Source organism: Kitasatospora sp. NPDC059673, from assembly GCF_042734215.1.
Lineage (GTDB): Bacteria > Actinomycetota > Actinomycetes > Streptomycetales > Streptomycetaceae > Kitasatospora.
Genome location: NZ_JBHWEN010000004.1, coordinates 53927 through 108805, shown reverse-complemented (window position 1 = coordinate 108805; position 54879 = coordinate 53927). Strand labels below are relative to the sequence as shown.

The 54879-nt window shown below is 71.0% G+C and carries 60 protein-coding genes (2 of these 60 only partly in view); 26 read left to right on the top strand and 34 right to left on the bottom strand.

Features of this window, described 5'->3' with window-relative positions; all coding sequences use genetic code 11:
- From ACFV18_RS06955 to ACFV18_RS06915, 9 genes are all read left to right on the top strand, one after another.
- A protein-coding gene (locus ACFV18_RS06955) for a hypothetical protein (protein ID WP_380480092.1) crosses the window boundary here: on the top strand, window positions 1-355 show its 3' end. It extends 977 nt beyond the left edge of the window; only the last 355 of its 1332 coding nucleotides appear in the window; the start codon falls outside the window, past its left edge; it ends in the stop codon at window positions 353-355.
- Window positions 356-555: 200 nt separating this feature from the next.
- A complete protein-coding gene (locus ACFV18_RS06950; protein ID WP_380480090.1) occupies window positions 556-1452 on the top strand; it encodes a hypothetical protein in 897 nt (298 codons plus the stop codon).
- A 34-nt stretch (window positions 1453-1486) separates the two neighbouring features.
- Window positions 1487-2359 carry a hypothetical protein gene (locus ACFV18_RS06945; RefSeq protein WP_380480088.1) on the top strand — a complete coding sequence of 291 codons (873 nt, stop codon included), beginning with the start codon at window positions 1487-1489 and terminating at the stop codon, window positions 2357-2359.
- Window positions 2356-3297, top strand: coding sequence for a hypothetical protein (locus tag ACFV18_RS06940; RefSeq protein WP_380480086.1), 942 nt, complete (start codon window positions 2356-2358; stop codon window positions 3295-3297). The genes ACFV18_RS06945 and ACFV18_RS06940 overlap by 4 nt, the downstream gene beginning before the upstream one ends.
- Window positions 3294-4280 (top strand): hypothetical protein, encoded by a 987-nt coding sequence (locus ACFV18_RS06935; RefSeq protein ID WP_380480085.1) that lies wholly within the window; start codon window positions 3294-3296, stop codon window positions 4278-4280. Before ACFV18_RS06940 ends, ACFV18_RS06935 begins: the two co-directional genes overlap by 4 nt.
- 161 nt (window positions 4281-4441) lie before the next feature.
- Window positions 4442-5455, top strand: a complete 1014-nt coding sequence (locus tag ACFV18_RS06930; protein ID WP_380480083.1) for an ABC transporter ATP-binding protein — start codon at window positions 4442-4444, stop codon at window positions 5453-5455.
- Complete coding sequence (locus tag ACFV18_RS06925; protein WP_380480081.1) at window positions 5452-6348, top strand: ABC transporter permease; 897 nt, start codon at window positions 5452-5454, stop codon at window positions 6346-6348. Before ACFV18_RS06930 ends, ACFV18_RS06925 begins: the two co-directional genes overlap by 4 nt.
- A gap of 9 nt (window positions 6349-6357) precedes the next feature.
- Window positions 6358-7299, top strand: a complete 942-nt coding sequence (locus ACFV18_RS06920) for an ABC transporter ATP-binding protein (protein ID WP_380480080.1) — start codon at window positions 6358-6360, stop codon at window positions 7297-7299.
- 10 nt (window positions 7300-7309) lie between these two features.
- Window positions 7310-8026, top strand: coding sequence for an ABC transporter permease (locus tag ACFV18_RS06915; protein WP_380480078.1), 717 nt, complete (start codon window positions 7310-7312; stop codon window positions 8024-8026).
- Window positions 8027-8141: 115 nt separating this feature from the next.
- Here the strand turns inward: ACFV18_RS06915 and ACFV18_RS06910 are convergent, their stop codons facing one another.
- Window positions 8142-9386 carry a CynX/NimT family MFS transporter gene (locus tag ACFV18_RS06910; RefSeq protein ID WP_380480076.1) on the bottom strand — a complete coding sequence of 415 codons (1245 nt, stop codon included), beginning with the start codon at window positions 9384-9386 and terminating at the stop codon, window positions 8142-8144.
- Between the two features lie 80 nt (window positions 9387-9466).
- On the bottom strand, window positions 9467-10186 hold the full coding sequence (locus tag ACFV18_RS06905; protein WP_380480074.1) for a FadR/GntR family transcriptional regulator: 720 nt from the start codon (window positions 10184-10186) through the stop codon (window positions 9467-9469).
- A gap of 329 nt (window positions 10187-10515) precedes the next feature.
- Here ACFV18_RS06905 and ACFV18_RS06900 point away from each other — a divergent pair, with 329 nt between their 5' ends.
- Window positions 10516-12348, top strand: a complete 1833-nt coding sequence (locus ACFV18_RS06900; protein WP_380480072.1) for an LCP family protein — start codon at window positions 10516-10518, stop codon at window positions 12346-12348.
- Between the two features lie 105 nt (window positions 12349-12453).
- On the opposite strand, the gene ACFV18_RS06895 is transcribed toward ACFV18_RS06900, so the two are convergent.
- The 9 genes from ACFV18_RS06895 to ACFV18_RS06855 all read right to left on the bottom strand — a co-directional run bounded on the left by ACFV18_RS06895 (window position 12454) and on the right by ACFV18_RS06855 (window position 23011).
- A complete protein-coding gene (locus tag ACFV18_RS06895; protein WP_380480070.1) occupies window positions 12454-13275 on the bottom strand; it encodes an HAD family hydrolase in 822 nt (273 codons plus the stop codon).
- Window positions 13276-13370: 95 nt separating this feature from the next.
- Window positions 13371-14648 (bottom strand): serine--tRNA ligase, encoded by a 1278-nt coding sequence (serS, locus tag ACFV18_RS06890; protein ID WP_380480068.1) that lies wholly within the window; start codon window positions 14646-14648, stop codon window positions 13371-13373.
- Window positions 14649-15323: 675 nt separating this feature from the next.
- Complete coding sequence (gene pheA / locus ACFV18_RS06885; RefSeq protein ID WP_380480066.1) at window positions 15324-16259, bottom strand: prephenate dehydratase; 936 nt, start codon at window positions 16257-16259, stop codon at window positions 15324-15326.
- 212 nt (window positions 16260-16471) lie between these two features.
- On the bottom strand, window positions 16472-17689 hold the full coding sequence (gene efeB, locus ACFV18_RS06880) for an iron uptake transporter deferrochelatase/peroxidase subunit (protein WP_380480064.1): 1218 nt from the start codon (window positions 17687-17689) through the stop codon (window positions 16472-16474).
- Window positions 17686-20040 (bottom strand): FixH family protein, encoded by a 2355-nt coding sequence (locus ACFV18_RS06875; RefSeq protein WP_380480062.1) that lies wholly within the window; start codon window positions 20038-20040, stop codon window positions 17686-17688. Before ACFV18_RS06875 ends, efeB begins: the two co-directional genes overlap by 4 nt.
- 22 nt (window positions 20041-20062) lie before the next feature.
- Window positions 20063-20548: a copper chaperone PCu(A)C gene (locus tag ACFV18_RS06870; RefSeq protein WP_380480060.1), complete on the bottom strand. Its 486-nt coding sequence runs from the start codon at window positions 20546-20548 to the stop codon at window positions 20063-20065.
- On the bottom strand, window positions 20545-21228 hold the full coding sequence (locus tag ACFV18_RS06865) for an SCO family protein (protein ID WP_380480058.1): 684 nt from the start codon (window positions 21226-21228) through the stop codon (window positions 20545-20547). The genes ACFV18_RS06870 and ACFV18_RS06865 overlap by 4 nt, the downstream gene beginning before the upstream one ends.
- A 96-nt stretch (window positions 21229-21324) precedes the next feature.
- Window positions 21325-22053 carry a YcnI family protein gene (locus tag ACFV18_RS06860; RefSeq protein ID WP_380480056.1) on the bottom strand — a complete coding sequence of 243 codons (729 nt, stop codon included), beginning with the start codon at window positions 22051-22053 and terminating at the stop codon, window positions 21325-21327.
- 133 nt (window positions 22054-22186) lie between these two features.
- Window positions 22187-23011 (bottom strand): hypothetical protein, encoded by an 825-nt coding sequence (locus tag ACFV18_RS06855; protein WP_380480054.1) that lies wholly within the window; start codon window positions 23009-23011, stop codon window positions 22187-22189.
- Between the two features lie 230 nt (window positions 23012-23241).
- On the opposite strand from ACFV18_RS06855, the gene ACFV18_RS06850 reads away from it, so the two are divergent.
- From ACFV18_RS06850 to ACFV18_RS06840, 3 genes are all read left to right on the top strand, one after another.
- Window positions 23242-23913, top strand: a complete 672-nt coding sequence (locus ACFV18_RS06850) for an ATP-binding protein (RefSeq protein WP_380480052.1) — start codon at window positions 23242-23244, stop codon at window positions 23911-23913.
- A 148-nt stretch (window positions 23914-24061) separates the two neighbouring features.
- A complete protein-coding gene (locus ACFV18_RS06845; RefSeq protein WP_380480398.1) occupies window positions 24062-24451 on the top strand; it encodes a YciI family protein in 390 nt (129 codons plus the stop codon).
- A gap of 49 nt (window positions 24452-24500) precedes the next feature.
- Window positions 24501-24734, top strand: a complete 234-nt coding sequence (locus tag ACFV18_RS06840) for a hypothetical protein (protein ID WP_380480051.1) — start codon at window positions 24501-24503, stop codon at window positions 24732-24734.
- Between the two features lie 62 nt (window positions 24735-24796).
- On the opposite strand, the gene ACFV18_RS06835 is transcribed toward ACFV18_RS06840, so the two are convergent.
- On the bottom strand, window positions 24797-25042 hold the full coding sequence (locus ACFV18_RS06835; protein ID WP_380480049.1) for a DUF5302 domain-containing protein: 246 nt from the start codon (window positions 25040-25042) through the stop codon (window positions 24797-24799).
- A gap of 87 nt (window positions 25043-25129) precedes the next feature.
- The gene (locus ACFV18_RS06830) at window positions 25130-25258 is read right to left on the bottom strand and encodes a hypothetical protein (protein ID WP_380480047.1); all 129 of its coding nucleotides are present in this window, start codon (window positions 25256-25258) and stop codon (window positions 25130-25132) included.
- Window positions 25259-25395: 137 nt separating this feature from the next.
- Between ACFV18_RS06830 and ACFV18_RS06825 the strand changes: the two genes are divergently transcribed.
- Window positions 25396-26217: an integrase gene (locus tag ACFV18_RS06825; protein WP_380480045.1), complete on the top strand. Its 822-nt coding sequence runs from the start codon at window positions 25396-25398 to the stop codon at window positions 26215-26217.
- A 19-nt stretch (window positions 26218-26236) separates the two neighbouring features.
- Here ACFV18_RS06825 and ACFV18_RS06820 read toward each other — a convergent pair whose 3' ends face one another.
- The gene (locus ACFV18_RS06820) at window positions 26237-26782 is read right to left on the bottom strand and encodes a 1,4-alpha-glucan branching protein (protein WP_380480043.1); all 546 of its coding nucleotides are present in this window, start codon (window positions 26780-26782) and stop codon (window positions 26237-26239) included.
- 238 nt (window positions 26783-27020) lie between these two features.
- Between ACFV18_RS06820 and ACFV18_RS06815 the strand changes: the two genes are divergently transcribed.
- Window positions 27021-27500: a ricin-type beta-trefoil lectin domain protein gene (locus ACFV18_RS06815; RefSeq protein WP_380480041.1), complete on the top strand. Its 480-nt coding sequence runs from the start codon at window positions 27021-27023 to the stop codon at window positions 27498-27500.
- A gap of 134 nt (window positions 27501-27634) precedes the next feature.
- Here ACFV18_RS06815 and ACFV18_RS06810 read toward each other — a convergent pair whose 3' ends face one another.
- The 4 genes from ACFV18_RS06810 to ACFV18_RS06795 form a co-directional block, all read right to left on the bottom strand.
- Window positions 27635-28468, bottom strand: a complete 834-nt coding sequence (locus ACFV18_RS06810) for a hypothetical protein (protein WP_380480039.1) — start codon at window positions 28466-28468, stop codon at window positions 27635-27637.
- 42 nt (window positions 28469-28510) lie between these two features.
- On the bottom strand, window positions 28511-29014 hold the full coding sequence (locus ACFV18_RS06805) for a SigE family RNA polymerase sigma factor (protein ID WP_380480037.1): 504 nt from the start codon (window positions 29012-29014) through the stop codon (window positions 28511-28513).
- A gap of 143 nt (window positions 29015-29157) precedes the next feature.
- Window positions 29158-30117 carry a pirin family protein gene (locus ACFV18_RS06800; RefSeq protein ID WP_380480035.1) on the bottom strand — a complete coding sequence of 320 codons (960 nt, stop codon included), beginning with the start codon at window positions 30115-30117 and terminating at the stop codon, window positions 29158-29160.
- Between the two features lie 124 nt (window positions 30118-30241).
- Window positions 30242-30730 (bottom strand): SseB family protein, encoded by a 489-nt coding sequence (locus ACFV18_RS06795; protein ID WP_043915454.1) that lies wholly within the window; start codon window positions 30728-30730, stop codon window positions 30242-30244.
- A gap of 211 nt (window positions 30731-30941) precedes the next feature.
- Here ACFV18_RS06795 and ACFV18_RS06790 point away from each other — a divergent pair, with 211 nt between their 5' ends.
- Complete coding sequence (locus ACFV18_RS06790) at window positions 30942-32771, top strand: acyl-CoA dehydrogenase (protein ID WP_380480033.1); 1830 nt, start codon at window positions 30942-30944, stop codon at window positions 32769-32771.
- A 214-nt stretch (window positions 32772-32985) separates the two neighbouring features.
- Window positions 32986-34287, top strand: coding sequence for a M18 family aminopeptidase (locus tag ACFV18_RS06785; protein WP_380480031.1), 1302 nt, complete (start codon window positions 32986-32988; stop codon window positions 34285-34287).
- Between the two features lie 55 nt (window positions 34288-34342).
- On the opposite strand, the gene ACFV18_RS06780 is transcribed toward ACFV18_RS06785, so the two are convergent.
- The 3 genes from ACFV18_RS06780 to ACFV18_RS06770 form a co-directional block, all read right to left on the bottom strand.
- On the bottom strand, window positions 34343-36163 hold the full coding sequence (locus tag ACFV18_RS06780) for an NHL domain-containing thioredoxin family protein (protein ID WP_380480029.1): 1821 nt from the start codon (window positions 36161-36163) through the stop codon (window positions 34343-34345).
- Between the two features lie 194 nt (window positions 36164-36357).
- On the bottom strand, window positions 36358-37545 hold the full coding sequence (locus ACFV18_RS06775; protein WP_380480027.1) for a methyltransferase domain-containing protein: 1188 nt from the start codon (window positions 37543-37545) through the stop codon (window positions 36358-36360).
- A gap of 540 nt (window positions 37546-38085) precedes the next feature.
- Window positions 38086-38340, bottom strand: coding sequence for a hypothetical protein (locus ACFV18_RS06770; protein WP_380480025.1), 255 nt, complete (start codon window positions 38338-38340; stop codon window positions 38086-38088).
- Window positions 38341-38486: 146 nt separating this feature from the next.
- Here ACFV18_RS06770 and ACFV18_RS06765 point away from each other — a divergent pair, with 146 nt between their 5' ends.
- The 4 genes from ACFV18_RS06765 (at window position 38487) to ACFV18_RS06750 (ending at window position 41971) form a co-directional block, all read left to right on the top strand.
- Window positions 38487-39230 (top strand): XRE family transcriptional regulator, encoded by a 744-nt coding sequence (locus tag ACFV18_RS06765; protein ID WP_380480023.1) that lies wholly within the window; start codon window positions 38487-38489, stop codon window positions 39228-39230.
- Window positions 39231-39234: 4 nt separating this feature from the next.
- Window positions 39235-39705 (top strand): NUDIX domain-containing protein, encoded by a 471-nt coding sequence (locus tag ACFV18_RS06760; RefSeq protein ID WP_380480021.1) that lies wholly within the window; start codon window positions 39235-39237, stop codon window positions 39703-39705.
- A 751-nt stretch (window positions 39706-40456) separates the two neighbouring features.
- Window positions 40457-40600 (top strand): hypothetical protein, encoded by a 144-nt coding sequence (locus tag ACFV18_RS06755; RefSeq protein WP_380480422.1) that lies wholly within the window; start codon window positions 40457-40459, stop codon window positions 40598-40600.
- Window positions 40601-41176: 576 nt separating this feature from the next.
- A complete protein-coding gene (locus tag ACFV18_RS06750; protein ID WP_380480019.1) occupies window positions 41177-41971 on the top strand; it encodes a hypothetical protein in 795 nt (264 codons plus the stop codon).
- 450 nt (window positions 41972-42421) lie between these two features.
- Here the strand turns inward: ACFV18_RS06750 and ACFV18_RS06745 are convergent, their stop codons facing one another.
- The 5 genes from ACFV18_RS06745 to ACFV18_RS06725 all read right to left on the bottom strand — a co-directional run bounded on the left by ACFV18_RS06745 (window position 42422) and on the right by ACFV18_RS06725 (window position 45743).
- Complete coding sequence (locus ACFV18_RS06745; protein WP_380480017.1) at window positions 42422-42919, bottom strand: hypothetical protein; 498 nt, start codon at window positions 42917-42919, stop codon at window positions 42422-42424.
- A 2-nt stretch (window positions 42920-42921) separates the two neighbouring features.
- Window positions 42922-43170 (bottom strand): hypothetical protein, encoded by a 249-nt coding sequence (locus tag ACFV18_RS06740; protein WP_380480015.1) that lies wholly within the window; start codon window positions 43168-43170, stop codon window positions 42922-42924.
- 85 nt (window positions 43171-43255) lie between these two features.
- Window positions 43256-43531 (bottom strand): hypothetical protein, encoded by a 276-nt coding sequence (locus ACFV18_RS06735; protein WP_380480013.1) that lies wholly within the window; start codon window positions 43529-43531, stop codon window positions 43256-43258.
- Between the two features lie 517 nt (window positions 43532-44048).
- Window positions 44049-45578, bottom strand: coding sequence for a recombinase family protein (locus ACFV18_RS06730; RefSeq protein ID WP_380480011.1), 1530 nt, complete (start codon window positions 45576-45578; stop codon window positions 44049-44051).
- Between the two features lie 33 nt (window positions 45579-45611).
- Window positions 45612-45743 (bottom strand): hypothetical protein, encoded by a 132-nt coding sequence (locus ACFV18_RS06725; protein ID WP_268762418.1) that lies wholly within the window; start codon window positions 45741-45743, stop codon window positions 45612-45614.
- 85 nt (window positions 45744-45828) lie between these two features.
- On the opposite strand from ACFV18_RS06725, the gene ACFV18_RS06720 reads away from it, so the two are divergent.
- Window positions 45829-46107: a hypothetical protein gene (locus ACFV18_RS06720; RefSeq protein WP_380480009.1), complete on the top strand. Its 279-nt coding sequence runs from the start codon at window positions 45829-45831 to the stop codon at window positions 46105-46107.
- Window positions 46104-46493 carry a PIN domain-containing protein gene (locus ACFV18_RS06715; protein WP_380480007.1) on the top strand — a complete coding sequence of 130 codons (390 nt, stop codon included), beginning with the start codon at window positions 46104-46106 and terminating at the stop codon, window positions 46491-46493. The genes ACFV18_RS06720 and ACFV18_RS06715 overlap by 4 nt, the downstream gene beginning before the upstream one ends.
- Before the next feature lie 67 nt (window positions 46494-46560).
- On the opposite strand, the gene ACFV18_RS06710 is transcribed toward ACFV18_RS06715, so the two are convergent.
- From ACFV18_RS06710 to ACFV18_RS06685, 6 genes are all read right to left on the bottom strand, one after another.
- Entirely contained in the window at window positions 46561-47400 is an 840-nt protein-coding gene (locus tag ACFV18_RS06710) for a hypothetical protein (RefSeq protein WP_380480005.1), read from the bottom strand.
- Window positions 47401-47493: 93 nt separating this feature from the next.
- A complete protein-coding gene (locus tag ACFV18_RS06705) occupies window positions 47494-48339 on the bottom strand; it encodes a hypothetical protein (RefSeq protein WP_380480003.1) in 846 nt (281 codons plus the stop codon).
- Between the two features lie 91 nt (window positions 48340-48430).
- Window positions 48431-49270: a hypothetical protein gene (locus tag ACFV18_RS06700; RefSeq protein ID WP_380480001.1), complete on the bottom strand. Its 840-nt coding sequence runs from the start codon at window positions 49268-49270 to the stop codon at window positions 48431-48433.
- Between the two features lie 85 nt (window positions 49271-49355).
- Complete coding sequence (locus ACFV18_RS06695; RefSeq protein WP_380479999.1) at window positions 49356-50201, bottom strand: hypothetical protein; 846 nt, start codon at window positions 50199-50201, stop codon at window positions 49356-49358.
- Window positions 50202-50302: 101 nt separating this feature from the next.
- Window positions 50303-51136, bottom strand: coding sequence for a hypothetical protein (locus ACFV18_RS06690; protein WP_380479997.1), 834 nt, complete (start codon window positions 51134-51136; stop codon window positions 50303-50305).
- 283 nt (window positions 51137-51419) lie between these two features.
- Window positions 51420-52076: a phosphotransferase gene (locus ACFV18_RS06685; protein ID WP_380479995.1), complete on the bottom strand. Its 657-nt coding sequence runs from the start codon at window positions 52074-52076 to the stop codon at window positions 51420-51422.
- Window positions 52077-52205: 129 nt separating this feature from the next.
- Between ACFV18_RS06685 and ACFV18_RS06680 the strand changes: the two genes are divergently transcribed.
- The 3 genes from ACFV18_RS06680 to ACFV18_RS06670 all read left to right on the top strand — a co-directional run bounded on the left by ACFV18_RS06680 (window position 52206) and on the right by ACFV18_RS06670 (window position 54056).
- Window positions 52206-52994: an aminoglycoside 3'-phosphotransferase gene (locus ACFV18_RS06680; RefSeq protein WP_380479993.1), complete on the top strand. Its 789-nt coding sequence runs from the start codon at window positions 52206-52208 to the stop codon at window positions 52992-52994.
- Between the two features lie 66 nt (window positions 52995-53060).
- A complete protein-coding gene (locus tag ACFV18_RS06675; RefSeq protein ID WP_380479991.1) occupies window positions 53061-53552 on the top strand; it encodes an LURP-one-related/scramblase family protein in 492 nt (163 codons plus the stop codon).
- Window positions 53553-53633: 81 nt separating this feature from the next.
- A complete protein-coding gene (locus ACFV18_RS06670) occupies window positions 53634-54056 on the top strand; it encodes a DUF350 domain-containing protein (protein ID WP_380479989.1) in 423 nt (140 codons plus the stop codon).
- A gap of 7 nt (window positions 54057-54063) precedes the next feature.
- Here ACFV18_RS06670 and ACFV18_RS06665 read toward each other — a convergent pair whose 3' ends face one another.
- A complete protein-coding gene (locus tag ACFV18_RS06665) occupies window positions 54064-54657 on the bottom strand; it encodes a GNAT family N-acetyltransferase (RefSeq protein ID WP_380479987.1) in 594 nt (197 codons plus the stop codon).
- Window positions 54658-54780: 123 nt separating this feature from the next.
- On the bottom strand, window positions 54781-54879 hold the final stretch of the coding sequence (locus ACFV18_RS06660; protein WP_380479985.1) for an adenylosuccinate synthase. It continues 1185 nt past the right edge of the window; only the last 99 of its 1284 coding nucleotides appear in the window; its start codon lies off the right edge, out of view — the gene reads right to left on this strand; it ends in the stop codon at window positions 54781-54783.

Below are 54879 nucleotides of genomic sequence, written 5' to 3'. Positions count from 1 at the left end.
CGCGCTGGTGGTGATCGGCGCGCTGGTCGTGCTGCTGTTCACCGCGATGACGGCGCCGCTCACGCCGCTCGCCAACGGCGTGATGTACATCGACCGCCGGATCCGCAAGGAGCGGCTCGACATCGCGCTGGCCGAGGCCGCCGGCATCCGACTGACCGACCCCGCCGCACCGCCCGCGCAGCCGGCCCAGCCCGCGCAGACGGCCGGCCAGCCGAGCCCGTCCGCTCCGGCGGCCCCGGCGGAGCCGCCCGCACCGCCCGCGCCGACCGCGCCGGAGGACCGGGCCGAACCGTCCGCCGATGCCCCGTCGGGACCCCCTGCTCCGTCCACGAAGGATGACTTGGGCGCGAGCTGATCCGGGCAGGGTTGCGTTTCGGTCACGGCCTGTCCGATTGGCTCGGGATTGCGCCAAATCGACCTCGCAACCGTGTTGTTGACGACTGCACAGGGCTCCCATAATTCGTGCACCGCATGGTGGCACCGGTGTTCGAGCCGGCCGGGGGGATGGCTCGTGGGTGCCGTGCGGTCGTCCATGCGCACTCTGGGGGGAGACCCTTGTCCGTTTCCGAACCGACCCCTGGTCAGGAGTCGGCCGCCGAGCCCGCCGACCGGCCGGCGGTCACCGAGCCCAACCCCGTCGCCCCGGCCCAGGCCCCGGCCGACCCCGAGCAGCCCGCCGAGCCCGCCGAGCCCACGGGGCCGCCCGCCGCAGGCCGCCGCGGCCTGCCCCGGGCGGCCGGCGTGGCGCTGGCCGTGGCGGGCCTGCTCGCGGTGACCGCGACCAGCGCGGCCGTCACCGTCGCGGTCGGCAAGCCCGACCCGGCGAAGCGGGTGGCCGCCGCCCCGGCCGCCACCGCCAGCGCCTCGGCCAGTGCGAGCGCCTCGCCCAGCCCCTCGCCCACCCCGAGCTCCACGCCGAGCGCCGCGCCGCGCCCGTCCAGCACGTTGCAGGGCAGCGTCTCCGGCGGAAAGCACAGTGGCGACCTGCGCTACTTTCTGCTGCCGGTGCCGGACAACGCCGACCCGTACGGTTCGCCGGACGGCGCGATGCTGAGCACGGACGACCTCCAGGCGCAGTACAAGGACAGCGTCGACATCAAGGAGGTGCTGGACTCCTGGGGCTTCAAGGACGCCGCCGGCCGCACCTACCGCCTCCGGGACGGCAAGACCGAGGTGCGCTCGGAACTCAAGCGCTTCGGCCGCGCCGACCGTGCGCAGGGCTTCGCCGACCACTCGGGCTACGGCGACAACTCCTTCGACATCGACGGGGTGTCCAACGCCAAGGGCTACATCTTCAAGCCCAAGGAGCAGGCGTACACCGGTGCGCTGATCGGTATCGGCGTGGTCGGCGACGTGGTCTACGAGATCACCGTCGAGGTGCAGGGCGACCCCGACAAGGCGCTGCTCTTCGACGCCATGAAGCGCGAGCGCGACCGCCTCACCAACGGCTGACGGCCGTCCCGAACTCTCTTTTCAGGAGTACCAGTTGAGCACCGAGTCCACGGGCGCCGCGGAGCCCGGGGCGGCCGCCGCCGTGCCGTCCGAACCCCCGACGGCCACCCCGCCCGCGCCCGGCGACGCACCCACCGGCACCCCGTCCGACGCACCGACCGCCGAGGGCTTCGAGCACGTCGAGGTGCTCGCGGAAGGTGAGGAACCCGCCCGCAAGAAGCGGAAGTTCGGCGTCGGCGCGATGTTCCTGACCGCCGTGGTGGCCGGGCCCGTGATCGGCGGGGTCATCGGCTACGGCATCCAGGCATCCCGCCCGGCGACGCCGCTGCCGGAGCTCGCCGCGGTGAAGCTCAGCTACCCGGCCGAGCGGATCGACGCCAAGGCGCTGGCCGCGGCCGGCCCGCAGCCGCTGAACATCGACGGCGACCTGCGCGACCTGCTGATCAAGCGTCCGGACGGCACCAAGGACGACGAACTGGGCGACGGCGACGGTTGGATGTCCGTCGCGGACGTGGCGGAGACCTACGGCAACAGCGCCTCCCAGTTCACCGACCTGCTGTCCGGTGGATTCCGTCGGCAGGCGAACGTCAGCTGGATCGCCGGCGACGTCAAGTACCGGGTGAACCTGCGGCAGTACCGGCCGGAGGACGTGGTCAAGGTGATGACCGCCCTGACCCCGCGCACTTCCGGCGTGGACCTGTCGCAGGTCCCGGGCAACGAGGACAGCCTGATCATGGTCTCCAAGACGCCCTCCAAGTACGCCCGCAGCAGCGAGGAGTACTACTGGGCCTCGGCCCTGGCCCGGAGGGGCACCGTGCTGATGAGCATCGACGTCTTCGCCAAGAACCCGGTGGACCGCAGCCAGCTGGAGGACATCGCCAAGCGACAGTGGGAGCGTCTCGCGTGACCGACATCGAATCCCCCGAGCCGGCCGCCGCCCCCGCGCAGCCGCCCACCGCCGTCCCGTCCACCGCCGTCCCGTCCACTGCCGTCCCGTCCACCGAGCCCGCAGTCGCCGAGACCACGGTCGCCGACTCCGCAGTCGCCGAGACCGCGGGCGCCGAACCGGCCGCTGCCGCAGGCGAGTTCGCCGATCCCGCGGCCGCCCCGGCCGCCAAGCCGCGACGTCTCGCGCTCAAGGCGGCCGCCGCGGTCGTCGCGGCGGCGCTGGTCGGCGTCGGCATCGGCGAGGCGATCATCAAGGTCCACTACAAGGACAGCCCGGCCCCTGCGGCGGCGGCTCCCGCTCCTTCGGAGAGCCAGACCCAGCCGTGGGGCGCGAAGTCCAACGGCAACCACTTCGGCAGCCTGCGCGACCTGCTGCTGCCGGTGCCGTCCAGCTACCGGCTGGGCCCGGACTACAAGTCGATCGGCAACGACAACGAGCTGCGCGACGCGGACCTGGACAAGGCCCTGAAGGAGACCCTCGCCGACGTTCCGGAGAAGTACCGCAAGGACGCCGAGAACGCGCTGTCCTCGCTGCACATCCAGGGCATCGGCGCGCGCAGCCTGGTCACCATGGACAACCGGACCTCGGTGATGCTGGTGCTGAGCCAGTTCAACCAGCAGGCGGTGGCCGCGGAGAACAACTCGTACGGCAAGTGGTACACCGACAACGAGCTGTACCGGCTGGGCCCGGGCGTCGCGGGCCACTCGGAGGCGCACTGTGCGCTGCCGACGCTGAAGGCCGGTGACCAGCTCGACTACCTGCAGTGCTACGCCGGCGTGGGCGACCTGCTGGTGCAGATGGACGTCACCGGGGTCGCGCCCCTCGACCAGAACAAGGTCGTCGACCTGTTCCGTCAGCAACTCGACCGACTGGCCATCCCGGGAGCCACCGCATGAGCACCGACATCACCCCGAACCCCGGCCCGGCCGAACCGTTCGAGCCGATCGTGCCGGTCGCCGAGGCCGCCGGCGAGGGGAACGACGCCGTGGCGCCCGGCCCCTTGGACGCCTTCGTCCCGGCCGGCCACGGCGAGTCTCCCGAGCCGCCGAAGCGCGACCGCAAGCGGCTCTGGCAGGTCGGCGGAGCGCTGCTGCTGACGGTGGTGACCGGGGCGGCCACCGCCGTCGCGGTGACCCTGCCGGAGCGCACCGACCTGCCGGGTCTGGCCACACCGAACGACGGCCGGTACGTGTTCCCGGAACTGACGATGCCTCCGCTTCCGGTGGGCGCCTCGGCCCCGTCCGACTACAAGATCAAGACGCATGCCGCGGACCTGCGGGCGCTGCTGCTGCCGCTGCCCAAGGGCGCCGTCGGCACCGGCCCGTCCGCCGCCCCGAGCGCCTCGGCCTCCCCGAGCGCGAGTGCGAGCGCAAGCGCGTCCGCGGGCGCCTCCGCCTCGGGCAGTGCCTCCGCGAGTGCGCCCGCGAGCCTGCCGCCGGTGGCGGGCCGCTGGATGCCGTGCGACCGGGACATGATGCTGGCCAAGGACGACCAGTACACGCACCTCCTGGTCAGCGACGCCTGCCGGGGCGCGGCCGCACAGGGCTGGACCACCAAGGACGGCACCCGCACCGAGCTGCGGCTGATCCGCTTTGGCTCGGCGGACGAGGCGGGCAACTTCTTCTCGTCCGTCAACCAGACGAACGCGACCACGGACATCAACTCCACGTCCCTGGACGTCACCGGGACCTACAAGGTGGCGCTCGGTCAGGTGAACGTCCGGCTCTCGGACGCGAAGGCCGGCAACGTGCCCACCGGCCGGCTCGGCTGGCTGCAGAACGGCGACGTGGTCACGCTGGTCCAGATGACCAATCCGAACGGCGTCCCGGACCAGGCATTCCGCCAGATCCTGCTGCTGCAGAGCAGCCTGCTGGTCTGAACAACCCCACAGCGCAGATGAGTTGACGCACAGTCAACGATGTATCGGCCCGCGGCCCGCCCCCGGAACCCCTAGGGGGCGGGCCCGCAGTGTCATCCCGTGGGCGGACGAAAGCTCAGCTTGTCAGCGCATTCCGCGCCGGGGTGACCGGCATTACGTTGATGACCGTGTCCACAGTCATCAAGACGGACGGCCTCACCAAGAGGTTCCCCCGGGTCACCGCACTCGACCGGCTCACCGTGGAGGTGCAGCCCGGCGTGGTCGGACTGGTCGGAGCGAACGGCGCGGGCAAGTCCACCCTCATCAAGATCCTGCTCGGGCTGTCCCCCGCCACCGAAGGCACCGGCCAGGTGCTCGGCCTGGACATCGCCACCCAGGGCGCGGAGATCCGCGAACGGGTCGGCTACATGCCCGAACACGACTGCCTGCCGCCGGACGTGTCCGCCACCGAGTTCGTCGTCCACATGGCCCGGATGTCCGGCCTGCCGGCCGCCGCCGCCCGCGAGCGCACCGCCGACACGCTGCGCCACGTCGGCCTGTACGAGGAGCGCTACCGCCCGATGGGCGGGTACTCGACCGGCATGAAGCAGCGCGTCAAACTCGCCCAAGCACTCGTCCACGACCCGCAGTTGGTGCTGCTGGACGAGCCCACCAACGGCCTCGACCCGGTCGGCCGGGACGAGATGCTCGGCCTGATCCGCCGCATCCACACCGACTTCGGCATCTCGGTGCTGGTCACCACGCACCTGCTGGGCGAGCTGGAACGCACCTGCGACCACCTGGTGGTGATCGACGGTGGCAAACTGCTGCGGTCCTCCTCCACCGCCTCGTTCACCGAGGCCACCCAGCTGCTCGCGGTCGAGGTCACCGACCACCCCACCGACCGCACCTTCGACGCCGAAGCGGTGCTGCGCGAGCGCCTGACCACCGCCGGACTGACGGTGCGCGCCGACAGCGGCCGCATCCTGCTGGTGGAACTCACCGGCGACGAGACCTACGACACCGTCCGCGACACCGTGGACGACCTCGGCCTCGGCCTGATCCGGCTGGAACAGCGCCGCCACCGGGTCGCCGAGATCTTCAGCACCCACTCCGACGGCGACGAGCAGCCCAGCCGGACCGAGACGCATGACGAGCAGGCCGCGGCCGTGCCGGCAGGAGGCGAGCAGGCATGACCACCCCCGTCAACACCCACAGCGGCGTCATCCACGACATCGGCTACCGCCCCTACACCGGACCCCGGTTGGGACGCGGCTACGCCACCCGCTCGCTGTACGTGCAGAGCCTGCGCGCCGCGTTCGGCCTCGGCCGCTCCGGCAAGTCCAAGGTGCTGCCGTTCCTGCTGCTCGGCGGCCTGGTCGCCCCGGCGCTCGCGATGCTCGCCATCGCCACCTTCGCCGGCCTGAAGCAGATGCCGATGGACTACGCCCCGTACCTCGCCAACTTCGGGGTGCTGACGCAGATCTTCCTCGCCGCGCAGGCACCCGTGCTGATGTCCCGCGACCTGCGCCACCACGTCGTGCCGCTGTACTTCTCCCGCCCGGCCAGCCGCGGCGACTACGTGGCCGCCAAGTTCGCCGCCATGTTCAGCGCCCTGCTGATCATCCTGACGCTGCCCCTGCTGGTGCTGTTCGTCGGTTCGATGCTCGCCAAGTTCCCGTTCGGCGACAACCTGGTCCACCTGCTGTACGGCCTGGTCGCCGCCGTCCTGTACGCGATGCTGTACGCCGCGCTCGGCCTGCTGATCGCCGCCCTCACCCCGCGCCGCGGCTTCGGCGTCGCCGCCATCATGGGCACCCTGATGATCACCGGCGCGATCTCGGCGATCATCCGCGGCCTGACCGGCGGCTACGACCCCGTCCCGAAGGAGTCCGCGTACTGGGCCGAACTGATCTCGCCCAGCGGCACCGTCCAGGGCCTGGTCAACAAGATCTTCGACCTCGGCGGCGACGGCCCCGACAAGCTGGTCGCCCCCGGCTCCCTCGGCGTGCTGGTGTTCACCGCGGTCATCGTCCTCCTCACGGCCGGCAGCTACGCGCTGACGCTGCGCCGCTACCGGAACGTCTGAGAGGCAGCCATGGCCGTCATCACCATCGACAAGGTCTCCCGCTGGTTCGGCAACGTGGTCGCCGTCAACGACGTCACCATGAACATCGGACCCGGCATCACCGGCCTCCTGGGCCCCAACGGCGCCGGAAAGTCCACCCTCATCCACATGATGAGCGGCTTCCTCGCCCCCTCCTCCGGCGCGGTCACCCTGGACGGCGCCCCGATCTGGCGCAACCAGCAGGTCTACCGGCAGATCGGCCTGGTCCCCGAAAAGGAGTCGATGTACGACTACCTGACGGGCTGGGAGTTCGTCCTCGCCAACGCCGAACTGCACGGCCTCGCCGACCCCGGCGCCGCCGCCAAGCGGGCCATCGCGCTGGTCGAGATGGAATACGCCCAGGACCGGCAGACCGGCACCTACTCCAAGGGCATGAAGCAGCGCGTCAAGATGGCCTCCGCCCTGGTCCACGACCCGGCGGTGCTGCTGCTCGACGAGCCCTTCAACGGCATGGACCCACGCCAGCGCCTCCAACTGATGGAATTGCTGCGCCGCTTTGGCGCCGACGGGCGCACCGTGCTGTTCTCCTCGCACATCCTCGAAGAGGTCGAGCAACTCGCCCGCCACATCGAGGTGGTGGTGGCCGGACGGCACGCCGCCTCCGGCGACTTCCACGAGATCCGCCGCCTGATGACCGACCGCCCGCACCGCTACCTGGTGCACTCCAGCGACGACCGCCGCCTGGCCGCCGCGCTGATCGCGGACGCCTCCACCGCCGGCATCGAACTCGACACCGCGGCCCTGCCCGACGGCGGCTCCGCCGCAGGGGCCCTGCGCATCCAGGCGATCGACTTCCAGCGCTTCACCACCCTGCTGCCCAAGGTCGCCCGCGAGGCCGGCATCCGGCTGTACACCGTCTCCCCGGCCGACGAGTCGCTGGAAAGCGTCTTCTCGTACCTGGTCTCGTCCTGAAGGGCCCCCGATGAACACCACCGTCGCCAGGCTCACCGCGCGCGGACTGTTCGGCCGCCGGCGCATCCTGATCCTGCTGGCCGTCCCGGTCCTGCTGCTGGTCATCGCGGTGATCGCCCGCAACAGCAACCTCGACAAGCTGGAACTCGCGCACAGCATCCTGGGCAACCTCGCCCTCGGCACCCTGGTCCCGATCACCGGACTGATCACCGGCACCGGCGTCATCGCCACCGAGATCGAGGACGGCTCGATCGTCTACCTGCTCGCCAAGCCGCTGCCGCGCTGGAAGATCGTCACCACCAAACTGGCCGTCGCGATCGGCAGCACCTGGCTGCTCGCCACCGTCCCGACCTACCTGGCCGGGCTGCTCCTCTACGGCGGCGCCGACAACGTCGCACTCGGCTACGCCGTCGGCACGCTGGTCTCCGGCACCGCCTACAGCGCGCTGTTCCTGCTGCTCGGTGTGGTCACCCGGCACGCCGTGATCGCCGGCCTCGCCTACGCGCTGATCTGGGAGAGCCTGATCGGCAACTACGTCGAGGGCGCCCGCACCCTGTCCGTCCAGCAGTGGGGCCTGTCGCTGACCAAGGCGATCGCCGCCGACGGCACCGTCACCGCCCCGGTCGCCCTGACCACCGCGGTGTGGCTGCTGATCATCGCCGCCGTCGGCGCCACCGCGCTGGCCTCGGTCAAGCTGGCCGGCCTCACCCTCAACGCCGAGGAGTAGGCCCCGAGGAACGCGAAACGGCGGGGACGGCACACAGCCGTCCCCGCCGTTTCGTTGTCCGATGCGCCGGGCGACCGGCGCCTGCCGCCCGCCGCCCGGCGCCCGACGTCGGCTGTCAGATCGTCCGGTCGCGGCCCGCGCCCCAGCCCGCCGCCGCCGCCACCGCGGCCAGCACCAGCATCACGATCAGCGTCGCGTCCCAGCCGCCGGTCAGCTGGTGCAGCGCGCCGCCGCCGACCGGGCCCGCCGCCGCCACCAGGTACCCCACCGCCTGGCTCATCCCGCCGAGCCGCGCCGCACCCAGCACGCTGTCGGTGCGCAGCACGATGAACGCCAGGCCCAGACCCAGCGAGCCGCCCTGCGCCAGACCCAGCACCGCCGCCGAGAACCAGGCCCCCGACACCGGCGCCAGCAGCAGCCAGGTGATGCCGGCCGCGTTCAGCCCGACCATCGCCAGCGCCAGCCCGCGCTGCCTGGTCATCCGGCCCGCCGCCAGCGGCACCAGGAACGCGCTGACCACCTGCACCAGGTTGCTGAACGCGAACACCAGACCGGCCTCGCCGCGCTCCATCCCGTGGTCGGCCAGGATCGTCGGCATCCACGCCACCAGGGTGTACACCAGCAGCGAGGAGATGCCCATGAACGCGCTGATCTGCCACGCCAGCGCGGACTTCCACGGGCTGACGGTGCTGCGCCGCGACGCCGCCGCCGGGGCCACCCGCAGCGGCACGGTGGGCTCCTGACGGGCCTTCAGCACCTGCGGCAGCCAGGCCACCCCGGCGACCAGCGCCAGCACCGACCAGGCGCCCAGCGAGGCCTGCCAGCCACCGCCGAGCGCGTGCTCCAGCGGCACCGACAGCGCGGCCGCCACGGTCGCGCCGACCAGCATGGTGGTCGAGTAGACGCCGGTCATCATGGCCGCCCGCTCCGGGAACTCCCGCTTCACCAGGCCCGGCATCGACACGTTCAGCACCGCGATCGCCACGCCGATCACCACGCAGCCCGCGTACAGCGTCCACACCGAGGGCAGCACCCGCAGCAGCACGCCCGCGCCCAGCGTCAGCACCGCGCCCAGCACCACCCGCTCGGCGCCGAACCGGCGGGTCAGCCGCGGCGTCAGCGGCGCGCCCACGCCCTGGAACAGCACCGGCACCGTGGTGATCAGGCCGCTCGCCGCCGCCGACAGACCGAAGGTGCGCTGGATCTCCGCCACCATCGGCGAGACCGCCGCCAGGCAGGCCCGCATGTTCAGGGCCACCAGCACGATCCCCGTCAACAGCAGGGCGGGATGCGCGAACCTGGAGGTTCGGGTACCGACCTTCGGATCGAGGACGGGCTGCACGGCACGGGTGACCGACATGGCAGGGCTGACTCTCTGTGCGGGTGGAAGAAAGAAGGAGAGCGGGGCGCCGGGTGCGCTCCCGGGCGGGCGGCGGGACGCTACTTGCGCGCGGCGATCTCGGCGAGCAGCTGCTCCACGGCCGCCGTCGGCTCCGCCAGCAGCGCCCGGCAGGCCGCCTCGGCCCGCTCCGGGTCACCGCTCTCGATCGCGTCGACCAGCGCCGCGTGGGTGGCGATCGCCACCTCCGGCATCTCGTGGTCGCCGAACGCCGTGCGCATCGACTCCCGCACCGAGGCCCCGAAGTACCGGTACACCTCGGTCAGCGCCGGATTGTGCGCCGCCTCCACCACCGCCGTGTGGAACTCCAGGTCGTGCTCGACGGTGGCCTCCCGGCCGGCCCGCTCCGGGTGCGCGGCCATCACTTCGGCCTCCCGGGCCAGCGCCGCCCGCATCCGGGCCAGGTCGTCCGGGGTGTGCCGCTCGGCGGCCAGCCGGGCCGCCTCGGTCTCCAGTGCGGCCCGCACCTCCAGCACGTCCCGCACCCCCGAGCGCTGCACTCCGCGCAGCACCGACGCCGGGTCGCTGGTCGAGCGGACGAACGTCCCCTCGCCCTGCCGGGAGACCAGCATCCCCGCGTGCACCAGCACCCGGATCGCCTCCCGCACGGTGTTGCGCCCCACCCGCAGCCGCTCGGCGAGCTCGTGCTCGGTCGGGATCCGCGACCCCACCGGCCACGCCCCGCCCGCCAGCTGCTCGCGCAGCTGCTCGATCGCCTCGTCCACCAGCGAACGCCGCCCGGCCGCCTGCAGTCCCTCCACGCGCCGGGCTCCTCTCTCGCTCACTGTTGGATGTCGGTCATCCTACAACTCTCCTTGCCCGGTCATCCTACAACTGCCCTGGCGTGCGGAAACGCTGCGTCTGCGAGCGCCCGCACGGGGGCTGTCGGGGTGCTGAAGTCACATGTCTCACACGGGAGAACGGGAACCCCTGGTGTGAACACGTCGTTCGAGAGCTCGGAGTGGAGACCCGGGCCGTGACTTTCGAAATGATCCCTTTATATGCTCCGCTCTCTAGCTTCATCCGTCAGCCCAGCGGACGGACTGGTTGCTGAGGCGCCCGACGGCCGCCTCCGGTGAAGGGTGTACGTATGGCAGGCCAGAGGGCGGGGGCGTCCGACGCGGACGCCGGCTGGTGGGAGAACGAGCCGCCGCAAGGTGGCACCTACCGGCAGGACGCGCCCCGTCGCGACGACGCACCGTCCCCCGGCGTCCCACGCCGTCGCGCGGCGAGCCACGACGACGCACCAGCTGCCGGCGGCCGCGCCGGAGCCCGCCGCGCCCAGGGCCGCGGCTCGGCAGCCCCCCCGCCGCGCTCCGGGCGCCGCGCCGCCCCCGCCGCCGAACCCGAGCCCGAGACCGAGTCGGCGGGCGGCTCCGGCGGTCGGGCCGGCTCCCGCCGGGCGGGCGCCCAGGGGCGCCGCAAGCCCCGCCGCGCCAAGCGGATCATCATCTGGTCGCTGGTCGGCACCAGCCTCGCCGTGGTCGGTACCGGCGGCTACTTCTACTGGCGCCTGAACGGCAACATCTCCGCCTTCGACGGCGAAGGCATCAGCAAGGACCGCCCCGCGGCCGCCGACGCCGACTCCGAGGGCCGCCGCCCGATGAACATCCTGCTGATCGGCTCCGACTCGCGCGACGGCGCCAACAAGGACCTCGGCGGCGGCCAGGACGGCGGCGCCCGCTCCGACACCACGATCCTGCTGCACGTCTACGCGGACCACAAGCACGCCGTCGGCGTCTCGATCCCCCGCGACGCCGCGGTCGACATCCCCAAGTGCCTGCTGCCGAACAAGAACTGGACCAAGCCGCAGACCAACGTCAGGTTCAACGGCGCCTTCTCGGTCGGCGGCACCGAGCAGGGCAACCCGGCCTGCACCCAGAACACCGTGGAGAAGCTCACCGACCTGCGCGTCGACCACACCATCGTGGTCAACTTCGAGGGCTTCGCCTCCATGACCAAGGCCGTCGGCGGCGTCGAGGTCTGCCTGCCCAACCCCATCCACGACTACGACCTCAACCCCAACCTGCCCAAGAAGGGCGGCAAGGAGATCTACCCCAAGGGCGTGCAGAAGGTCGAGGGCCAGGCCGCCCTCGACTACGTCCGACTGCGGCACGGCATAGGCGACGGCTCCGACGTCGGCCGGATGAAACGCCAGCAGGCCTTCCTGGCCTCGCTGATCAAGGCGGTCAAGACCAAGGGCATGAGCCCGACCAACATGCTGCCGCTGGCCGACGCCGCCACCAAGTCGCTCACCGTCGACCCCGACCTGGCCGGCGTCGACAAACTGCTCGACCTGGGGATGTCGCTCAAGGACATCGACCTGCACGACATCAAGTTCATCACCACCCCCTGGCACTACGAGAAGGAACGGATCGGCCTCAACCACCCCGAGGTCGACCAGCTGTGGGCGGCCCTCAAGGCCGACCGCACCCTCGACGGCCAGGACGCCGGCGCCGGCGGGGAGAGCCCCGCACCGAGCGAGTCGGCCGCCCCGTCCAGCAGCGCCCCGGCCGCCCCGCCGGCCAACGGTGCCGGCATCAAGGTCGCCGTCCTCAACGGCAGCGGCGCCGCCGGTCTCGGCAACAAGGCCGCGACCGCCCTGAAGGCCGCCAACTTCACCGTCACCAGCACCGGCAACGCCAGCAACCAGAACCACGCCACCACCGTGGTCCAGTACGGCAGCAGCAGCCAGAAGGCCAACGCACAGGCCGTCGCCTCGCTGTTCCCCGGCGCCACCGTCGAGGCCGGCTCCAGCGCCGGCATCTCGGTGATCCTCGGCAAGGACTACGCCGCGAGCGCCGGCGGCGGCGGAGGCGCCCAGGGCGGCAACAGCCCCGCCCCCGGACCGCTGCCGAGCAGCGTCACCAACGAGGCCCGCTCCGCGGACGACGACCCCTGCGCCAACGTCAGCTACGGCTGACCCGCCGCAAGGCCCTGCGGGCCCCCACAGGGCCCACAGGCCCCGCAGCGCACGAAAGCGCCACCGGCACCCGGCCGGTGGCGCTTTCGCCGTCTCTCGCGCCGACTACTGCCCGCCGAGGCCGAACACCCGCTCCAGCACCACGGCGACACCGTCCTCGTCGTTGGAGACCGTCACCTCGTCGGCCACCGCCCGCAACTGCTCGTGCGCGTTGCCCATCGCCACCCCGTACGCGGCCCACCGGAACATCGGTATGTCGTTGGGCATGTCGCCGAACGCGATGGTCTCGGCCGCGGTCACACCCAGCCGGCGCGCGGCCAGCGACAGACCCGTCGCCTTGGTCAGACCCAGCGGAAGCAGCTCGACGATGCCGTCCCCGGCCATCACCACACCGACCAGCTGACCGGCCACCGACCAAGCCGCCTCGGCGAGTTGATCATCCGTCAACTCGGGGTGCTGGATGTACAGCTTGCTCACCGGCGCGGCCAGCAGCTCCTCCGGCGCGACCTGCCGCACCGGCAGCCCGGTGGCGATCCGCAACCGGTAACCCGGCCCCGCCACCACCTCGCCGTCCAGCCCGTCCTGACTGGCGGCCACCGCCAGCGGACCCACCTCGGCCTCGATCTTGGCCAGCGCCAGCGCCGCCAGCTGCCGGTCCAGAGTGACCGAGGTGAGCAACTTGTGCGCCCCCGCGTCGTAGACCTGCGCGCCCTGCCCGCACACCGCTATCCCGGTGTAGCCGATCTCGTCCAGCACCGGCTTGGTCCAGCCCGCCGAGCGGCCCGTGACGACGATGTGCTGCGCCCCGAGCGCCGTGACGGCGCCCAGGGCATCGAGGGTACGGGCGGAGACGTTCTCGGCGCCGGTGAGCAGCGTCCCGTCCAGGTCGGTGGCGACCAGCCGGTAGGGCAGGGCGTCGGTGCTCATGCGCGAAGTGCTCCAGGTGCTCCGGGACGACGGGAGGTGACGGGAGGAACGGGCCGGGCCGGACGGGCCGGACGGGAACGTCGGGTGGGCGGCGGCTACTTGGCCGCAGGCTCCAGGACGGCCTTCCCGCCGAGGAACGGCCGCAGCGCCTCGGGCAGCACCACCGAGCCGTCGGCCTGCTGGTGGTTCTCCAGCAGCGCGACGATGACCCGGGGGACGGCCACCAGGGTGCCGTTGAGGGTGGCGAGCGGACGGACGCCGTCCTTGTCGCGCATCCGGATGGAGAGCCGGCGGGCCTGGTACTCGGTGGTGTTGGAGGTCGAGGTGACCTCGCGGTACTTGCCCTGGGTGGGGATCCACGCCTCGATGTCGAACTTGCGGGCGGCGGACGCGCCGAGGTCGCCGGAGGCGACGTCGATCACCCGGTAGGGCAGCTCCAGCGCGTTCAGGAAGTCCTTCTCCCACTGGAGCAGGCGGCGGTGCTCGGCCTCGGCGTCCTCGGGGGTGGTGAAGACGAACATCTCCACCTTCTCGAACTGGTGGACCCGGATGATGCCGCGGGTGTCCTTGCCGTAGGTGCCGGCCTCGCGGCGGAAGCAGGACGAGAAGCCGGCGTAGCGCAGCGGCAGCTTGTCGCCGTCCAGGATCTCGTCCATGTGGTAGGCGGCCAGCGGGACTTCACTGGTGCCGACCAGGTACCGGTCGTCGTCCTCGAGGTAGTAGACGTTCTCGGCGGCCTGGCCGAGGAAGCCGGTGCCGTCCATCGCGGCGGGGCGGACCAGCGCCGGGGTGATCATCGGGGTGAAGCCGGCCGCGGAGGCCTGCGCCATCGCCATGTTGACCAGGGCCAGTTCGAGCAGCGCGCCCGGACCGGTCAGGTAGTACGAGCGGGCACCGGCCACCTTCGCGCCGCGCTCGGTGTCGATCGCGCCGAGCAGCTGGCCGAGTTCGACGTGGTCGCGGGGCTCGAAGCCCTCGGCGGCGAAGTCGCGGGGAGTGCCGATCTCCTCCAGGGTGACGAAGTCCTCCTCGCCGCCGACCGGAGCGGCCGGGTCGATCAGGTTCGCCAGCGAGCGCTGCAGCCGTTCGGCCTCTTCCTTCGCCTCGCTCTGCGCGGCGTCGGCGGCCTTCACCTCGGCTGCCAGCTCCTTGGTGCGGGCCAGCAGGGCGGCCTTCTCCTCGCCCTTGGCGGCGGCGACCTGCTTGCCCAGCTGCTTCTGCTCGGCGCGCAGTTCGTCGAATCGGGTGCCGGCCGCGCGGCGGCGTTCGTCGGCGGAGAGCAGGGCGTCGACCAGGTCGACGTCCTCTCCGCGGGAGCGCTGCGAGGTACGTACGCGGTCCGGGTCGTCACGGAGCAGGCGAAGGTCGATCACGGATCAAGCCTACCGGTGGCCGGTGGTCCGGTTCCGGCCATCGTGAGGCTTGGGTGGGTATGTCGCGCTCTGTTCGGAAATCTGGCATCCTGTGCCCGGCCATCGGCGCAGAGGGGTGTGGGCGGGCACTCCGGGGCTGGGGATAACTCCCGCCGGCCTGTGGATAACCCCGGTGGACAACTCTTTCGAGGGTCGGTTATCCACAGGTGCGCGCCTGGGGCTGTGGACAGGGGAAAACCCATGGTCCGTAGGCTTCCGAACCGGCAATTCCAGGTTTCAAACCTCGATACGGCTTCCCGAGTGAGGGAATTCGCTCGCTCGCACAGGTGATTTGTCGGCGCAGGGGTGACTCTGGTCCGATTAGTCCTCCCTATGCCCCTAGCTGATGATCCGACCAGGCCTGAGGGTGTCTTTACCGGTTTGTCGACTCCGGCCCGCCCTGTGGATAACTTCCCGCACCTGGGGACAACCGTCCCCTGTGGATGCCGGCCACCGCCCTGTGGATGAACCACCCCGCCCCGGACCCCGCACCGAAGGCCCCCGGGGCGCCGCCGGTGAACACCGGTCGGCCGGGCAGGTGACGTTCGGGCGTGTCGAAAATGAACGGAACGGGGCCCGGCAAGGCCCCGCCCCGGCCGAAATCGCGTTCTTGCGGCGGACGGGGCGTTGTGGGCCTCAGAGTTCGCCGCGGCCGTCCAGGCAGCGCGACAGCCAGTCCGAGGCGTTCGCGAAATCCAGGTCCGAGGTGCCCTGCCGGAGCGGGAAAGCGGTGCCCCGGTCGGCCCGCGGGTACGAGCCGAGAAAACGCACCTGCGGGCACATCCGCTTCAGACCCATCAGCGCCTCGCTGACCCGCCGCTCGCTCAGGTGCCCCTCGCAGTCGATGAGGAAGCAGTAGTTGCCCATGCCCTCGCCGGTCGGCCGGGACTCGATCCGCATCAGGTTGATCCCGCGCACCGCGAACTCCTGCAGCAGCTCCAGCAGCGCACCCGGGTGGTCCTCCGGCAGCCACACCACCATCGAGGTCTTGTCCCAGCCGGTCGCCGAGGACACCCGCCCCGGCCGGCCCACCAGCACGAACCGGGTGGTCGGCGCCGCCGCGTCCTGGATCTCGTCCGACAGCACCTGCAGCCCGTACAGCTCCGCCGCGAACGCCCCCGCCACCGCCGCGTCGTACCGGCCGTCCTGGACCAGCCGGGCACCCTCGGCGTTGGACGCCGCCGACTCCCACTGCGCGTCCGGCAGGTTCGCCGCCAGCCAGTGCCGCACCTGCGGCTGCGCCACCGGGTGCCCGGTGACGGTCTTCACGTCGCCCAGCGCGATGCCCGGGCGGACCAGCAGCGCGAACGAGATCGGCAGCAGCACCTCGCGGTAGATCATCAGCGCGCTGCCGTTGATCAACTCGTCGCTGGTGGTGGTGACCGCGCCGTCCACCGAGTTCTCGATCGCCACCATCGCGCCCGCGGCCTCGCCCGCCCGCACCGCGTCCAGCGCCGCCGACACCGAGGCCACCGGCGTCAGCTCCCGCGTCCCCGACTCCGGCAGGGTGCGCAGCGCGGCCTCCGTGAAGGTGCCCGCGGGCCCGAGATAGGTGTAACGGGTCGCCGACATGACCGCCTCCGAACGAACAGCGTGACGCGAACTGCGTGATGCGAACGCGTGATGCGAACTGCGTGGGCCCCACAGGCCTCGGTCTGCCACCTTAGCCACTTCCGCGGCCCCGCCGTGCCGCCGTTCGACAGCCGGGCAGCGGGGTCGAACGGCCGTGCGGGCGGGCCGCCGTCCGGACGGCGAACAGCGGGGTCGAACGACCGTGCGCGAGGTCAGCCCTCCAGCAGCGGCTGCCCCACGTACCCGCCCTCCGGCGCGCCCGGCGGCACCGCGAACAGCGCGCCCGCCTCGTGCCGCAGGAACCGCGACAGCCCGTCGCCGCGCGCCAGCCGCTGCTGCACCGGGACGAAGCCGCGCGCCGGGTCGGCCTGGAACGCGGCGAACAGCAGGCCCGCGTCGGGCGAGCCGTCGGCCAGCAGGCCGTCGTGGAACGAGAACCCGCGGCGCAGCATCGCCGCCCCGCCGTTGGAGTCGGGCGCCGCCACCCGGACGTGCGCGTCCGGGGCGATCGCCAGGGTGCCGTCCGGGGCGGTCGCCGACAGGTCGACGGGGGTGCGTTCGCCGGCGTCCGGGCCGCCGGACAGCGGGGCGCCGTCGCTCTTGCGGCGGCCCACCAGGCGTTCCTGACGGTCCGTCGGCAGCGACTCCCAGTCGTCCAGCAGCATGCGGATCCGGCGCAGCACCGCGTAGCTGCCGCCGGACATCCAGTCGGGGCCGGTGGCGAACACCTTCGCGGCGAAGTCGGCGTCCGCCGGGCGCGGGTTGTTGGTGCCGTCGACCTGGCCCATCAGGTTGCGGCCGGTCATCGGGCGCGCGGTGGCACCGGGCGTGCGGCCGAAGCCGGACATCTGCCAGCGCGGCGCGGCCACCCCCGCCGCCAGCCGGCGCAGCACCCGCAGCGCGTGCACCGCGACCAGCGCATCGTCCGCGCCGATCTGCACCCACAGGTCGCCGTCGGAGCGCGCCGGGTCGAGCGCGTCCCCGGGGAACGCGGGCAGCGCGGCCAGCGCGGGCGGGCGGCGGTCGGCCAGGCCCAGCTTGTCGAACAGGCTCGCGCCGAAGCCGAAGGTGACGGTCAGCGAATTCGGGCCCGCGTCCAGCGCGATCCCGCTGCCGCCGTCGCCGCCCGGCTCGCCGACGGCCATCCGGGCCGCGGCCGCCGACCAGTCCCGCAGCAGCCCCGCCGCCCGGTCCCGCCCGGCGCCGGGGACCAGATCGAAGGCCACCCACTCCACCCGGGCCTGCGCGGGCTCCACGATGCCGCCCTGCCGAGGGCCGTGGAACGCCACCCGGGCCTCGCCCGGCCCGGACACCTTCGCACCCCGCGCCGACGCCCGCCCGCCCCACGCCCCGCCGACCGCGCCCACGGCCAGCCCCGCCCCGGCCCCGCCGAGCACGGCCCGCCGGGAGAGTGCCGATATCTCCGTCACTGCCCGACCTTCAGCTGCTGGGTCGCCGTCACCTGATCGATGTCGGACGACCGGATCGTCACCGAAACCACCCACTGCCCGGCCAGCGGCAACTGCGCGGTACCGCTCCAGGAGCCGGTGCCCTCGGACTTGAGGGCGACGGGCAGCGGTCCGAGATCGCGGTCGGGGAGGGTGAACGCGAGCTGCAACTCGGGGACGTCCACCGGCTGCCCGGCAGCGTTGCCGAGCTTGAGTGTGACCTCGTTCGGCCCGGTCCCGACCGGATTGACGGTGACGGTGGCGGTGCCCTTGGCATTCGGGGTCCGGCCGCCGGTGTCGTACGGCAGCTTCAACTCCTGCGTCTTCCCGGGCACCGCGGAAGCCCCCGCCACCGGAGCCCCGCCGCCCGCCCCGGGCTGAGCGGCGATCGCCTCGGCGACCCGCCCGGGCGGGGAGTTGGTGAGCATCGTGGTGACCACCAGAACCAGCGCGGCGACGCTCGTCTCGACCAGCACACTGCGACGCAGCCCCGCCCGCACCGGCGAGCCCTCGGCAGCCCGCCGCCGGTGCGCCTTGGCCAGCACCGCCTGCTGGCGGGCGAGCTGCGCGGCGCGCTCGGGGTCGGCGTCCTCGGCCTTTGCGTCTCCGGCGGCGGCGGTGGCTCCGGCGGGCGCGTCGGCGGGCGTGCCCGCGTTCGCGCCGGGGGTCGCGTTCGTACCTGCACCCTCGTCCGTGTTCGTGCCCGCGTCCGCGTCCGTGCTCGCACCCGCACCCGCGTCTGTGCTCGCACCCGCACCCGCGTCCGACTTCGCTACGATGGTCTGCGCGGAGATAATCTCCGCAGGGATGATCTCCTCGCCCTGTTCGTTTGTGATCGCATCCGAAACCATCCGCGCAGAGGCAGCGACAGAAACAGTCCCCGCAGCGGCCGTCCCCCCCGGAACGGCCACCGGAGCGACCGCCGAAGCCGCCGCCGTCCCGTCAGCGCCACGCAACCGCGCGCTCCAGGCCCGCGAGATCCAGGCGACGCCGAGCATCGACGCCACGCAGCCGACCTTGACCAGCAGCAGCCGCCCGTACTCGGTGTCCACCAGCGCGCCCCAGCTGCCCAGGCCGCGCCAGGACTGGTAGAGGCCGGTGCCGGCGAGTACCGCGACCAGCCAGAACGCCAGCTTGGAGAAGCGTTCGACGGCGGCGGCGGGCAGGCCGTGTCGCAGGCCGGTGACCAGCACGGCGAGGCCGCCGAGCCAGCCGGCCATGGCGAGCAGGTGCAGCGCGGCCAGCGGCAGTGCCAGCGGGACCTGGATGCCGACCGAGGAATGGTCGGCGCCGACCCAGGTCGCGGACAGCGCGATGGCCAGGGCGAGCCCGGCCAGTCCCAGCGCGAGCCGGGTGTCGCGCTGCGGGCGCTCGGTGGCGGCCCGCTCCAGCCGGCGCAGCTCCGCCTTCTCCGCCTCCGCCTCCGCCTCCTCGTCCTCCTCCTCGCGCTCGTCCTGGGCGGAGTCCGGTGCGCGGTTCGGCGCCACCGGCTTCGGTTGCAGCCCCAGCTGGCCGACCAGCAGCGACAGGTAGACACCGGCGGCGGCGAGCAGCAGCAGGCGGGCGGCGAGCGCGGTGCCGATCCGCTCGTCCAGGGTGGCGCGCACCAGCGACAGGTCGAAGGCCTGGCCGAGGCCGGTGCCGCGCTCGTAGGGGCCGCGCAGCATCAGTACGGCGACGGTGGACAGCAGCAGCGCCACCCACCCGGTCATCAGCAGCCGCTGCACGCCGCGGACGGCCGCGCCGCCGGGCCAGACCACGATCACGAACGCGGCGGCGCCGGCCAGCAGCGCGAACGCGCCGTAGGCGACAGTGCGGGCGGTGCCGTAGGCGAAGCCCACCGCGCCGTCGGCCTTGGCGCCCTGGACGGCGGCGGCGTTCACGGTGGTGTCGGAGGGCGCGCCGATGGAGAAGGTGAACGCGCCGCCGATCGGGTGGGAGTCCTCCGAGACGGCCCGCCACGCCACCGTGTAGGTGCCGTTGCCGAGGCCTTGCCGGAGCGTCACCCGGGCGGTGGCGGCCTTGCCGTCCACGTGGTCGGGCTTGCCGTTGTCGACGGCGGTGCCCTTCGGGTCGAGTACCCGCACCGAGTCCGCGGACAGCGACACGCCCTCGCTGAAGCTCAGCGTGACCGCGGCGGGCGCGGTCTGCAGCACCGAGCCCTGCGCGGGGTCGGTGCTCTCCAGGGTGGCGTGCGCGGACGCCGTCGTCGCCCCGCCGAGTACCAGGGCGAGCGCCGCCACCAGCACCGCCAGCAGCGCGCCCAGCCGCCGCCGTTTCGCCACCGTGATCACCTGTGCGCCTCTTCTCGTCACTGCGCTGTCTGCCGCCATCGCCGGGACCATCGCCGGGACCCTAGCTTCCCGGACGGTACGTCAGCGGCTTCACCGGAACCTTGACCACGACGGTGCCCGCCTTGGCGAACTCCAGGTCCAGTTCCACCTCGTCGCCGAGGGCCGGCTGCTTCGCCCAGTCCATGATCATCAGGTGGGTGCCGCCCCGGGCCAGATCCAGGGTGCCGTGCGCGGGCACCGCCAGCTCGCCGACCTCCTCCATGGTCTTCTCGGTGGAGCGGTGCATGGTCACCGACCCGGCGCCCGGGCTGCTCACCTTCACCAGCCGGTCCGCGCCGCCGTCGTTGCGCACCGTCAGGTAGCCGGCGCCCATCCCGCCGGGGGTGGCGGGCAGCGGTATGTACGGGTCGGCCACCGACAACTGCGGCGGCGCGGCGGAGGCACTGTCGGAGGACGAGGACTGGCAGGCCACCACCACGGTGCCCGCGGCCAACGCGGTCGCCAGGCCGGCCCCGATCAGCGCGCTGCGCCGGAACGCGCGGCTCACACCGCCACCCCCTTGGCGAGCAGCTCCAGGTCGTGCCGGTAGGTGTCCACCGAGGTGCCGGCCATGTACAGCAGGTGCGCCTTGTCGTCGGTCGGCAGGAACGCCAGCACCTGCGCGCCGTGCGTGGAGGTCACCGTGCCGTTGGCGGCCACCACCGGGTCCTCGATCAGGATGCCCAGCGGCTTGGCGGCGGCCTTCACCTGCGCCAGGTCGCCGGTCAGCCCGATGAAGTCCTTGCCCATCGAGTCCAGCCAGGTCCGCAGCACCTGCGGGGTGTCGCGCTCCGGGTCGGTGGAGACGAACACGATGTCGATCTTCTGCCGCTCCTCCGGCGTCAGCTTGGACATGGCCACCCCGATGTCGCCCATGGTGGTCGGGCAGACGTCCGGGCAGCTGGTGTAGCCGAAGAACAGCAGCACGGTCCGCCCGGCGGTGCGCGCCTTCAGGTCGTACGGCTGCCCGGAGGTGTCGTTCAGCACCAGGTTCGGTTTGTCGAAGTGCTTGCTGAGCGCGGTGCCCTGGTACTGGCTGGTCGAGGCCTGCTTGCTGACCTTCGCCGCCCCGTTGCCCTCCCCGCCGCCCGAGGAGGACGAGGAGCAGGCGGACAGTGCGAGCGAGGCGCCGAGGACGAGGGCGGCGGCCGTCAGGAGCCGGGGCCGGGTGCTGCGGAGGGATGCCAAGGGACTTTCCGTTCCGTACGGGAGAGCGGTGCGGGAGAGCGGTGCGGGAGGGCGGATGCCGGGCGGGCCCGCGGGTGCGGCCCCGCCCGACGGGGGTCAGGACTGCGCGGAGCGGCGGCGCAGCCCGGCCACGCCGAGCGCCGAGCCGATCACGCCGACCACGATGCCGACCACGCCCAGGGTGCGGGCGGTGGAGTCGGAGGACTTCGCGGCGGGCGCGGCGTCCTGCTGGGCGGTGGTGTCCGTCGAGTGGTGGTCACCGGCCGCGGCGTCGGCCTTGGTCAGGCTGAGCACGGGGGCGGGCTTGGCCGGCTCGGGCTGCCCGTCCTTGGTGTCCTCGATCCAGCGGACCACGTCGCCGTTGTCGTAGGTCTGGAGTGCCTTGAAGGTCAGCTTGTCGGTGTCGGTGGGCAGCGCGCCCAGCGAGACCCGGAACTCCTGGAACTGGCCGGGGGCGATCTTGGTGCCCGCGTCGGCAGTCCAGGTGATCTTGGAGATGGCCTCGGTGATCTGCTGGCCGTGCGCCTCCAGCGGCTTGTCGAGCTTCGACTTCTCCAGGCTGGCCGTCCACCCCGGCAGCGGCTGGGTGCGCACCGACGCCAGCGGGTGGTCCAGCGGCAGGTTGATCTCCAGCTTCACGGTGGAGGCGGTGTCGCTCTCGTTCGGCACCCGGAACGCCACGGCCGTGTACCCGCCCTGCTGGGCACTGCCCGGTTGGACGGACACGTGCGCGGAGGCGGGAACGGCGGACGCCAGCAGGGCACCGGCCGCCACCACGAGCGCGCCGGCGGAACGACGGACAGAACGGGCGGAAAGCGAACGCATCAGGGGACTCCTGGGGAGGGAGAGGCCGCGCGAGCACCGCGCGGGCAACGTGGGGAGGGGACTCGACCGGCCCGCTCACGTGGCGGGCACGGTGCGGCGACGCACGCCCGAGCCCCGGCCCTCCGGGCCCGGCTCAGCGCGCGAACGCCACCGCGGGAGGTCCCCTGCGCAGCACGCAGTGCCGCAGCGCCGCAGCCACCGGCAGCCGCCAGTCCTCCGGCCGCCCGCCCCGGCGCGCCGCCACCGGGCGCGGACCGCCCAGCAGCAGCGCCAGCAGCAGCGTCACCGCCGTCCGCAGCGGTGCCGCCCACTCGCGGGCGGTCAGCGCCGCCGTCCGCACCAGCCGCCACAGTGCGGCCTCGCCACGCCGCAGCCACCAGCCCGCGACCAGCGCCGCCGCCAGGTGGGCCAGCACCATGCCGGGCGCCAGCCCCAGCCAGCCCGCCGCGTGCGGCATCGCCGTCGCGTACGCCTGCGGGTCCAGGCCCGCGGCGCTCACCACCTGGTCCGCCGTGGTGGTCGGCGGGACGACCGTCAGGGCGTCGCCGGGGGTGTCGTTGCACAGCAGCCGGCCTGCCACGGACGCCAGAGCGTCGGGCCCGCCGTTTCCGGCCATCGGCGGATGCGTCATCGCCATGCCGCCGCCCAGGCCGTCGCCGAACCGGTGGAACAGCACGTGCAGACCCAGCTGCCCGGCGCCCAGCGCCGCCGCGATCGACACCAGCGAGCGCTCCCGCCCGCCGAGCAGCGCCGCCGCCGCGCACACGGCGGCGAAACCCACCGCCAGCGTGTCCGGCGCCACCGCGCCACCCGCCCGGGCGTGCCCGAAGGCCGCCACCAGCGTGCACACCAGCGCGAACGGGACCGCGCGCAGCACCCGCAGATCCCAGGCCGCCGCCGAGACCCGCGCCGCGGGCAGGGCGGAGCCCCGGCGGGCGGCGGCGGTCGGGTCAGTCATGGCCGAGCCATCATCTCACCGCCTACAGGCGCTCCCGGGACAGGCCCCGAAACCCGCCGCGAATGGCGAGAACCCGACCGGCGCACGCATCCGCCCACGCGCCGATCGGCACACCCGACAAGGGCAGTCCATCCGCCGAACGGGCGGTACCGGCGAGTGCGGACGGTTCACCGCGCACCGCCGAGGAGATAGCTAGTTGTATGTGGAGCCGCAGCCAGGAGGGATCTCCCGTGGACATCTGGTGGACTCTGCACCTCAAGCGCGACCCGGCCAGCGTGCCGCTCGCCCGCCGCATCCTGCTCGGCGCCATGGACTCCGCCGGAGTCGACCCGCAGGACGCCTTCGACCTCGGCCTCGCCCTCACCGAAGCCTGCGCCAACGCGGTCGAACACGCCGGGCCCGGCCACTTCGGGGACACCTTCCAGGTCACCGCCGCGCTCAGCGGCGACCGCCTGCGGATCGAGGTCACCAACACCAGTCCGGCCCCGGCCGCGCCCGCCGCGTCCCGCCCACGCCGCCGTCCGGCCGACCGGCCCGCCGCCACCGACCGCCCGGCAGCCGACCGTCCCGCCGCCGACCGCCCAGCTGCCGACCGCCCCGCGCCGCGCTGCCGCACCCGCCGGGGCCGCGCTTCCGTTCCCGCCCGGGTGCTGGCCACCCGCAGCCCCGCCGCCGACCGGCCCGCCGCCCCCTACGACACCCACGTCCTGCCCGCGCTGCGCCCCGCCCTGCAGGCCACCGACCCCGGCGTGCTGCCCGACCTGACCGCCGAGTCCGGCCGCGGCCTGTTCCTCATCCACGCCCTCGCGGACCACGTCCAGCTCCGCACCCACCCGCAGCGCGGCGCCACCGTCAGCTTCGACAAGATCCTCACCGCCCCGCTGCTGCGCACCGCGTCCTGACGGCCGCACCGGGCGCTCTGCCCGTCCCTCCGGCCCGCGGTCCGAGCGAGCATGCGGGGCGCGGTGTCGAGAACCGGGCCGCAGCTCCGTCCTCAGGATGATGGGACGAGAACGCCCGAACCGAGAGGAGCCGTCCGCCGTGACGCACATGCTGCAGATGCACTTCAGCCAGTCGGACACCGCCGTTCCCCCGATCCCCTCCTGGGATCCGGCGGCGACCGCCGTGCACATCGCCTTCATGCGCCGTTCGGTGGCCGAGCTCACCGCCAGCGGCGAACTCGTCGAGGCCCAAGGCCTGGCGATGCCCGACACGGCGCGGATCGTCCGGGCCGGCGACGGCGGGGCGTCCGTCGCCGAGGGGCCGTTCCCGGCTGGGAAGGAGTTCCTGTTCGGCTGGTGGATCGTCAACTGCGCGAGCGACGCGCGGGTGCTGGAGATCGCCGCGCTGCTGTCCGCCGCGCCGGGCCACGACGGAAAGCCGATGAACATGCCGATCGAGGTCCGCGAGGTGCTGTCGGAGCCCCCGGCGCAGCCCTGACCGCCTGCGCGAATTGCCGGGTATGTCCGGTCGGCGGACGATGGTGATCATGATGCATCAGATGCGCGCCGAGACCGGCCCCGACGGCGCCACGGACTCCGTGGTCAGCTGGCACATCGTCCGCGACGCGGACCTCACCGCCCTGTGCGGCAAGACGCTCAACAGCGCCGCCCCCGTCCAGGACGCCACCCGCTGGACGCTCGATCCCGACCGCAACTGCCACACCTGCGGGGCGCTGTTCCTCCGCGAGACCCCGTACTTCCCGGACGAGCACACCGACTGAATCACCGGGCACAGACGCCGAACGGCCGGCCCCGGGCGGGACCGGCCGTTCGCGCCGGGGTCTCAGCCGCCGCTCTTGCGGCGGAAGGTGCGCTTGCCGCCGGCCGCGGCGGCGGTGCCGTGGATCTTCGAGTCGCCGCCGGGGCCGCCGCCGGACCCGCGGTTGTTGCCGCCCTTGCGCTGCAGCGCGGCCAGGAACTTGGCCTTCTGGTCGTCCTGGCCGGGTGCCTCGGCGGCGGCGGTGTCGGCGGTGGCGTCGGCGGCGGCCTCCGGCGCGGGCTCGGCTGCCGGGGCGGTGTCGCTGCTCATTTCGGGACCTCCTGGACGGGAGTGGGGTGTGCTGCAGCACACCCTCCCATGCCGACGGGGGCGGCTGTCGGCCGACACCGGAGTCGGTCAGTCCCGGCGTGCCGTGCCGTGGGGGTGCCGCTCGTCGCGGTACTGCAGGCCGCCCATCATGAACAGCAGGGCGAGGATCGGGAAGCCGAACGAGGCGATCACCAGAACGAAGAACTGCCAGACCATGGGACTCTCCTGTCACGAAGCCTTGGCGAGTTGCCATATTTGGTCCAATTATGTCCGAATCGTTGCGCGAGAGGGGCGAACGGAAGGGTCGAACAGCCCCTGTTCGAAGGACCGGTGGCCGACGCAGACTGTGAGGCATGCGGGTACAGCTGGCAGTCGACGCGCGCCGCCCCGACCGGGCCTGCGAGGACTTCGTGGTGGCCACCCCGGAGGTTCTGGTGCTGCTGGACGGCTCCAGCGCCCCGGACACCCTGGACTCCGGCTGCGGCCACGGCATTCCCTGGTACGTGCGCCGCCTCGGCGCGCACCTGGTGGCCCGGCTCACCGACCACCCCGACCGGGCCGTCGCCGACTGCCTGGCCGACGCCATCGCCGACACCGCCGCCCTGCACGGCGACACCTGCGACCTGGCCAACCCCAACACGCCCGCCGCGATGGTGGTCGCCGCCCGCCTGCGCGGCGACGCCCTGGAGTACCTGGCGCTCGGCGACTCCCTGCTGGTGCTGCACCCCAAGGCCGGCCCGCCCCGGGTGATCGGCGACAACCAGCGCTTCCCCGGCGGCGAGGAACTGCGCCGCCAGGTCTGGTCGACCGTCCCCGGCACCGCCGAACGCGCCGACCTCTACCTGCGGTACGCGATCGCCGTCCGCGCCGCGCGCAACTCCGGCCACGGGCCGTGGATCGCCGCCGCCACCCCGGAGGCCGCCCAGCACGCCGAGACCGGCGTGGTCACGCGCGCCGACCTGCACGGGGTGGCCGCCCTGTCGGACGGCGCCTCCCGCTTCACCGAGCGTCTGGGGCTGGGCAGTTGGGCCGACGCCGTCCGACTGCTCGCCGAGGCCGGCCCCGCCGAGCTGATCGCCCAGGTCCGAGCCGCGGAGCGCACCGACGCGGACTGCGTCCGGTGGCCCCGCGGCAAGGCCCACGACGACGCGGCGGCGCTCTACGCCCGCCTGTGACCGGGCAGTTGGAGCTCCGTTACCGGCCGGCCGTCAGGTACACCGCGCGGGCCGCCGACCCGTCCGGCGCGGTGTAGCCGGCGACCACCTCGCCCGGCGCGGGCTCCCCGGCGGGCCGCAGCTCCCGGCGCAGCGTCACCGTCACCTCGCCGGCGACGGCCGCCACCGCCACCGTGTCGTCCACCATGTCGCTCTCGCTCTGCTTCTGCGGCACCGCCCGGCCGCGCAGCAGTTCGGTCAACTCGGCGCGGACCACCGGGTCCTGCTCGCCGTCGTAGAACCAGCGGGTGCCCAGCACCCCGTGCTCGGCGATCCCGATCAGCGCGCCCTCGGGCGCCCCGTCCAGCGGTGCGCCCCGGTACGCCATCGGCACCAGGTAGGCGGCCTGACCGTCCGCCACCACCATCAGCTCGATGCCGACCTCGCCCGCCGGGTCGTCCAGCCGGAATCCGCCGGCCCGCACCAGCGCGCCGCCGCCGGGCCGGTACCAGTCCTGCTTCGGCAGCCAGTCGGCCAGCAGGTCCAACTTGCCCGGGGTCATCGTGGTCTGATGGATCGTTGCCATCGCTGGTCCTCACTTCTCGCGCGGTGTCCTTGCCGGGCCAAGCCTACGAAGGGCGCCCGGCCGGCAGTGAACGCGCTGGACTGCCCCCGGGCTGCCCATTCGGATGAACCCCGGCGCGCAACGCCACTGGTTCGCGGTCGCCCGGTGCTAGAAATTTGCCTGCGCCCGGGTCCGGGCCGAGAAAACCCCATGGCCGCAGGGGAATCGTGCGGCCTTGCGACCAGAACGGAAACGCCTCATGGCCCTCGCTTTCCGCAAGACGCTCGCCATTGCCGCGATGGGGCTCGCCGCCTCCTTCCTGCCGACCGGCGGCGCCGGAGCGGCCGACACCAGCCACGCGACCACGCGCACCCCCGGCACCTACTGCCTCGCCAACGCCTGGGGGACGCCGAACGTCGGCACCAAGCCGTGCGACACCAACGACCAGGGCCAGCACTGGACCGTCTCGGGCGAACAGATCTCCCTCACCAACGCCCGCGGCTACTGTCTGGCCAACAAGTGGGGTGCCCCGGACGTCTCCACCAAGGCGTGCGCCTCGGGCGACCCGGGCCAGTACTGGACCATCTCGGGCCAGCAGATCTCGCTCACCCTCGCCCCCGGCTACTGCCTCGCCAACGCCTGGGGTTCCCCGAACATCTCCACCAAGCCGTGCGACGTCAACGACAAGGGCCAGCACTGGGTGGTCTTCAACGACCAGATCAGCCTCGCCCTCACCTGACACGTCGCCACAGCGTTCCTGAGTGAACCAACACGCCGTCCCGCCGGGGCAGTTGCCCACCGGCGGGACGGCGCCTTCCGTGCGTTCGGGCGGGTCGGCGGTTCAGCGGGTCACAGAGGGGGCGGTGCGTCGCTTCATCGGCTCTCCCCTTCGTTGTGGGAGATCTGGGGTTCCTGCACGGGGTGCTGGTCGGCCTGCCGAATCAGGTCCAGGACCCGGGGCGCGCGGATGAAATCCGCCATCTGCGTGTCCGTCACCGGCGCCGAACTGCCGTTGATGCCGGAGGCGTTGACGAAAATGGCCACATCGCTGCCGCCGAAGTGGAAGGTCGCCGAGGTACCCGTCACCGAGCCGTCGCCCGAGGGCGCCACCCGTACGGTGGCCGGCGTGCCGTCCGGCAGCTGCACCACCTGACACGTTCCCTTCTGTTCCACATCGGCCGGCGGACAGAACTTCTCCCGCGAGCCGTCCGGGGCGGGAGCTACGGAGAACCGGACGAAGTAGGTGCCCTGCGGGGAGATCGCCTGGTAGCCGGACACGTCGTCGGCGACCAGCTGGATCTGGCCGAGCTCCGGCGGGAGCAGGTCCTGCAGGACCCCGGCCGTCGCCTGCCGGAACGTCTCGATCCGCTGCCGCTCGGCCTCGCTCGGCGGGGTCGTCGGCGCGGACGGGCCGGCGGTGGGGGAGAACGTGACGGTCGGGAAGACCCGCGGTGGCGCCCCGTCCCCCATCAGGACGGCGGTGGAACCCGTGCCGTCCCCGGTGCCGGGCAGCACGGCCGCCAGCCCCGTCACCCCCAGCGCCGCCGTGCACGCGGCCGCCCCGCCGACCGCCAGCCGCGACCGCAGCCGCCGCCGGCGCCCGTCCCGTACCGCCCGGGCGGTCAACCCGATCGGCTCGACCAGGTCGTCGGTGGCCTGGTCCATCGCCTCTTTGACAAAGAGCGCCTCCGGCGCCTGCTCATGCATGTCGTACTCCCTCACGGTCTCGGTCGGAATTCACGGCGGCGCTCACGCGGGCGTGTACGGGCTCGGCTCGCCGAGCTGTTCGCGGAGCCGGGCCAGCGCACGGGAGCACTGGCTCTTGACGGTGCCGGTACTGCAGCCGAGGAGCTCGGCCACCGTCTCCACGCTCAGGTCCTCCCAGTACCGCAGGACGACCATCGCCCGGGCCCGCGCCGGGAGTTCGGCCAGCGCGGTCAGCAGCGTCACCCGCAGGTCGGTGTCCCCATCCGGGGACACCTCGGGCGACCCCGCCAGCGCCCCGAGCCGGCGGGCCACCGACCACTTGCGCTGCTCCGCGAGAAAGGTGCGGGTCAGCACGGTGCGGGTGTAGGCGTCGAGGTTCTCCATCCGGGAAGCCCGCCGCCAGTGTGCGAACAGCTTCGCGAGCGTCGCCTGCGCCAGGTCCTCGGCCCGGTGCCGGTTCCCGCACAGCAGGTACGCCGTCCGGTACAGCCGTCTCCCGCGCGTCGCCGCGTACTCCTCGAACCCCAATTCGTCCGGTCCGCGCATCCACCCCTCCTGGTTCGCGTCTCTCACCCGTCCTCAATGCGCGAGTGCGGAGAAAGGTTGAGCCCGAATTTCCCGCCGGACACGAAAAGCCCGCGCACCCCCTCCGAGGACGGGGTGCGCGGGCTTGGGGAGTTGGCGGGGGGTCAGTGCTCGTCGGCGGGGATGGTGCCGAGGCGGCCGGCCTGGAAGTCCTCCATGGCCTGCTGGAGTTCGCGGTGGCTGTTCATGACGAACGGGCCGTACCAGGCGACGGGCTCGCGGATCGGGAGGCCGCCGAGGAGGACGAACTCGAAGCTGGAGGAGCGGGAGTCCTGCTTCTCGTCGGCGCGGATGGTGAGGGTGTCGCCGTCGCCGAAGACCACGGCCTGGCCCATGTGGAAGGGGCGCTGCTCGGTGCCGGCGGAGCCGCTGCCGGCCAGGCCGTAGGCGAGGGCGTTGAAGTCGGAGCGCCAGGGGAGGGTGAGCTGGGCGCCGGGGGTGAGCGAGACGTGGATCATGGTGATCGGGGTGTGGGTGGCGCCCGGGCCCTGGTGGCCGTCGATCTCGCCGGCGATCAGGCGGACCAGCGCGCCGCCGTCCTCGGAGGTGAGGAGCTTGACGCTGCCGCTGCGGATGTCCTGGTACTTCGGGGTGATCATCTTGTCGGAGGCGGGCAGGTTGACCCACAGCTGGAGGCCGTGGAACAGGCCGCCGGACATGACCAGGGACTCGGGCGGGGTCTCGATGTGGAGCAGGCCGGAGCCGGCCGTCATCCACTGGGTGTCGCCGTCGGTGATGACACCGCCGCCGCCGTGCGAGTCACGGTGGATGAAGGTGCCGTCGATGATGTAGGTGACGGTCTCGAAGCCGCGGTGCGGGTGCCAGGGGGTTCCCTTGGGCTCGCCGGCCTCGTAGTCCACCTCGCCCATCTGGTCCATCATGATGAACGGGTCGAGGAACTTGGTGTTGATCTTCGCGAAGGCGCGGCGGACGGGGAAGCCCTCGCCCTCGTAGCCCTCGGGGGCGGTGGCCACGGTGAGGACCGGCCGGGCGGTGCTGTGCACCGGGTCGGGCGTGGTCACGCGCGGCAGGGTCAGCGGGTTCTCGACGGTCACGGCGGGCATGTCGGCCTCCTTCGGCGGGTCTGTGGCCTACGTCCACCACAGTAGTTCAACTCTCAACCACTCGCAAGGTTGAACGTTGAACTACGTGGACGTATTCCGGCCCGGGGAGGGGCGGGAGGGAAGGTCAGCCGTACATCCGGCGCATGGTGAAGTCGACCATCTGCTCGACCGCGCGGGCGTCGAACACCATCCGGTGCTCGCCCTCCATGTCCAGGGCGAAGCCGTAGCCGGTGGGCAGCAGGTCGAGCACCTCGGCGCCGGTCACCGAGAAGTGCTTGGAGTCCTTGCCGGCGTACCGCTTCAGCTCCTTGAGCGAGCTGAACATCGGGATCACCGGTGTCGGGGTGTTGTGCAGCGCGAGGAAGCCGGGGCGGTCGCCGCGCGGGCAGTACACCTTCGAGGTGATGAAGATGGCCTGGAAGTCCTCCACCGGCATCGCCCCCGTGGTGAAGGCGCGCACCGCGTCCGCCAGTGAGGGCGGCGAGGGTTCGGGGTAGAGCGACTGCTGGGCGGCCTGCGGGTCGCCGTACCCGGCGCCGGGCATGCCGGACATCCCCTGCTGCATCTGCTGCTGATAGGGATCCTGGTAGGCGCTCTGCTCGTAGCCGTACACGGGACAAGGCTATCGGGCCGGGCCCCGCTTGGGGGCGGGTGATCCGCACAATCCGGCGGCGGGCCGCATTGTGGGACGTGACCACGTTCATAGGTGCTTCGCAGCAGAGGGGTTGAACAAGTTACCGCTGGGTAGCATCATGGGGCGTACTGGTGGGTAAGCGGTGCGCCGTAAGCGGCTCGCCCGTGGAAGACGAACCGGAGATACGGTCATGGGTCACTACAAGTCCAACCTGCGGGACGTGGAGTTCAACCTCTTCGAGGTGCTCGGCCGCGACCAGGTGTACGGCACCGGTCCGTTCGCCGACATGGACGTCGACACCGCGAAGAACATCCTCAGCGAGATCTCCCGGCTGGCCGAGAACGACCTCGCCGCCTCCTTCACCGACACCGACCGCAACCCGCCGGTGTTCGACCCGGAGACCAACACCGCCCCGATCCCGGAGACCTTCAAGAAGAGCTACCAGGCCTTCATGGACTCCGAGTGGTGGCGCCTGGGCATCCCGGAGGGCATCGGCGGCCAGGTCACCCCGAGCTCCCTGGTCTGGGCGTACGCGGAGCAGATCCTCGGCTCGAACCCGGCGATCTGGATGTACTCCTCCGGCCCGGCCTTCGCCGGCGTCGTCTACGACGAGGGCACCGAGGAGCAGCAGAAGGTCGCCCAGCGCATGGTCGAGCGCCTGTGGGGCGCCACCATGGTGCTGACCGAGCCCGACGCGGGCTCCGACGTGGGCGCCGGCCGCACCAAGGCGATCAAGCAGGAGGACGGCTCCTGGCACATCGAGGGCGTCAAGCGCTTCATCACCTCGGGCGAGCACGACATGTCCGAGAACATCATCCACCTGGTGCTGGCCCGCCCCGAGGGCGGCAAGCCGGGCACCAAGGGCCTGGGCCTGTACATCGTGCCGAAGTACGACTTCGACTGGGAGACCGGCGAGCTCGGCGAGCGCAACGGTGCCTACGCCACCAACGTCGAGCACAAGATGGGCCTCAAGGCGTCCAACACCTGCGAGATGACCTTCGGCGCCAAGCACCCGGCCAAGGGCTGGCTGCTCGGCGAGACCGTCGACGGCATCCGCCAGATGTTCAAGATCATCGAGTTCGCCCGGATGATGGTCGGCACGAAGGCCATCGCCACCCTGTCCACCGGCTACCTGAACGCGCTGGAGTACGCCAAGGAGCGCGTGCAGGGCGCCGACATCTCGCAGTTCATGGACAAGACCGCGCCGCGCGTCACCATCACCCACCACCCGGACGTGCGCCGCTCGCTGCTCACCCAGAAGGCGTACGCCGAGGGCATGCGCGCCCTGGTCCTCTACACCGCCTCGGTGCAGGACGACATGCTGGCCGCCCGCCTGCGCGGCGAGCACGACGCCGCCGCCGAGCGCCTGAACGACCTGCTGCTGCCGATCGTCAAGGGCTACGGCTCGGAGAAGTCCTACGAGCAGCTCGCCCAGTCGCTGCAGACCTTCGGCGGCTCGGGTTACCTGCAGGAGTACCCGATCGAGCAGTACATCCGGGACGCCAAGATCGACACCCTGTACGAGGGCACCACCGCCATCCAGGGCCAGGACTTCTTCTTCCGCAAGATCGTCAAGGACGGCGGCCAGGCGCTGACCGCGGTCAACGAGCAGATCCAGAAGTTCCTCGCCTCGAACGAGGGCGGCGCCGACCTGGCCCCCGAGCGCGACCTGCTCGCCAAGGCCGCCGGCGACCTGGAGGCCATCGTCGGCAAGCTGATCGCCGACCTGACGGCCGTCGAGCAGGACGTCAAGAACATGTACAAGGTGGGCCAGAACACCACCCGCCTGCTGATGGTCTCCGGCGACGTGGTGGTCGGCTGGCTGCTGATGCGTCAGGCCGCCGTCGCGCTCGCCAAGCTGGAGGCCGGTGCCGCGGAGAAGGACGTCCCCTTCTACCAGGGCAAGATCGCCGCGGCGAAGCACTTCGCCCGCACCGTGCTGCCCACCACCGCCGCGCAGCGCCAGATCGCCGAGGCCGTCGACAACGAGCTGATGGACCTCGCCGAAGAGGCGTTCTGATCGAGCGGCGGCGGGTCGCTCACCCGACCGCCTGACCCACCCTCACCCCGCGGGGCCCGGTTCACCACCGGGCCCCGCGGCGTTGGGTCGCGCCATGCTCACTGTTGTGTCACCGTTGCGGACTTCACACGGTCCTGTCCGTGTACGGGCATATGCTCAGGGGGCGGGCCTGTTAACCCCCATCAGGCTCGGCCGCCCTCAACCCAGGAGCAACATGTCGACCGCCGCCCGCACGGCCCACTTCGACCGGAAGCACACGGACGACCTGATCGCCTTCCTCGCCGCCTCCCCCTCCCCGTACCACGCGGTGCAGAGCGCGGTCGAGCGGCTGGAGCGGGTCGGCTTCCGCGAGGTCCGTGAGACGGACGCCTGGGAGGGCGGCAGCGGCGGCCGCTACCTGGTGCGCGGCGGCGCCCTGATCGCCTGGTACGTGCCCGAGGGGGCCGGCCCCGCCACCCCCTACCGGGTGGTCGGCACCCACACCGACTCGCCGAACCTGCGGGTCAAGCCCATCCCCGACACCGGCTCGGCCGGCTGGCGGCAGATCGCCGTCGAGATCTACGGCGGCGTCCCGCTCAACACCTGGCTCGACCGCGACCTCGGCCTCTCCGGCCGGCTCGTCCTGCGCGACGGCACCACCCGCCTGGTCCACCTCGACGAGCCGCTGCTGCGCGTCCCGCAGCTCGCCATCCACCTCGACCGCAGCGTCAACGACGGCCTCAAGCTCGACCGCCAGCGCCACCTGACGCCGATCTGGGGACTCGGCGACACCACCGAGGGCGCCCTGCTGGGGTACGTCGCCGAGAAGGCCGGCCTCGCCGCCGCCGACATCATCGGCTGGGACCTGATGGCCCACGACGTCCAGCCGCCCTCCTACCTCGGCCGCGACCGCGAACTGCTGGCCGGCCCGCGCCTGGACAACCAGCTCTCCGTGCACGCCGCCACCGCCGCGCTCGCCGCCGTCGCCGCGTCCGGCGCCGACCTGCCCTGCATCCCGGTGCTCGCCGCCTTCGACCACGAGGAGACCGGCAGCGAGTCCGACACCGGCGCGCAGAGCCCGCTGCTCGGCAACGTGCTGGAGCGCTCCTGCTACGCCCGCGGCGGCACCGCCGAGGACCGCGCCCGCGCGCTGGCCGGCACCATCTGCCTGTCCTCCGACATGGGGCACGCCGTCCACCCCAACTACAGCGAGCGCCACGAGCCCGGCCACCACCCGCTGCCCAACGGCGGCCCCATCCTCAAGGTCAACGTCAACAACCGGTACGCCACCGACGGCGTCGGGCGGGCCGTGTTCGCCGCCGCCTGCGAGAAGGCCGGCGTCCCGTGGCAGAGCTTCGTCTCCAACAACGCGATGCCCTGCGGTACGACGATCGGCCCGATCACCGCGGCTCGCCTCGGCATCACGACGGTCGACTGCGGCATCGCGGCGCTGTCCATGCACTCGGCCCGCGAACTGTGCGGCGCGGAGGACCCGTACTACCTGGCGGGGGCCATCAAGGCGTTCCTGGAAGGCTGAGCGGTGGTCAGGGTGTGGGAGAGCCCCGGGAGGCCTCCCACACCCTGACGCCCGGTCACTCCATGCCCGCCAGCACCAGCGGCAGCCGCGTCGCGCCGCCCGGCACCACCTTCACCGGCACGCCCCAGTCCTGCTGGTGGACGTGGCAGGCCGGGTACTCGATCGCCGGGTCGTCGTCGCAGGACGCGGCCATCGCGGAGACGTGCAGCACGCCCTCCGTCACGCCCTCCGCGAGCACCAGCTCGCGGGAGAGCGCGCTGTCCGCGCCCGCGCCGGCGGTGAGCAGCCCGGGCGGGGTGGAGCTGACCAGCAGGCGGGTGGACGGGCCGTAGCGCTCGTCCAGCTTCTGGCCGGTGGGCGCGGAGAACACCACGTCGAGGCGGAGCGTGCCCGGGGCGACCTCGGTCGCGGCGCGCTGCGTGCGGTGCGCGACGGCCTCCACCCGGACGGCCTCCTCGGGCAGCCGCAGCCTGGTCAGCCGGTGCCGGGCGGACTCCACCACCACGATGTCGCCGTCCACCACCACCGCGCCGGACGGCTCCCGCAGGTCGGTGGCCAGCGTGGAGACCTCACCGCTCGCCGGGTCGAAGCGGCGCAGCGCGTGGTTGTAGGTGTCGGCCACCGCGACCGAGCCGTCCGGGAGCACGGTGACGCCCAACGGGTGCTGGAACAGGGCCTGTTCGGCCGCCCCGTCACGGTGACCGAAGTCGAACAGGCCGGTGCCGACGGCGGTGTGCACCTCGTGCGTCCCGCGCGCGACCCAGCGCAGCGCGGAGGTCTCCGAGTCGGCGACCCACAGCCGCTCGCCGTCGGCGGAGACCGCCAGGCCGGACGGCTGGGCGAACCAGGACTGCTCGGCGGGGCCGTCGACCAGGCCCTCGTTGGTGGTGCCGGCCGCGACCGCGACCGCCTTGGCCACCGGGTCGAACGACCACAGCTGGTGCACGCCGGCCATCGCGATCCAGACCCTGCCGTCGAAGAACGCGACGTCCCACGGCGAGGACAGATCGACGGCGGTGGCCTCCCCGGAGGCCGGCGAGCCCTGCCACCACTGGCGGCCGGTGCCGGCCAGCGTGGTCACCGTGCCGTCGGCGAGCCGGACCCCGCGCAGCGCGTGGTTGACGGTGTCGGCCACCACCACGTCGTAGCCGAGGCCGAGGCCCTCCGGGACGAGCGCCAGGCCCTGCGGCTCGCTGAACCGCGGCGCGGCGCCGTCCACCAGGCCGCGCACGCCGTCGCCGATCCGCCGCACCACCGTCTCGCCGTCCTCGGCGAGCTCCACGAGCGCGTGGTGGCCGGAATCCGCCACCAGGTAGTGCCCGTTCGGCAGCCGCACCGCCTTTCCCGGAAACCGCAGGTCACCCGCCTGCGGCTCGGGCGCCACGTACGGCCCGTCGCCGCGCCGCAAGGTGCCCTTCGCCTCGTGCTCCGCCTCCAGCTCCTCGACCAGCCTGGCGATCGCGTGCGCATGCCCCTCACCCGCGTGCTGCGCGACCACATACCCCTCCGGGTCGATCACCACCAGCGTCGGCCAGGCCCGCACCGCGTACTGCTTCCACGTCACCAGCTCCGGATCGTCCAGCACCGGATGGTGCACCTCGTACCGGGCCACCGCGTCCACCACCGCCCGATGGTCCGCCTCGTGCACGAACTTCGGCGAGTGCACCCCGACGATCACCACGCTGTCGCGGTGTTTCTCCTCCAACTCCCGGAGCTCGTCGAGGACATGGAGACAGTTGATGCAGCAGAAGGTCCAGAAGTCTAGTACCAAAATGCGACCTCGAAGGTCGGCAAGGGTCAGTTCTTTGCCACCGGTGTTGAGCCAGCCACCGGCGCCGACCAGTTCAGGGGCGCGTACGCGTGCACGAGAAGCCATGCCCCAATCAAACCCGACCATGGGTGTCCGCATTCCGGGTGTCTGGCCGTCTGGCAGGGCGGCAGTGGGTGATTGCCGCTGGATGTGCGGCGCAAGCCGCGTCCCGGCCATGCGCCACGGGGGCAGCGCACTGACCGGGCCGCCGGCGAGCCCGGCCGCTCCGTGGGGGACACAGGGCGGCAGGGCGGGTGAGGTCAGCCTCGGATCGGCACCGGGTTGTCCGGGTTGTCCAGCCACGGCACGGTGCCGTCCGGCCCGACCGTGACGCCGAACCGGGTCAGCACGGGCCTGTCCTGGTCGTGCCACCAGTTGAGCGCCTGCTCAACGGCCTGCCAGAGCCTCCGAGGGCCTGCCTGGTACACGGTGGTTTCGGGCTGGTCCTTGCGCCACACCACGGCCGCCCATGACCGGTCCGACAGGCTGTAGAACCACGCCACGGTGGTGTCCTCGTCCTGGTGGTGGACCAGGTGCGTCACGTTCGGCACGGCCAGCCCGGTAACGAGCCGTTGGACTGCCCACCGCCCGCCGAGATCGTCCGCCGTGAGCGTCGTCCGGTACTTCGTATCGGCGTTGCCGGGGAACTCCGGGACGTAGGCAGCGTGCTCGGGGAAGGTGAGGCGCTGGTTCCGCGACTTCATGAACTCCACCATCTCGGTGAAGTGGCCGGACGCCGTGTCGTCGGGGCGGACGTGGAGCTTCACCACGGCGTCCAGCGGGCTGAAGTCGGTTCCCCACGGGGCCAGGATGACGCCGCCGGTCTGAGACTGCCTGATCCACGCCTGGGGGATCTTGCGGACCCCGTACGTCGCAATGATCCGGTCGTACGGGCCGCCCTTGGGCCAGCCGAGTTGGCCGTCACCGGTGATCAGTTCGGGGGCGAGTCCGGCGCGCGCCATGTTCTCGGCGGCCATGGCTGACACGTCCTGGTCGTACTCGATGCTGACGACCTGCCGTGAGCCGAGGCGGTGGGCAAGCAGCGCCGCATTCCACCCGAATCCGGTGCCCGCGTCGAGCACCCGCATGCCCGGCTTCACGTCCAGGTCGCGCAGCATCGACATGACGACGCTCGGCATGCTGAGGCTGCTGGTCGGCACGGTGCCCGGATCGGGTCCGTCGTGCTCGCCGTCGTCGAACTGCGTGACCAACGGGACGTTCGCCTCCGTGGCGGTCTGCCAGGCGGCCGGGTCCGTGTCCCGGTCCACCAGCACGCTGCGGCCGGTGGCCATGTCGTGCGACCAGACGCGCGGCGGCGTGAACAGCGAGCGGGGCACGGCGTTGAACGTGCCGGCCCAGTCCGGGGACATGTGGCCGGTGGAGAGCAGGAACCGCCCCAGCTCGGAGCCGGGGCGGTCCGCACCCTCCTCGCGGAGGGTCTCAGTCACTTGCGGTGGCCCCCGTCTCCGGGCGGCGAACTACCGTCGGGGGACGGCGGCGGCGGGGGTGGCGGGGGCTGGATCGGGGCCGGGTTGCCCCCGTGCCCGCCATCGGCGTTGAGCATGAGAGTTATCTCCCTGCATCGGTGGAACCGGCGGCCGGGTGGTCGCCGGGTCGTGCGGCCCGCCCCTCGCGGGGACGGGGGTCTGTGACGGCCCAAGAGGGCCGGTTCTGCGCCCACCAGGGCACGGGGCCGGTAGGCCGTCACGTGCCCGGCGTTGCCCCACCCACGGGCCGCCGATACCGAACACTGGTGGCTCATAAGGGTCAGGTATCAGTGCCGGTTGCACGTCTCGGGCGCCCACGCATCTGGTGGTCGAGCCCTCGACGGAGCTTCATCCGGCGGGCCAGTTTCCTGCGATACGGACTGAACATCGTTACAGGCCAAGTGAATTGGACGTAAGCGCCCCACATCCACGCGATCGTATTGCGAGGCTCCGTCGCCAGCGCCCGGACAACACGCACCACGATGACCAGGCGCGATGGCCTCACGGTTCAATCCGCTCCGGAGCACAGCGCGGCGAACTCGGCCGCATCACGGTGATCAGCTCCGGGCCATCCGGCAGGGCTTCGATCTCGTTCGGATAGGTCTCCCATTCCTGCCCGCCGCCTCGGGGGCGAAGGTAGGCCATGCCGCCTTGGGTGCCCATGTAAGTGCCCTCCGCCCCCTTGTGGGCACGGTCTCTGACTACCTCGCCGACCTTGGGCTTGTAGATCGTCCGGGTTGCCTTGCGCGGTGCCACTGCCTCCGCTCCTCTCCGCCGAGTTGACACCAAGATCTGGCAGGCACCCGGGACGGTGGAACCTCTCGCAAGGGACACTTCAGAACGTCCCTCGTGCGGTAGAACGTCCCTACCAAAGGTCCGTGATGTGTGGGGAGACAAGCGAGATGCCGAACGAGAGACTGAAAGACGTTATGGCGTCGGGCGGTTGGACGTGCTCAGCCCTGGCCGAGAGAGCCGGCGTGGACACCAAGTCGGTTGAGCGGTGGGCCAATCAGAACCGCACACCTCGGTTAGGTACAGCCCGCATGGCTGCCGAAGCTCTCGGAGAAGACATGTTCGCACTGTGGCCGAGCCTGCGGCAGCCGCGCGCTGCACGCGCGATAAGCCCCGAACTGGTCGCCCTGTACGAACAGCGAGCCGACCTGCCGGTATCCGTCTTCGTGGACCTGATCGGAAAGGCCACGGAGCGCATCGACGTGCTGGTCTACGCGGCCGTGTTCCTGCACGAGGCGTACCCTCGGCTCAACGATCTACTCCGTGAGCGCGCCGCCGAAGGATGTGTGGTCCGGATCGCCCTCGGCGATGCCGACAGTGAGAACGTCAAGCAACGTGGGGAGGAAGAGCGGTTCGGCCACGGCATCGAGTCCCGGTGCAGGCTCGCCCTCATGCATTACCGCCCGCTGCTCGGCACGCCGGGCATCGAGATCCGCACCCACGGGACCACGCTCTACAACAGCCTCTACCGAGCAGATGACCAGGTCCTGGTGAACGCACATGTCTGGGGCGTCAACGCCTTCGGAGCCCCGGTCTGGCATCTGCGGAGGACCGGCGCAGGGACGCTGTTCGACACCTATGCTGCGAGCTTCGACGCAGTGTGGAACGCCGCCCGAACCGTTGAGGAGAGCTGATCACGTGGCACGCACCGAGTTCTACGACGATCCCAACGCGCCCAAGCCAAACCGGCTGGTGGTGGCAGCGTCCGCAGTCGTGACCGATGACGAAGGGCGCATCCTGCTCCAACGACGTACCGACAATGGTTTGTACGCGCTGCCTGGCGGCACGATGGATCTAGGTGAGTCGCTTCCGGGAACGGCCATTCGGGAGGTCCGTGAAGAGACCGGTCTCGACGTCGAGATCACTGGACTCGTCGGCACGTACACCGACCCGCGACACGTGATCGCCTACTCGGACGGCGAGGTGCGGCAACAGTTCAATGTCTGCTTCACCGCGCGCATTACGGGTGGAGAACTCCGGATCTCCAGCGAGTCGACCGATCTCCAGTTCGTAGCTCCGGAGGACATTGGTAGCCTGCCGATGCATCACACCCAGAAGCTTCGACTTCAACACTTTTTGGAGAACCGAGCTAGCCCTTATCTCGGCTAGGCCAGACAACGACAAATAGCCCCGCACCGACCGCCCCATGGGGCAAGGAAGGTACGGGGCCATGCGCGGCGGTCCCAGCTCTCAGTATTCGCGGAATTCAGCGGCCATGACCCCTTTCAAGCCTTGAAGGGAGAGGCTATACGTCCCTTGCCCAGCCCAGCGCCCACCAAAGCGGCGTGATTAGCCATGCGAGTTTTTTCCCTCCCTGCCGGTCAGGGTCGGGAGGGGCAGGGGGTGCCCCCTGGTAAAAGCGCAGGTCAGAGCTTTGTCGGTTTGACTCGCTCAGCAGCCCAACCGCCGGGCTGATGGGCAGCCGTCTCGCGGCTGTGACACTGGGTGCACAGCGGGCGCAAGCGGTGCCAAGCGTCCGGGTCAGCGACACCACAGGCGAGAAGCGAGCGGCGCGACTCGGGGAAGTGGTCAGCGACCACGGCCGAGCGACCGCACAGCACGCACCACGAATGGGCGTACAGGTAGGCGCGACGGATGCGAGCCCAACGCCGAGTGTCGTACCCGCGCTCTGCCGCACTGCCTCGCTGCTGATCTGCCTCCCGCTGGTGCTGCGGACAGCGACCACCACGGGCGGTCAGCTCCGGGCACCCGGGGACGCTGCACGGGGGGCGGGGTTTATGGGGCATTAATGCAACTCCGGGAAATGTTTTCTAATGTTGCAACATTTACGCAAATTGCCAGAATCGGAAGGATGCGCTTTTATGTCCCTACCCGCGTCAAAACCAGCAGGAGGGGAACCATGAAGCGTGAGACCAACCCTTATCCGGTGTTCGAACTCCGCTGCGGCGGGGTGAAGCTGACCGTTCAGCGCGTCTCTCCGTGGCTCCTCACCCTGCTCACCACGGTCGGCGGTGCCGTTGGGACGTGGTGGGCACAGCGGTAGGCCCGAAGTCCGTCGCTGTCTTCCTCGGTGGCACTCACGGCAAAGCGCCTGCACGTCGCCGTCCGTATTCTCGCCGCCGAGGGCAAGCGGGGTCCGGTGGTCCACGTCGACCAGCTCGGCGGGGAACGTCCCGTCGCACAGCCCGCAGACCGCGGAGCCCGCTCGGTCGATCCGCCTGCGGAGCCGCTCGGCGCCGCTGTAGTGGCGCGAGACAAGTAATGGGCTTCGCAGCGTCCCCGGTGTGTCGGGGGCTCGGTGCAGTCGAGACAGCGCACGGTGCCCCCTCTCGGTCGTCCTGGTGGCAGGCGAACCACATCACCCCTGTCGTCGGCACCCCGACCGATATACGGCGAGTTGCTGCCGTTCCTCACGTGCCCGCCCCCGCGCCTCTCACCTTGGGCTAGCTGTTGCCAATTGCCTTGCAGGTCGATCACCGAGAGCGACCTCATCGAGAGTGGCCCTTCTGGTTCCTCATGTTGATGAGGGATCGCGCCTGTAGCAGAGATGCGACGTCCCAGCCTCGCGAGCATCCTGGAAGGAGACGCCGTAGTCGAACGAGCAGAAACGGGAGACGCCATGACTTCCCCTCCGGACTACGCACGCTGGGTGTACGAAAAAACGAGAGATTGGGGAATGTGGCAACCATTCGAGACGCTGGACCTCGGCGATGTAGGCTACTTTACGAATGAAAAGCTATTTGTAGCCACGGATTCGACCGCAATGGATCTCCTTGGAGTGCGGCCAACCCGAGGAACGCGACATTCCGTAAGTAATCTGGTATTCGGAAACCACAAGGATTTCGAGATTTCCGGCCACGGCGAAGGCGGGGTGGCCGAGATCGGGGCCACGCTCACCGTATCTATGGGCAAGGAAAAAGGCTTTCTTCTATACATAGCAGAGGGCCACACGCAAAAGATTCGGAATATATCCCTGCTCTTGTCTGGAATGCGCGACGAATTGCTCGCCAAGAACTGGCGCCTTAACTATGCACTAGTTGGCAAGCATCTAGTAGCCACCGAGGGATTCGCCGCCATCTTCAAGGAGGGCAACGCGTCATTGTCCTTCACTGTCAAGGCTCCGGTTTCGGTGAACCAGTCGCTACCAGCGACAGTTAAAGCTGGCGCCGATTTTAAGCGCAGCAGCGGAGAAGTCCAGCTATTCACCTTCGGAGACACCAGTACGCCGACTTTTGGTTGCACATGGAGAGTTCGATCCGACCTTCGGGATGCTCTACTGGATGGAAGGGTCGATAAAACACCTCAACAAGACCTAGTCTATTCGGATCGTTCCCGCATCACTAAGGAAGAAATACTAAGCCACCCTCCGGATTGGCTGTTTGAGAAACAGTACACCTTTGAATCCCTGCCGTAGCCTGGATCTCCAGCGATCTGGCGGGCGGGCGAACCGGATCGCCCCTGCCTCGGGCGCCCCAACCTGTCGCCGTTGGTGCCGTTCCCCGTCGTCCTGGTGGCCCTCGCCGGCGCACCGTTCCGGTTGGGGGACTGAGCGAGCTTGCGACGCCGGTCGACGCCCGAGGGCGGATACTGGTGGGCGGCTCAGTCCCCCGCGCCTCACGACTCCGGCGGAATCACCGGCGGGTTGATCGGCTCCCCGTTCGGATCCCTCGGCGTGACGTCTACTGCCAGTAGCTGACCAGGATGGCGAGGGTCGCGCATGTGTTGGATTCCACGCGGCATCGGTGCGCCATTGACCGGTACCAGTCCGGTGGGCGAGTCCGACCACACCGGCCGCCCCAGCTCGTCCCGAGGGAAGTACGGATAGGTCCTGTCCGGGCCGGGATCGAGCGCATCAACGGCCATGTCAGTCCGCCGCCTCGATGTAGGCGTTCCGCGCTGTGGCCAGTTCCTCGGCGTAGGCCGCGCCGATTGCCGCAGCGGCATCGTCCACAGCGCTGGTGATGTCCTCAATGATGCGCAGGTCGTACCAGCGCTGCTCGGGGACAGTTCGCGCCTCGCCGAGATGGGCCTGTGCGCTCTGCGCGGCAGTCAGGATCTTCTCGCGCTTGTACCGCTCGGCACGGTGCGCGACGTAAGCCTGAAACCATGGCTCTGCGGACAGGAGTTCAAGGAACTCTGCATGCAGCTCATTGCCTCGGTCGGACCGCTCGGCGGCCTGCGCCATCCACGTCTTGAGGAACGTGCGGTCGTACTCGGCGGCGCGGTCGGCACGGCGGGCCTGCTCGACCTCCTGGGCGACCACCAGGGCAGCCTCGGCGTGCGCCATTGGACCCGCAAGCCGGTCGGCCTGTGCACGCAGCTTGGCGAGCTTGTCAGCGGCCGTGGAAACGTCGGTGTTCATTCTCAGAGCTCACGATCGGTAGAGGAGGAAACGTTGCGGCCGAGCTGCACGGCGGCAGCCTTCGCGGCCTCGTAGTGGCCGAGGGACAGGTGAGCGACAGCGCCCATCTGGTCGTACTGCTCGGGGCGCTCGCGCTTCATCTCGGCCAGCCGTTCCATGGCAGCGCTGTACTGGAACGCATCGGCGCGGAGACGGAGCCGCTTCGTCTCGCGGTCCTCGTTCGAGTAGTTGAAACTGCTGCGGCTGATCACGATGTTCCTCCGATTGGCCGCCTCGGCGGCATGAAAAAGCCCCTGCCCGGAACCGGGAGGGGTCGGCTTGCGGCGACTGCTCGTCCTACGCGGCGTCCGCCTTGCGGGCCCAGTAGGCGGCCTGCTGGCACACCGCACCGCAGTAGAGCCGAGGACGACCGGTGGCGCGCTGCATGACCGCGTTGGTGCAGCCCTTGCGCTGGCACGGGCCCGCCTCGGTGATGGGCTCCAACAGCCGCGCCGCCTCAGCGGTCAGCCGGTGCGCTTCGCCGGCTGCCCCGTCGTCTCCGGACAGAGCCTGCAGAGTGGCCGTCTCAGCGCCGCGGATCAGCTCCAGCGCGCGGGCGTGGTCGGTGTTCATCTCGAAGCCTCCATGGCTGTGGGTGTTTCGGTGGGACGTTCAGTCCCTCGTAAGTAGAGGGCGAGGGTTTCCGGTCCGCGATACCGCAGGGCCGGAGCGTTCCTTCCGCATCCCTGTCTCCACGGCGGGACGGTCCCTTGTCCTGCCCCAGGTAGGGACGGACCGATTCCTCTCTCACCCTGTAGTGGACGGGGAGGGACTTCTCTGGCGTCGCTGATTCGTCCCCTCATTTGTTAGGGAGAGCAGACCTTCCCTCCGTGCTTGGCCGCCACGGCGGGGTGCTGGCGCCTCGACCGGCGCGGGTGACGTAGTGACGGTTGAGAGGCTGATTTCAGTTCTCTCTAGACATGTCAGAGAGAACCAGAACAAGCACCGGAACCGTCACCTCGTCACCCTGGGTCCAACGCCGACCGGAACGCCGGTGAATGCCCGTGTGCCTACAGGCCCGACAGAGCCCCGGCGGGCAAACGTGCCTCGGCCGGGGCTCTAGGTGTCGTTGTGGGCCAGCTACGGGTTCTCACACATCATGGTCGGCCCATTCGATGACGCACCGCTCGTTGCCAGCGAAGCGCTTGCCTCGCTCGCCCCGGCTGACGATCACACGGTCTATGGCCAGCCTGAGCCGGTCGCGCTGCCCTGTCACGTTGTCTCCCTCCCACGCTGCCCGAAGGATCTCAGCGTCCAGCAATGGAGAGATATCGACGGCGGGGGTCGGCATGGCTGCCAGGTTGGCGCGTAGGCCGTCGATTCGGGTGCGCAGGCGCCCAGCCAGCCGGTTGTACCGCTCGATCGCGTCGGCCCCAGAGAATTCGCCGCGAACGTAGCGAGCATCTTCCAGGTCCGCCAGGCGCGCACTCTCCTCGCTGATTTCCGCCTCTATGGCATCCCGCTTGGCGAACACCTCCGGGTCCTTTCGCTGAACCCACCGGTCCGCGATGGCGAACAGCAGCGGGTCCCCTGGTTCGAGTGCTGGGAGGCGGCTCAGGAACGCATCGGTCACATGCGTGTTAAGGCTCTCCACTCGCGCTGTGACACCCGAACACCCGCGCCCCATACGCTTGTTCGCGCAGACGTAGGAAGTTCCAGACTGGCTCATCGGTGACTCGCAGAGAGCGCAGCGGGCAAGACCGGTGAGAAGGGCTGTGCCCTGCTTGTGGCCGTGACGCTTGCCCGCATGCGGGAACGTGCGGGACTCCAGTTGCCGGATGATCAGCTCGCGCTCGCCGGGAGTGATGATGCCCTCGCCGATGCTCACCGTGTCCAGCGTCTCGGGGTCGCGGTACGGCACAACTCGGCTGCCGTACTTGCGCGTTCCGTCCGCTGCCTCCGTGTACTCCGTCTGAGGCATGAGGCCGGCGAAGGCCGGGGCGCGGAGCAATTGCATGACGCTGGAAGAACTCCACTTGCCGCCGCGCGGGGACTCGATCTCGTGCTCGTTCAGGAAGCGGGCGATGTGCACCAGTGCCTTGCCGCTCAGCGCCTCGTCCGCGATCAGTCGGGCGTATACGGCGGTCTCCTCGTCGTGCACCAGCTTCTTGCTCTCCGGGTCCACAGCCAGTCCGTACGGTGGCTGCCCACCGATCCACTGGCCCTTCTGGCGGAGGTACCGCTTTGCGCTGCTCACGCGGGTGCCGATGTTGCGTGATTCCGAGCGTGCAAGTTCAGCGAGAAGGGCAATCGTGACTCGGGCGCTGTCGTTGGCCGTGTCAAGACCGTCCATCACCGAGACAAGACGGCCGCCCACGCGCCCGATGGCGTCCAGCGCGGAGCCGACTTCGCCAATTCCCTTGCGCGAAAGGCGATCCAGCTTCCAGACGAGCAGGACGCCGACGACGCCGGATGTGACAGCGGTGAGCGCGGCATCGAAGCCCTTGCGGCTCACTTCCTTGTACCCGCTGCGCCCTCGGTCGATGTGGACCTTGCGGACAGTCAGCCCGTTGCGCTCGGCCCAAGCGCGGCAGTCGGCCTCTTGGCGGTCGATGGCGGTCTTGCCGTCTCGGTCTAGCGAGAGGCGAAGGTACAGGTCACAGATCGTGTGGTGGTGCACGGGATCATTCTCCCCTGGAGTGCCTTCAATGGTTCAGGACATCCAGAAGTCCGCGATCACGATCTTGCCGCGGAAGTCCGCCAGCGACAGATCCTTGCCACCTGTGTTGAGCCATCCGCCGGCGCCGACCAGCTCGGGGGCGCGGACACGTGCACGAGAAGCCATGGCCACATCCAACCCCACGATCGGGGATCGGCATTCCGGGTGAATCCGGCGGACCGGCGGGGCGGGGCCGTATTACGGTCGGAATATGAGCGAGAAGGCCAAGCTGAGCATCAGTCTCGAAGCGGAGCTCGGTGCGCAGCTCCGCGCTGTTGCCGCGCAGCGTCAGGAGCAGATCTCCACGGTGGTTTCGCAAGCCCTGGTGGACTACTTCGCCAGCGAGGAGCGTCGACTCGACGGCCTGGCCGCCATGGCCGAGTACCAGCACGAGTACGGGGACTTCACGGCCGAGGAGCGCCGGGCCGCTTCGGAGCGGGTCGGCGAGATCATGGGCTGGAGCGCGGGGGCGGAGCGGCAGAGTGCGTGAACGCTGTTGTCTACGACACCGGGGCGTTGATCGCGGCGGGGAGGAACGACCGGGCTTTCGTGGCCCAGCACGAGGCGTTTCTCGCCGCGCTGGTGCGGCCGCTGGTGCCGGCCGGGGTGCTGGCGCAGGTGTGGAACGTGCGGCCGTCCTCGGCGGTTCTGCACCGGGTGCTGCGAGGCTGTGAGGTGCTGGCGTTGACGGAGGAACGGGCGAAGGCGGCAGCCGAGCTCTGCCGCCGGGCGGGCAGCCGGGACGTCGTCGATGCGAGCGTGGTGCTGGCCGCCGTCGAGCATCTCGACGCGCCGATTCTCACCGACGACCCGGGAGACATCGGGCAGCTCGTCGAGGCCTCGGGGCGCCTGCGCATCAAGGTGGCGCGCCCGTAGCCGGCGACGCGCCGGTTCCGGGTGGGCGATGGCAGGCCGCCCCGCTGGTTGGCGGGGCGGCGGGGGGTTACCAGTTGCCCCAGGTGCCGGTGCTCCACAGGGCGGTGCCGTTGCTGTAGGCCACGAAGTTGCCGTCGTCCTGCACGACCGCGTAGGCGCCGGGCCTGCCGGTGGCCGGGGTGGACCAGGTGATCTTGCCGGTGTAGGGGTTGGAGAGGTGGAGGACACCGGTGAACGTCGTCGAGTCCTGGACGAACAGGACCGCACCCGGACGGTTCCACGTCCCGCTGGACCAGAGGGCTGCGCCGTCCCGCTTGCGGTAGAGGACCAGGTTGCCGTCCTGCTGGTTGACCAGCCAGACCGACTTCGACTGGATCCAGTGGCCGGGGTTCATGCCGGGGTTGTTCGGGGCGATGCAGGACCCCGGGGTGGTGCCGCCGGCGCAGGTGGCGCGGTAGAGCCCGGTCCCGCTCGCCCAGTGCTTGCTCTGCCCCCCGACGGTCAGCGAGCCCAGGCCGAGCATCAGGCGCGCGCCCGGGTCGCCCCAGGTGCCGGTGGACCACAGGGCGTCGGACTGGCTGGTGCTGCCCTGGCGGTAGACGACCAGGTTGCCGTCCGGCTGCATGAACGCGTAGGCGCCCGGGTTGCCCCAGGTGCCGGTGGCCCACAGCTCGGGTCCGCGGGCGCCGGTGGGGCCCTCAAGACGCAGGACCAGGTTGCCGTCGGCCTGCATCACCAAGGCGGCCTCGCCGGCCTTCAGGCTCTGACCGGGCATCAGCTTGTCGCCGGCCGCCAGCGTGGCTTCCGGCACGTCGGCGGCCGAGGCGGTGGTGGCGGGTGCCATCAGGGCGATGGCGGCGGCGCCGAGCAGGGCTGCGCGGGCACGTCTGAAAATGTTCTTCCGCATGGGGCGGCATTCCCCTCTGTGGTGTGCTCACGGTCTGTGGGCACACCACTTGTACACGGATCGAACGACTGCCCGGTGGAGGGGGCTGACGGATTACCAGTTGCCCCAGGTGCCGGTGCTCCACAGGGCGGCACCGCTGCTGCCGTAGATCACGAAGTTGCCGTCGTCCTGGACGATTCCGTAGGTGCCGTCCTGGCCCTTGCCCGGCGAGGACCAGATCCGCTGGCCGTTGTCGCGGTCCTGCAGGCTCAGCAGGGGGTACCACTGCGAGTTCCAGAGAACCAGCTGCCCGTGCGGGTGGTTCCAGGTGCCGCTGGACCAGAGGGCGGCGCCGTCCCGCTTGCGGTAGAGGACCAGGTTGCCGTCCGGCTGGTTGACCAGCCAGACCGACTTGGACTGGATCCACTGGCCGGATTCGATGTTCCGGCTGCTGGTGATGAAGGCCTCGGGGTAGGCGCCGCCGAAGCCGATGGCGGGGGCGAGTCCGGTGCGGCTCTCCCAGCCCTTGCCGCCGGCCATCGTCGGCCACAGCGTCATCTGGCCCCGGTACAGCGAGAAGCTCGCGCCCCAGGAGCCCGCGGTCCCGGTGCTCCACACGGCGTCGGACGGGGCGGTGCTGCCCTGGCGGTAGACGACCAGGTTGCCGTCGGGCTGCATGAACGCGTAGGCGTTCCAGTTGCCCCAGGTGCCGCTGCTCCACAGCGCCGGGCCGCGGGCACCGCTGGTGGGGCTCTGCAAGTAGAGCACCAGGTTGCCGTCGCCCTGCATCACCAGGAGGGAGTCGCCGCTCCTCATGGTCTGGCCCGGCATCAACTTGGCGCCGCTCGACAGCGTGGCGACGCTGTCCTCCGCCGAGGCGCTGGTGGCGGGTGCCATCAGGGCGATGGCAGCGGCGCCGAGCAGCGCGGCGGTGGCGCGTCTGAGAATGTTCTTCCGCATGTGGGTGGGGTCCCCCTCCGTCGTGGGCCCACGAAGCGTGGGCCCACAACTTATACACACCCCGGGCCGGTCACCCCGAGGGAGGGGAGGGTCAGCCGTTGCCCCAGGTGCCGGTGGACCACACGGCCGAGCCGTTGCTGTAGAGCACGAAGTTGCCGTCGTCCTGGACGGTCCCGTAGAGGTCGGACCGGCCGGTGGCCGGAGTGGACCAGGTGGTCGTGCCGCCGCTGTTCTTCAGCACCAGTGCGGGGGCGCTCTGCGAGTTGCCGAGGGCCAGCGTCGAGGGCCCGCGGTTCCACGTGGCGCTGGACCAGAGCGCGGCGCCGTCCCGCTTGCGGTAGAGGACCAGGTTGCCGTCGGGCTGGTCGATCAGCCAGACCGAGTTCGACTGGATCCACTGGCCGGATTCGATGTTCCGGGCACTGGTGAGGAAGGACTCCGGGCGGTCGCCCCCGAAGTCGACGGCGCGGGCGACGCCGGTGCGGCTCTCCCAGGCGGCGTTGCCGCCGCGGGCCGGCCAGATCGTCATGCCGCCCCAGTTGAGCGTGAGGTGCCCGCCCGGGGTACCCCAGGTCTTGCTGCTCCACAGGGCGTCGGCATCGGCGGTGCTGCCCTGCTTGTAGACGACCAGGTTGCCGTCCGGCTGCATGAACGCGTACGCGCCCGGGTTGCCGTAGGTGCCGGTGGACCACAGCGCCGTGGAGATCCGGACACCGGTGGAGCTCTCCACGTAGAGCACCAGGTTGCCGTCGGCCTGCATGACCAGGACCGAGTCGCCGCTCTTCATGCTCTGACCCGACATCAGCTTGTCGCCGCTGCGCAGGTCGGCGACGTCGGTCGCCGCCGAGGCGCCGGTGGCGGGTGCCATCAGGGCGATGGCGGCGGCGCCGATCAGGGCCGCGGTGGCACGTCTGAAAACGTTCTTCCGCATAGGACGGAGTCCCCCTCTTTCGTGGGCCCACGGTCTGTGGGCCCACTACTTGTACACCGCGAGCCTGACGGCCGTGGCGCGAGGGTCAGTTGTTGCCCCAGGTGCCGGTGCTCCACAGGGCCTGCTTGTCACTGGTGTAGATCACGAAGTTGCCGTCGTCCTGCACGACCGCGTAGATGCCGGACCGGCCGTTGACCGGGGTGACCCAGCTCCATTCGGTGTTCTCCTGCAGCAGCCACAGGGCAGGGAACGAAGGGGAGTTGATGAGAGTCAGTGACGCGCGCGGATGGTTCCACGTTCCGGTGGACCAGAGCGCGGCGCCGTCCCGCTTGCGGTAGAGGACCAGGTTGCCGTCGGGTTGGTCGACCAGCCAGACCGAGTTCGACTCGATCCACTGACCGGGTTCGATGTTCTTCCCGCTGGTGAGGCAGGACTCCGGGTGGGGGTTGTCGAAGCCGTAGGCGGGGGCGAGTCCGGTGCGGCTCTCCCACTGCCGACTGCCGTTCTTCGGCGACCACACCGTCATGAAGCCCCCGCTCATGCTCAGGACCGCACCCGGGTTGTTCCAACTGCGGGTGCTCCACAGGGCGTTGGCATCGGCGGTGCTGCCCTGCTTGTAGACGACCAGGTTGCCGTCGGGCTGCATGAACGCGTACGCGCCCGGGTTGCCGTAGGTCCCGGTGCTCCACAGCGCCGTCAGGCGGGTGCCGTTGGGTCCCTCCAGGTAGAGCACCAGGTTGCCGTCGCCCTGCATCACCAGGACGGAGCTGCCGTCCCGCAAGGTCTGCCCCGCCATGAGGGTTTCGCCGCTGTTGAGTCGGACGACTGTCGGGTAGGGGTAGGCCGAGGCGGTGGTGGCGGGCGCCGTCAGGGCGATGGCGGCGGCGCCGAGCAGGGCCGCGGTGGCACGTCGGAAAGCGTTCTTCCGCATGCGGGAAGTCCCTTCTGGGTGCGTGGGCCCACGGTGTGCCGGCCCATCGGTGGTGCGTCGTGACCGGGACGGCCCCGAAGGGCCGTCACCCGGTTCGTGGGTTACCAGTTGCCCCAGGTGCCGGTGCTCCACTTGGCCTGGTTGCCGCTGTTGTAGATCACGAAGTTGCCGTCGTCCTGCACGTGGATGTAGTCGCCGTCCTGGCCCTTGACCGGGGTGGACCACACCACCGTGCCGTGGTCGAACATCTCCAGGGCTCCGTAGTACTGCGAGCCCCAGAGGAACGCGGTCGAGCCCGGACGGTTCCAGGTGCCGGTGGACCAGAGCGTGGCGCCGTCGCGCTTGCGGTAGAGCGCGAGGTTGCCGTCCGGCTGGTTGACCAGCCAGACCGAGTTCGACTCCAGCCACCCTCCGGGCCCGATGCCCTGACTCGCGGCGAGGTAGGCCTCCGGGTGGTCACCTCCGACGCCGCAACACGCATGGACGCGCGAGGCGCCGGCATCCCAGAGCACCTGGGCGTTGGCCGGCCAGATCCTCAGGTAGCCGTTCCACAGCGACAGCTTCACGCCCCAGTTGCCCCACGTCCCGGTGCTCCACAGGGCGTCGGTGGTGCTGCCCTGCTTGTAGACGACCAGGTTGCCGTCCGGCTGCATGTAGGCGTAGGCGTTCCAGTTGCCCCAGGTGTGGCTGTTCCACAGCATCGGGCCGTGGGCGCCGTTGGCGGCGTTCAGGTAGAGCACCAGGTTGCCGTCGCCCTGCATCACCAGCTCGGAGTTGCCGTGCTTGAGGCTCTGCCCCGGCATCAACTTGGCGCCGCTGTCCAGGTAGACGGGCGTCCCCTGGTCGGCGGAGGCGCTGGTGGCGGGTGCCATCAGGGCGATGGCGGCGGCGCCGAGCAGCGCCGCAGTGACACGTCTGAACACACTCTTCCGCATGTGGTGAAGCCCCCTCTGTGGTGGGCCCACAGTTCGTGGGCCCACCACTTATACACCCTCAAGTTCCTTAGGTAGCGGGGGTGTTCGGGGGGCGGGGCGGGTCAGGCCCCGGGTGCCGGTGGCCCACAGGGCGGTGCCGTCGCGGGTGCAGATCGCGAAGTTGCCGTCGGCCTGCATCTCCGGCACCGAGTTGTAGGCCCCCATGTTCTCCCCCGGCATGAGCTTGCCGCCGCTCCCCAGGACGGCGTATCCCGAACGGCCCGTAAGGCGTTCGGTGAAGTGCTCAACTCCCCTTGGCGCAAGAAGAGATGAGGGCGAGGGCGGAGTCGAGGACGGCGATCTCCGCGGCGCTCAGGGTCGGGTTGGCGGCGCGGCGGGCGCGGGCCTCGGCGAGGTGGCGGTCGGCGATCGGGGGGAGGCCGCGCAGCAGCGGGACCAGGATGGTGCGGGCCGTGTCGGGCCGGTCGTGCAGGGCCTGGGCGAGGATGACGGCGCTCATCGCGTCGTCCAGGCCGGGTTCGCCCTCGGCGGCGGTGGACCAGTCGATGACCACCGGGCCGTGCGCGGTGAGCAGCACGTTGTCGGGGTGCAGGTCGAGGTGGAGCATCCGGTCGCCGGGCCGGGCGGCGGCGCGCGGCGGGATCTGGTGCAGCCGGCGCAGCAGTCCGGCGAGCAGTTCCCCGGCGGCGCCCGGGCTGATCGTCCCGGCGAGGAGCGACTCCAGCATGGTGGGGCCGCCGAGGCGTTCCATGATCAGGTCCTCGGGCCGGTCGGCGGGCCACACCGCGGGCACGGGGTAGCCGTGTTCGGCCAGGTGCGCCATCATCTCGGCCTCGCCGTCGGCAGTCAGCCCGTCCCGGTAGCGGCGCAGGACCCGCCCGTCGTTGAGTGCCCAGACGTCCGCGGTGCGGCCGCTCGCGATCAGTTCGCCGATTTCCATGCGAGCAGAAGCTAGCGCCCCGGGCCCGGCACGGGGAGGGGGAGCGGTGGATCGTTGCGTGTCCGCGTCCTTGATCGGGTGCGGGAAAACCGGGGGACCATCGGTCGACCCATGCGCGACACTGGCCGGATGAGCGCCTGTGCACCCGAGGAAGACGTTCCCGTCCCGCCCGCGATCGCCGAACTGGCCGGCGGCGCCGCGCCGGTGGCGGTGTGGCGCAACGAGCTCGGCGGGCTGACGTTCCGGCTGGGCGACGGCCCGGGGCGGCGGTTCGCGAAGTGGGCGCCGGCCGGCAGCGGCGCCGATCTCGACGCGGAGGCCGAACGGCTGCGCTGGGCAGGCGCGTTCACCACCGTCCCCGAGGTGCTGGAGGTCGGCGGCGACGACACCGGGCGCTGGCTGCTGACGGCCGGCCTGCCCGGCCGCTCCGCCGTGGACCCGGAACTGCGCAAGCAGCCGGCGATCGCCGTCCGCGCAATCGGCGAGGGCCTGCGCGCCTTCCACGAGGCGCTGCCGGTGGCCGGCTGCCCCTACCAGTGGTCCGTCCGCGACCGGATCGACCGCGCCGTCGCGCTGCGCCGCGACCCGGCCGACTGGCACCCGGACCTGCGCCACCACGGCACCCTGGAGCGGGCGTTGGCGATCCTCGCCGACCCGCCGCCGGTGGACGCCCTGGTGGTCTGCCACGGCGACGCGTGCGCCCCCAACACCCTGGTCGGCGAGGACGGCCGCCCCACCGGCCACGTCGACCTGGGCTCCCTCGGGGTGGCCGACCGCTGGGCCGACCTCGCGGTGGCGAGCTGGAGCACGGTCTGGAACTACGGCCCGGGCTGGGAGCGTCCCCTGCTGGAGGCGTACGGGGTCGAACCCGACGAAGAACGCCTCGCGTACTACCGCCTGTTGTGGGGTCTCACGTAGCCCGGGCTGGCAGCATGTCGAGGGCCGCCCGACGGCGGGCCGGCAAGCAGACGAGGGAGTCGGGTCATGGGTCGGAAGTTCGTGGTCAAGGAGCGCCTGTTCGCGGTCGGCGACGACTACTGGGTCGAGGACGAGCACAGCGAGAAGTGCTTCCTGGTGGACGGCAAGGTGCTGCGCGTCCGCGAGACCTTCGAGCTGCAGGACACCGCCGGCAACACGCTTGCCACCGTCCGGGAGAAGGTGCTGACCGTCCGCGACGCGATGAAGATCGAGAACGCCGACGGGGATGTGGTCGCCACCGTCCGCAAGAAGCTGTTCACGCCGTTCCACGACAAGTACCACGTGGAGCTGGAGAACGGCGGCGAGTGGGAGATCCACGGCGACCTGATCGACAAGGAGTACACCGTCAAGAACGACGGGCACCGGATCGGCGAGGTCTCCCGCAAGTGGTTCAGCATCCGTGACGCGTACGGCGTGGAGGTCGAGGACGGCGCCGACATCCCGTTGATGATCGCCGTCGCGGTCTGCCTGGACCGCCTGGTCGAGCACAACGACTGAGCCACGCCGCGCCGGCCCCGTGCGCTATGTTGTGCCGGTTCTCGGCGCGGGGCCGGCAGGCGGACAGGGGGGCGGGACCGGATGAGCGACATCCTTCATCAGCTGGGTTACGCGGCTGCGTACGGCGGCGTCGGCCTGGTCCTGCTGCTGCTCGGCGTCGTCCTGGTCGACCTGCTGACGCCCGGTGAGCTGCGCCGGCAGATCTGGATCGAGCGCAACCGCAACGCCGCCGTGGTGCTCAGCTCCGCGCTGCTGTCGGTCGGCGCGATCGTCTTCACCGCCGTGATCTCCACCTACCAGGAGTTCGGCAAGGGCCTGGCCGCCGCCGCCGTGTTCGGCCTGTTCGGTCTGCTGCTGATGGCGGTCTCGTTCTGGGTGCTCGACCTGGTCACCCCCGGCAGGCTGGGCGAGCTGCTGGTCGACGAGGAGCCGCACCCGGCGGTGTGGGTGACCGCCGCCACCAACCTGGCCGTCGCCGCGATCGTCTCCGCCGCCATCTACTGAGGCGCCGTCACCCGGCGGCCAGCCGCTCGGTCAGCCGCGCCTTCGCCGCCGGCCACTCGTCGGCCAGCATCGAGAAGTACACGGTGTCCCGCCAACTGCCGTCCGTACGCTGCTTGTTGCGCCGGAACGTGCCCTCGTAGGAGGCGCCGAGCCGCTTGATCGCGTTCTGCGAGCGCTCGTTGCGGATGTCGGTGCGCCAGCTGACCCGGCCCATGCCGAGGTCCTCGAAGGCGTGCGTGAGCAGCAGCAGCTTCGCCTCGGTGTTCACGGCCGTCCGCCACGCGGAGCGCGCGTACCAGGTGCCGCCGATCTCCACCTGCTCCTCGGCCGCGCTCGCGTCGTAGTAGCAGCTCACCCCGATCGCCCGCCCGTCGGTGAGCGAGATGACCGCGTACGGCTCGCAGTGCACGTCGGCCAGCCGGGTGTCGATCACCCGGGCCATCTCCTCCAGCGTGCGCGGCAGCGGTGTCGGCACCCAGCGCCACACCTCCTCGTCCCCGCCGCCGGCGGCGAACAGGTCGGGCACGTGGGCGCGGGTCAGCGGTTCCAGCCGGATGTGGCGGCCGGTCAGGACGACGGGTGCGGGCAGCTTCGCGGTCATGCGCCCACCGTAGAGGCGTTTTTGCACTAGGCGCAAGCAATCTCTGCACTAGTGCAAACGCGAATGCCCATGCGAAAGGCCCAGCACCCCCGCGACAGGGGTGCCGGGCCTCTCGAACCCGTCCTACAGGAAGGAGTTGATCTGGATGGTCTCGGTCCGGCCGGGGCCGACACCGATCGCCGAGATCGGCGCGCCCGACATCTCCTCCAGCGCCTTCACGTA

Bases quoted from the DNA above. Each gene is read 5' to 3' on its own strand.
- ACFV18_RS06935 (WP_380480085.1), top strand. From the start codon at position 3,294: ATGAGCACCGACATCACCCCGAACCCCGGCCCGGCCGAACCGTTCGAG.
- ACFV18_RS06930 (WP_380480083.1), top strand. From the start codon at position 4,442: ATGACCGTGTCCACAGTCATCAAGACGGACGGCCTCACCAAGAGGTTC.
- ACFV18_RS06925 (WP_380480081.1), top strand. From the start codon at position 5,452: ATGACCACCCCCGTCAACACCCACAGCGGCGTCATCCACGACATCGGC.
- ACFV18_RS06920 (WP_380480080.1), top strand. From the start codon at position 6,358: ATGGCCGTCATCACCATCGACAAGGTCTCCCGCTGGTTCGGCAACGTG.
- ACFV18_RS06915 (WP_380480078.1), top strand. From the start codon at position 7,310: ATGAACACCACCGTCGCCAGGCTCACCGCGCGCGGACTGTTCGGCCGC.
- ACFV18_RS06910 (WP_380480076.1), bottom strand. From the start codon at position 9,386: ATGTCGGTCACCCGTGCCGTGCAGCCCGTCCTCGATCCGAAGGTCGGT.
- ACFV18_RS06900 (WP_380480072.1), top strand. From the start codon at position 10,516: ATGGCAGGCCAGAGGGCGGGGGCGTCCGACGCGGACGCCGGCTGGTGG.
- ACFV18_RS06895 (WP_380480070.1), bottom strand. From the start codon at position 13,275: ATGAGCACCGACGCCCTGCCCTACCGGCTGGTCGCCACCGACCTGGAC.
- pheA (WP_380480066.1), bottom strand. From the start codon at position 16,259: ATGTCGGCGACCCGTTACACCTATCTCGGGCCCGCGGGCACCTTCACG.
- ACFV18_RS06875 (WP_380480062.1), bottom strand. From the start codon at position 20,040: ATGGCGGCAGACAGCGCAGTGACGAGAAGAGGCGCACAGGTGATCACG.
- ACFV18_RS06860 (WP_380480056.1), bottom strand. From the start codon at position 22,053: ATGCGTTCGCTTTCCGCCCGTTCTGTCCGTCGTTCCGCCGGCGCGCTC.
- ACFV18_RS06855 (WP_380480054.1), bottom strand. From the start codon at position 23,011: ATGACTGACCCGACCGCCGCCGCCCGCCGGGGCTCCGCCCTGCCCGCG.
- ACFV18_RS06845 (WP_380480398.1), top strand. From the start codon at position 24,062: ATGCTGCAGATGCACTTCAGCCAGTCGGACACCGCCGTTCCCCCGATC.
- ACFV18_RS06840 (WP_380480051.1), top strand. From the start codon at position 24,501: ATGATGCATCAGATGCGCGCCGAGACCGGCCCCGACGGCGCCACGGAC.
- ACFV18_RS06835 (WP_380480049.1), bottom strand. From the start codon at position 25,042: ATGAGCAGCGACACCGCCCCGGCAGCCGAGCCCGCGCCGGAGGCCGCC.
- ACFV18_RS06830 (WP_380480047.1), bottom strand. From the start codon at position 25,258: ATGGTCTGGCAGTTCTTCGTTCTGGTGATCGCCTCGTTCGGCTTCCCG.
- ACFV18_RS06825 (WP_380480045.1), top strand. From the start codon at position 25,396: ATGCGGGTACAGCTGGCAGTCGACGCGCGCCGCCCCGACCGGGCCTGC.
- ACFV18_RS06820 (WP_380480043.1), bottom strand. From the start codon at position 26,782: ATGGCAACGATCCATCAGACCACGATGACCCCGGGCAAGTTGGACCTG.
- ACFV18_RS06815 (WP_380480041.1), top strand. From the start codon at position 27,021: ATGGCCCTCGCTTTCCGCAAGACGCTCGCCATTGCCGCGATGGGGCTC.
- ACFV18_RS06810 (WP_380480039.1), bottom strand. From the start codon at position 28,468: ATGCATGAGCAGGCGCCGGAGGCGCTCTTTGTCAAAGAGGCGATGGAC.
- ACFV18_RS06805 (WP_380480037.1), bottom strand. From the start codon at position 29,014: ATGCGCGGACCGGACGAATTGGGGTTCGAGGAGTACGCGGCGACGCGC.
- ACFV18_RS06800 (WP_380480035.1), bottom strand. From the start codon at position 30,117: ATGCCCGCCGTGACCGTCGAGAACCCGCTGACCCTGCCGCGCGTGACC.
- ACFV18_RS06790 (WP_380480033.1), top strand. From the start codon at position 30,942: ATGGGTCACTACAAGTCCAACCTGCGGGACGTGGAGTTCAACCTCTTC.
- ACFV18_RS06785 (WP_380480031.1), top strand. From the start codon at position 32,986: ATGTCGACCGCCGCCCGCACGGCCCACTTCGACCGGAAGCACACGGAC.
- ACFV18_RS06780 (WP_380480029.1), bottom strand. From the start codon at position 36,163: ATGGCTTCTCGTGCACGCGTACGCGCCCCTGAACTGGTCGGCGCCGGT.
- ACFV18_RS06765 (WP_380480023.1), top strand. From the start codon at position 38,487: ATGCCGAACGAGAGACTGAAAGACGTTATGGCGTCGGGCGGTTGGACG.
- ACFV18_RS06755 (WP_380480422.1), top strand. From the start codon at position 40,457: ATGAAGCGTGAGACCAACCCTTATCCGGTGTTCGAACTCCGCTGCGGC.
- ACFV18_RS06750 (WP_380480019.1), top strand. From the start codon at position 41,177: ATGACTTCCCCTCCGGACTACGCACGCTGGGTGTACGAAAAAACGAGA.
- ACFV18_RS06745 (WP_380480017.1), bottom strand. From the start codon at position 42,919: ATGAACACCGACGTTTCCACGGCCGCTGACAAGCTCGCCAAGCTGCGT.
- ACFV18_RS06735 (WP_380480013.1), bottom strand. From the start codon at position 43,531: ATGAACACCGACCACGCCCGCGCGCTGGAGCTGATCCGCGGCGCTGAG.
- ACFV18_RS06725 (WP_268762418.1), bottom strand. From the start codon at position 45,743: ATGGCTTCTCGTGCACGTGTCCGCGCCCCCGAGCTGGTCGGCGCCGGC.
- ACFV18_RS06720 (WP_380480009.1), top strand. From the start codon at position 45,829: ATGAGCGAGAAGGCCAAGCTGAGCATCAGTCTCGAAGCGGAGCTCGGT.
- ACFV18_RS06710 (WP_380480005.1), bottom strand. From the start codon at position 47,400: ATGCGGAAGAACATTTTCAGACGTGCCCGCGCAGCCCTGCTCGGCGCC.
- ACFV18_RS06705 (WP_380480003.1), bottom strand. From the start codon at position 48,339: ATGCGGAAGAACATTCTCAGACGCGCCACCGCCGCGCTGCTCGGCGCC.
- ACFV18_RS06700 (WP_380480001.1), bottom strand. From the start codon at position 49,270: ATGCGGAAGAACGTTTTCAGACGTGCCACCGCGGCCCTGATCGGCGCC.
- ACFV18_RS06695 (WP_380479999.1), bottom strand. From the start codon at position 50,201: ATGCGGAAGAACGCTTTCCGACGTGCCACCGCGGCCCTGCTCGGCGCC.
- ACFV18_RS06690 (WP_380479997.1), bottom strand. From the start codon at position 51,136: ATGCGGAAGAGTGTGTTCAGACGTGTCACTGCGGCGCTGCTCGGCGCC.
- ACFV18_RS06685 (WP_380479995.1), bottom strand. From the start codon at position 52,076: ATGGAAATCGGCGAACTGATCGCGAGCGGCCGCACCGCGGACGTCTGG.
- ACFV18_RS06680 (WP_380479993.1), top strand. From the start codon at position 52,206: ATGAGCGCCTGTGCACCCGAGGAAGACGTTCCCGTCCCGCCCGCGATC.
- ACFV18_RS06675 (WP_380479991.1), top strand. From the start codon at position 53,061: ATGGGTCGGAAGTTCGTGGTCAAGGAGCGCCTGTTCGCGGTCGGCGAC.
- ACFV18_RS06670 (WP_380479989.1), top strand. From the start codon at position 53,634: ATGAGCGACATCCTTCATCAGCTGGGTTACGCGGCTGCGTACGGCGGC.
- ACFV18_RS06665 (WP_380479987.1), bottom strand. From the start codon at position 54,657: ATGACCGCGAAGCTGCCCGCACCCGTCGTCCTGACCGGCCGCCACATC.